We start from the raw sequence: 57671 nt of genomic DNA, 5'->3' as shown, positions 1-57671 counted from the left end.
CTCCAGCGAGTGAAAAGGCGGCCGCGACGGCGCGCCGCGGGTCGAGAGACGCTCACTTCTCTCGTCCGCGGTGGTGCGTCCGGGTTATGGGTGTTGCATGTCAGGTTGCGGCCACCGTGGGACAGTCTCGTCCTCGGTGTCGGCTTACTCCTCGTCGAAGAGCGTCTCCCCTTCGACCATGTGTTCTCCGACGGCGTCGAGGTCGAGCGTCAGCCCGAGACCGGGCTTCTCGGGAATCTCCATCCGACCGTTCTGAATCAGGTCGTCCTCCTCGACGAGGTCCTCCCACCAGCCGAGCTGGTAGGAGTGGTATTCGAGGGCAAGCGAGTTCGGGATGGCCGCAGCGACTTGTGCAGACGCCATCGTCCCGATGGGCGACGAGACGTTGTGCATCGCCACGGGGATGTAGTACATGTCCGCGAGGTCGGCGATCTTCCGCGTCTCGCGCATGCCGCCGACGCGGGGCAGGTCGGGCGCGACGATGTCCACCGCCTGCGGTTCGAGCAGCGTCCGCTGGCCGAACTTCCGGTAGACGTTCTCGCCGACCGCGATGGGCGTCGTCGTGGACTGCGTCACGAGCTTCTGCACGTCGTGGTTCTCCGGCGGGACGGGGTCTTCGAGCCACCACACGTCGTAGTCTTCCAGCTCGGCGGCGAGACGCTTGGCACTCCCGCCGGTAAAGGACCAGTGGCAGTCGAACGCCACGTCCGCGCGGTCGCCGACGGCTTCGGTGACGGCTTCGACGATTTCGACCTTGTGGTCGATTTCGGGGTTGCGGAGGTGGCGGTTCGCGCGGTCCTTCTCGTGGCCCGAGGGCACGTCGAGGTCGAACTTGATGGCGTCGTAGCCGAGCTCCTCGACCACGCGGACGCCCTCCTCGGCGCAGGCCTGCGGATTGGCCTCGTCTTCCGTGTGGAGGTCGCAGTAGACGCGCACTTCGTCGCGGTACTTCCCGCCGACGAGTTGGTAGGCGGGCACGTCGAGGAGCTTCCCGGCGACGTCGTGGAGCGCGATTTCGATGCCCGAGATGGCGGAGATTACCTTGCCCGAGACCGAGCCCTCGCCGGACATCTTCTGGACGAGGTGCTCGTACAGTCGGTCGATGTCGAGGGGGTTCTCGCCGACGAGGAAGGGTTTCATCCGCTCGATGATGGCGGTGTCGCCGCCGCCCCAGTAGGCCTCGCCGGTGCCGACGACGCCCGCGTCGGTGTAGACGCGGACGAGAATCCACGGGTAGTTGCCGTCGACCATCGTCGTCTGTACGTCAGTGATTTCGGCGTCGCGGACGCCGCCTCGCGGATTCGTGATGTCCATCGTCTCCGCGGACAGATCGCGCATCGTGTACTCCGCGTTCGGGTCGCTAAGCTTCGCTTGCTCAACCATTACGCACGTATATCTGGAAAGGTGGTACAAAAGTGTGTGGGTTGGTACTCCGTCGCTCACGCAGACGCGTTCCCCCCAAATTCGCCCCGTCGGCGACAGCCCACAAATAGTGATAACTTCGCAAGAGTTGTATGTCGGAAGACGAAATACGTACCCGATGACGGACTCCAGTAAAAACTACGTCAACGGCGAGTGGGTGGCCTCGGAGACCGGCGAGACCGCCGAGGTGACGGACCCCGCGAACCCGAGCGAAGTGGTCGCGACGTATCAGCACTCGAACGAAGCCGACGCCGCCGCGGCCGTCGACGCCGCCGCCGCGGCCGAAGACGAGTGGCGAAACACGCCCGGCCCGGAGCGCGGGCGCATCCTCCGCGAGGCGGGCACGCTCCTCGCCCAGCGGAAGGACGAACTGACGGAGATTCTCATCGCCGAGGAGGGGAAGGCGCGGCCCGAAGCGGCGGGCGAGGTACAGCGCGCCATCGATATCTTCCACTACTTCTCGACGAAGGCCGCCGACCTCGGCGGTACGAGGAAGGGCGCGAGCGGACCGAACACGAACCTCTACACGCGGCAGGAGCCGGTGGGCGTCGCGGCGCTCATCACGCCGTGGAACTACCCCATCGCCATCCCGGCGTGGAAGCTCGCTCCGGCGCTCGCCGCCGGCAACACCGTCGTCCTGAAGCCCGCCTCCATCGCGCCCGGCGTCGTCGTCGAAATCGCCCGCGCGCTCGACGAGGCCGGCCTCCCGGACGGCGTCCTCAACGTCGTCACCGGCCCCGGAAGCTCGGTCGGCACCGAGTTCATCACCAACGAGGGAACGGACCTCGTCTCCTTCACCGGGAGCAGTCAGGTCGGCGAGATGGTCTACGAGCAGGCCACCGACGCCGGCAAGCGCGTCCAGACCGAACTCGGCGGGAAGAACCCGACGCTCGTCGCCGACTCGGCGGACCCCGCCGAGGCAGCCGATATCGTCGCCAACGGCGGGTTCGGCACCACCGGCCAGTCGTGTACGGCCTGTTCCCGCGCCATCGTTCACGAGGACGTGTACGACGACTTCGTCGCCGAACTCGTCGACCGCGCGGAATCGCTCGACGTCGGTCCCGGCACCGACCACGAGATGGGCCCGCAGGTCAGCGAGTCCGAACTCTCCTCGACGCTCGAATACATCGACATCGCCGAGGGCGAGGGCGCGACGCTCGCCGCTGGCGGCGGCGTCCCCGAGGGTGAGGAGGTCGAGACGGGCCACTTCGTGGAGCCGACGGTGTTCACCGACGTCGACCCCGACATGCGCATCGCGCAGGAAGAGGTCTTCGGCCCGGTCATCGCCGTCATCGAAGTGAGCGACTTCGACGAAGGGCTGGAAGTCGCAAACGGCGTCGACTACGGCCTCTCGGCGAGCGTCGTCACCGACGACCACACCGAGGCGAACCGCTTCGTCGACGAGGTCGAAGCCGGCGTGGTGAAGGTCAACGACAAGACGACCGGCCTCGAACTCCACGTTCCCTTCGGCGGGTTCAAGCGCTCTTCCTCCGAGACGTGGCGCGAACAGGGCGACGCGGGCCTCGACTTCTACACCATCGAGAAGACCGTCTACGACAACTACTGAGCTTCACCGGTCATCGAACCGGCCCCGCACCCGCCGTTTTCTCGGTTTTTCTTCTCTTCGGTGCTCGTCTCTCAAGACACCTCTTTCTCGCTCGCTTGTTTCGTCCCACCCTGCCAGCACCACCTCAGTACCGGCCTTCTGCCCGCCGCCAGCCAATTCCCTATGGCAGAACGCTCCTTCTCCGAATTCGGGGCTTGAATTACACACATAGCTATGTAATAGAGGGCGCGGTTCACTAGCAAGATCTATGCTAACACGGTTATTCGTTGAAAATTCCGGTTGCTCGCGTCTCGTTCCGAGATAGCGAACGCGGGGTTCAGTAGTTGATGTTGAGTTCGACGACGTTGGCCGCGCTCAGGACGCGTTCGGGGAGCGACCCGTGGAGGTCTTCGTCGCTGACTCGGCTGGCCGGGGCCGAGACGCTGATGGCCCCGAGGACTTCACCGGCCGAGGATTTGATAGGTGCCGCGAGACAGCGCAGCCCTTCGAGGCGCTCGCCGTCGTCGATGGCGTACCCCCGCTCGCGGACCCCTTCGAGCACCTGAAACAGTTCTTCCCGCGTGCCGATGCTCTTCGGCGTCTTCCGTTCGAGGCCGTGGCGCTCGATGATCTCGTCGACCCGCGACTCCGGGAGGTTCGCGAGAATCGCCTTCCCGAGGGCCGTCGTGTGCAGGTGCGTCCGCAGGCCCGCGTAGGTGTCGAGGTCGACGGCGTCGTCGCCTTTCGCCCGCATCAGGTAGACGCCCATCCCCTGCTCTTCGACGAGGAGGTTCGCGAGTTCGCCCGTGTCGGCGGCGAGCGATTTGACCTCGGGTTCGGCGACCTGATACACTTCCATCGACTTCCGACTGTGGCCGCCGACTTCGAGGAACTTCAAGCCGACGCGGTAGTCGTCGCCGTCCTTCAGGACGTAGCCGTGCTTCTGGAGCGTCGTCAGGTGGTTGTGAACCGCGCTCTTTCCCATGTCGAGGTCGCTGGCCAACTCCGTGACCCCGCACGGTCCCTTCTCCATCAACTCCTCGACGAGTGCGAGGGTCTTCTCAGTGGTTCGCACCGGATGCTTGGCGTCCATGATTATTCGTTATCGAGTACCCGATTAAATGTTCTGGTCGCGAGAACGAGATGCCGTGAGCGTAGAATGTCGCTCGATGCGAGGTCGGGTTCGTCACTCGCGGCCGATGTCCGTCTCCCTTTCTTCGACTGCTGTTCTCGTATTACACAATTCACTGTGCCGCGAACTTCGATTCTATTTCTCAACGTGACCGGAACCGCCCTTTCAACCGACATTTTTCACGTCGAATCAAGACTGAATGAATCACATCGTATTCTGGTTATTTTGAAGATTTCTCCGATAATCCCGGTTCTTGGCTACCTATTCTGTACCCATACCAACACTTTTGCACCCTCGGCGCAGTGGCTACTGGGGGACTGCCGATTCCCACTTCTCCGCAATCAGATGTGCATCGTCTAAACATCACCGTCAGAATCGCTCCGTCCACGTGGGGTCAGTTTCACGGGGACGAACCGTCGTCGGCGACGACGCGTCAGAACCCCGCTCACCGGTTCAGTCGTCCACCGTCCCCGCCTGCTTCGCGTCGCTCGCTCGCTCGCCCGCGACTTCGGCGAGGGCGTTCGTCACCGTCCCGTGTTCGGAGGCGTGCGGACGACCGGGGGAGTCGTCGTAGCCGTAGTCGAAGATGCGGTTCCGGTTGAGACTGAGCTTCGTGAACTCCGGTCGGAGCACGTCGAACAGGTCGAACCGCGCTTGGAGTTCGGGGAACTGCGCCTGATAGTCGAGAACCGCGCGTCGCGCGTGCGCCCAGAACTCCCGCTCGGCGTAGTCTTCGTGTTCTTCGAGCACGTCGGCGACGTACCGGAGGACGCAGACGAACAGCCCGGAGAAGATGAACTGACAGAGTCCTTCCGGCGGCTCCTTTCGGAGCACGTCGTGCACCTCGTCGGGAAGCGATTCCAACTCCGGGAGCGACTGGTCGCTCACGTTCACGTCGTCCGCGAAGTCCTTGACCGCGAGTCGGGTGGGAACGCCGTCTTCGACGACGAGGATGGTGTTTTGGCCGTGCGGGGAGAACACCGTTCCGTAGCGGTAGAGGAAGTGCAACAGCGGCGGCAGGACGGTGTCGAAGAACTCGGTCAGCCACTCGTCGAGGCTGAGCCCCGACTGTTCGACCAGCCGCGAGACGAAGGGTTCGCCCGCGCCGTCGACGTGCATCAGCGACGAGAGCGTAATCGCCCGCTCGTCGTCTTCGAGGAACGTGTAGATGGACTCCCGCCAGACCGCGCCCAGCAGTTCGTGGTACTGGTACGGCGAGCCGTCGATGTCGGTGAAGTCCGCGTGGTCGTAGTTGAGACCCGCAATCTCGCCGGGGAGAATCAACCCCTGTTCCTGCAGGAAGTCGTCCCGCTCGTAGATGCCCTTGATGTACTCGGTGACCGTCGGCGCGAGTTCGGTCCGCTCGCCGGGAAGCCCCCGCCAGACCAGCGTGTTGAGAATCCGCATCGGCACCTTCACGTGGTGCTTTTCCGCGTCGTCGACGTTGACGAAGGTCCGAACCGACTGCTGCGGGAGGTACTCGTCCGGTCCCTCGCCGAGCGGGACGATGTCGCCGGCCGCGATGTGGTCGGGAAACAGCGGGACGACGCTGTGTTCCCACTGCCAGTCGTGGACCGGCATGAAGAAGTAGGCGTCCGGGTCGTACCCCTTCGCGTCGAGTCGGTTCCGGAAGCGCCCGTAGTAGTCGCCGAGTTCGCCGCGGACGAGCGAGTCGTGGTCGACCTCTTCGATTCCGACGAACGTCGCGTGCTCCTTGCGGACTGCTGCCCACGAGAGCGTCACCGGTTCTTTGCGTTCGGGCGCGTACTGCTTGTAATCGTCGTACCCCCAGCCGAGTCGCCCCTTGTTGTACGTAATCCACGGGTGGCCCTCCATCTCGCCTTCGAGACGGGCGTAATCGAGTTCCGTCGGGTCGAAGCCCTCTCGGTCCCGCTTCCGCGACTCGATGTGGGCGTCAGCGAGCAGCGTCCGCTTGTACTCGCGGACGAGGTTTCCCTCGGTGAGCCCGTCGAGGTCGGTCGTCTCGCCGAGGTCGCGCAGTAGTCGAAGGGGGTCGCCGAGCGGCTTCCACGCCCCGTCGGTCCGGCGCTCGACCGTGTCTCCGTAGACGTGGAGACTGTCCATCAGGCGGTCGGCGGCCTCGAACCGATAGCTCGTCTCGCCGAGGTCGAACCGGTAGACGCGGCGGTCGTCGCCGGCGTCGACCGTCCGCGGCTCGATTATCTCCTCGTAGGCGAACTCTTCGAGCATCTTCGTCAGGAGGCGGCGTTCGACCGTCTCCCAGACGTCTGCATCCAGTGCGTCCTGTAGCGTCGTATCGTTCGGATTCATCGGTATCGTTAGTCGTCCTGCGTCGGCGTGAGCGGCGTCTCGCTTCCGCCCGCGCGGGTAGCGTTCGGTGCGTGTTCGAGGAACTGCGCCACCGAGAAGTCCTGAAAGACCGTGTCGCCGTCGTCGGGGTAGACCTCGCGGCCGACGAGTCGGTTGACGAACTTCGCGTTCCGGTAGCACCCGAGGCCGAGGTCCGGAACCCCGACGCCGTGGGTGTGGACCTCGGCGTTCTGGAGGAACACGTCTCCCGGCACGTCGACCGCGAGTCGGTGGTCTTCGGTCACTTCGAACCGGTCCTTTTCGTCCCACTCGATGGCGTCTTCCATCGGTTCGAGGAACTCGGGCATCGGCCGTTCGTAGCCCGTGCCGAGAATCACGACCTCGCTTTCGTGGACGAACGACTCCTCGGCCTGCCGCTGGTGACAGTCGAGGGTGTACGCGTCGCCGGCGGCCGCGATGTCTCGGACCTCGGTCATCGCAAAGAGGCCGACGTCGGGGTCGTTGCCACCGATGGAGCGCCGGTAGAGCAGGTCGTATATCTCTGCGCTCGTCTCCGGGTCGATTCCCTTGTACAGCAGGTCCTGATTCGGGATGAGGTCGTCTTTCACCGCCTGCGGGAGGTCGTAGACGTACCGCTCGTACTCGGGCGTGAAGTGCTGGAGGCCGAGCTTCGAGTACTCCATGGGGAAAAAGCCGTCAGAGCGCGTCAGCCAATCCAGTCGGTAGCCGTGGTCGGACTGTCGCTCCAAGAGGTCTTGGAACACCTCGGCGGCGCTCTGTCCGGACCCGACGACGGTGACCGTGTCCGCGTCCACGACGCGCTCGCGGTTGTGCCGATACCGCGCCGTGTGGTGGACGTCTTCGCTCGGGTGTCCGCGGAGGTGTTCGGGGACGTGCGGCCGAGAGCCGATTCCGAGCGCGAGGTTCTCGGCGCGGTACTCGGAGCGCTCGCCGGTTTCCGGATTCCGCGCGATGACTGCGAAGTTCCCCTCGCGGTCGTCCCAGCGCACCTCGGTGACCTCGCGGTTGAACCGGCAGGCGTCGAGCCGGTCGACCACCCATCGGAGGTAGTCGTTGTACTCCCGTCGGGGAATCTGGAACGTCTCGTAGAAGTAGAACTCGTAGATGCGGCCGGTCTCCCGCAGGTAGTTGAGGTAGCTGTGGGGACTCGTCGGGTCGGCGAGCGTCACGAGGTCCGCGAGGAACGGGACCTCAAGCGTCGTCCCCTCGATGAGCATTCCCTCGTGCCACGCGAACTCGGCGTCCCGTTCGAGGAACGCCGCGTCCACGTCCTCGGACGCGCCGTCGAGTAGCGCCGCCAGCCCGAGGTTGAACGGGCCGAGACCGATTCCGACCACGTCGCGGACGCGAGATTCGCTCATCGGCTCACCTCCGCCTCCGGCTCCGCGTTCTCGGCCACCGCGTCGAAGAACCGGTCGCGCTCGCAGTGCATCAGCAGGGCCTCCTTGTCCGGGGGGTCGATGCGTTTCTGTGCCTCGTAGCCGCACCGCTCGAAGACGTGGATGACCCGCTCGTTTCGCACGTCCGGTTCGCTGACGACGCGAGGCGCGTCGGTCGAGCGGAACTGAAACGCCGTCATCGCCCGCAAGAGCGGTATCGAGTAGCCGCGGCCGAGATACTCCGGCGGCCCGATGAGCAGGTGGATGCCGCGGTCCTCGGGGTCGGCGTCGTAGCACGACGCGACGACGTCGTCCGCCGCGCGGTACGCCTCCCAGTAGCTCATCGGCGTGTGGTCGAGCAGGCCGACGTACGGGGTGAGATGGTCGTCGGCCAACTTCTCGTCGAGCCGCTCCCGAAACGCCGGCTCGGGGAGGTCGAGTTGCCAGTACGGCTTCACGTGGTCGGAGCCGAGCCACGCGTGAAGCCGGTCGAAGTCCAGCGCCGGGTCGACTTCCGCGAAGGCGATGGTCCGGTCGATTCGCTCGTCGCGGACGCGGTAGGCGTACTCGCGGCCCGCGTCGTTCGTCCCCGAGTCCGCCGCGGCGCTTGCCGGCGCGTCGGTCATGGAGCCGGCACCTCCAGTTCCGTGACGAGCGGGTTGTCGATGTCCGCGTACACCGACTGGTTCGCCAGCGACCCCTCCAGTTCGTCCATGTCGTGGAATCGCGTGAGCAGGTTCGCCTTGCACGGAATCGTCGCTTGAGTAAGGAGGTCGTCGAGCAGCGACGACGACGGCCGGTCGTACCGGCGGAGCGATTCGAGCTCCTCGCGGAGGACGCCCAGGAGGCGTCGCTCGTCGACCAGTCCGGCCGTGCCGAAGGCGTTGACGAGGCCGAAGGCGTTGTTGATGACGACGTAGTACCGGACGCGCTCGTCGGCGACGGCGTCCGGACAGACCGTGTCGGCGCGCTCGCCGATGCCCGGCAGGAGCGCGTTCACCTCGTCGTACATCGACTCGGGGAGGTAGTAGCCCTGATTGTCGCGGTAGCGGAACGTCTCCGGATAGCCGCCGTCGAGCGTTAGGACGCTGTTTTGCTGGTGGGCCTCGACGCCCAGTCCGCGTTCGAGATACAGCCACAGCACCGGCCGAACCGACAGTTCGAGGTACTGGCGGAACCAGTCTTCCGCCACCTCGTCTGTCGGCCGCCCCTCGTGGTCGGCGATGCCCTCCACGAGCGTCGCCAGCCGCGACGACCCGTCGCCGAGGTGGTCCTGACAGAGGCCGACCACGGGCGTCGCGTTCATCGCCGCGTTGCCGCGGAAGGGATTCTCGCGGAGGACGGTCTCGAAGCCGGACTCGCCGTCGCCGAGGTCGACCGTCAGGTACGCCGGGTCGCGGACGACGTCGAACGCCGGGAACCGGGATTCCATCTCATCGCCGAGTTCGGTGTCCAGCAGTTCGGTGACGGCGACCCCGCGCTCCAGTTCGGGGCGTTTGTTCGTCCGCTCGGAGTTGGTGATTTTGACGTTCAGCGACCCCTTGACCATGAACGGCGCGTCCGGCGAGTACAGGGTCCGAACCGAGGAGGTCGGATAGAACTCCCGGCCGACTTGGCCGACGTATTCGAGGCCGTCGCCGAGGTGCGCCCGTACCTCGGGTTGCGCGCGGAGGTAGTCCGCCTGCCACGGGTGGACGGGAATCAGCACCTCGTCGCTCTCGACGTGTTCAGAAACGAACGACTCGGGGACCGAGCCGTCCGCCCGGAGGGCCGACGCGACCCACTCGGCCGCCGAGCCGTCGCGTGCGGAGTCCTGCGAGACGAGCGCCGGGTCGGCGCTGAAGTACGAAAGCGAAAACGACCCGCGGAGTTCCGGCGCGTAGGTCCGCGACTCGTGGTCGGGGATGCCCTGCCTGCTCTTCGGCGTCGGGTGGAGCGGGTGGCCGAAGACGAGCGACTGCTCGGCGTCGCGGAAGCTGGTGTCGAAGCCGTACAGCCGCTCCTCGTCGCCGCGGCGGGCCTCGACGAATCGCTCGATGTTCCGACAGCTCTTGACGACTCGCAAGAGGAGTTCGTCGGGCGCGCCGGTGTCGTCGCGGTCGAGTCTGAGTTCGGTCGTGACGAGCGTCACGAGCGTCGTGTACTCCAGCGGGAGCGTCTCGCCGTGGGGAAGCCGGTAGACGCCGGGCAGGTCGAACAGGTGGCGGTCCGTCGGCGACCGGTACGAAAGCGGGACGTAGAGGTCCACGCCCTGCCGGGAAAGCGGCGCGCGGACGACGTCGTCGGCGTCCGTCTCGACCGGCGCGTCCCCGGCGGGGACGACGCTGTAATCGCCGGTCTCACGGAAGTAGCAGTTCAGGAAGCTGTGTATCGTCGCTGACTCGGCTGTGTCGTTCGGATTCATGCGTGTCGGTCGTCGGTCGTCGGTTCGAGAGCGGTTCCGCGGGCCGAAACCTCGCGCAGGAGGGCTCGGAGGTCCCCGCGCGTCGTTCGGGGGTTCAGGAGCGTCAGTTTCAGACACGTCTCGCCGTCGATGGTGGTCCGGGCCACCACGGCCTCGCCGTCGTCGAGGAGCGAGTCGCGGATGGCCTCGTTCAGGTCGTCGGCGCTCGGGCCGTCGGCCGGGTCGTCTTCCTGCTCCCGGTCGGAGACGTACCGGAAGATGACGACGTTCAGGTCGGAGTCGTGGACGAGCCGCAGATCGGGGTCGGCCTCGACGAGCCTCGCGGCGTCGTCGGCGAGGTCGACGGTGTACTCGACCATCGACGCCAGCCCCTCGCGGCCGAGCGCCTGCATCGTGACGAAGGGCTTGAGCGCGTCGAACCGCCGGGTCGTCTGGACCGACTTCGAGACGAGGTTCGGCACGCCCGCGTCGTCGTCGCGCTCGGGGTTCAGGTAGGCCGCGTTGCGGTCGATGAGGTCGTACGCCGACGCGTCGCGGACGAGGAGCGCGCCGCAGCTAATCGGCTGGTAGAACAGTTTGTGGAAGTCGACCGCGACGGAGTCGGCGGCCTCGATGCCGGCGAGTTTGTCGGCGTGGTCGTCGCTCAGGGCGAGCGCGCCGCCCCACGCCGCGTCGACGTGGTACCAGCAGTCGAGGTCGGCCGCGCGCTCGGCCAGCGGGCCTAACGGGTCGATGCTGCCGAAATCGGTCGTCCCGGCGGTGGCGACGATTGCGAACGGGCGCTTCCCGCGCTCGCGGAGGTCCGCCACCGCCTCGTCGAACGCCGCCATCGACAACCGGCGGTCGTCGTCGGTCGGGACGGTGACGACGGCGTTCTCGCCGAGGCCGAGGTGCGAGGCCGCCTGCGTGGCGGTGAAGTGGGCGTCGGCCGAACAGAGGATTCGCAGGTCCCGCGCCTCCGGCGGGAGGCCTTCCCGTTGTACATCGACGCCGTACTCCTCCAGGAGGACCCTGTTGCGCGCGAGGAGCAGGCCGACGAAGTTCGACTGCGTGCCGCCGCTCGTGAACACGCCGTCGCCGTCCTCGTAGCCGAACAGATCGCACAGCTCGTCGACGAACCGCCGTTCGAGCTGTGTCGCGGCGGGGCTCTGGTCCCACGAGTCCATCGACTGGTTCGTCGCGGTCAAAAGCACCTCGGCCGCGAGCGCGGGAATCGTCGGCGGACACTGGAGATGGGCGACGCAGGCCGGGTCCGAGACGCCGACCGAGTTCCGCAGAATCGGCTCGGTGCGGTCGAGCGCCGCGGCCACGCCGTCGCCCTCGTGGGGCAACATCTCGAACCGGTCGAGCGCGGCGTCGAGTTCCTCGGGCGTCGCCCCCGAATAGGGCGTCGCCTCCTCGGCGAACTCGTCGAGGACGAGGTCGCACGCCCGGCGAATCGCGTCGCGGTAGCGGGCTCGGTCGTCGTCGTCGCCGCTCAGGAACCACTTCGCGGCGTCCGGTCGCGGGTCGCGCCGCTCGCCTCTGCCGTCGACGCCGCCGACGCCGTTCATGCGGTGACCTCCCGGCGGCCGTCGGCGTCGACGTCCTCGATTGCGGCCTCCACGGCGTCCGCGAAGATGCTCCCGATGGCGTCCACGTCGTTCGGAGTGACGACGAGCGGCGGGAGGAACCGCACGACACTCCCGTGGCGGCCGCCGAGTTCGACGATGAGCCCGCGGTCGAAACACGCCGCGCGGACGGCGTCGGCGAGGTCCGGATGCGCCGGGAAGCGCCCGCAGGCGTCGGGTTCGCCCGCGGGGTCGACGAGTTCGACGCCGAGCATCAGCCCGCGGCCGCGAACGTCGCCGACGGCGTCGTGAGCGCGTTTCGTCGCGTCGAGGTGGCCGCGGAGTCGGTCGCCCATGCGCGCGGCGTGGTCGTCGAGGTCGTGTTCGAGCACGTGTTCGATGGTGGCGATGCCGGCGGCCATCGCGAGTTGGTTCCCCCGGAAGGTGCCGGCGTGCGCCCCCGGCTCCCAGACGTCGAGCGACTCGTCGTAGACGACGACCGAAAGCGGGAGCGACCCGCCGATGGCCTTCGAGAGCGTGACCGCGTCGGGGACGATATCGGCGTGTTCGAAGGCGTACAGCTCGCCGGTCCGGCCGAGACCTGTCTGAATCTCGTCCACGACCAGCGGGACGTCGCGCTCGCGGGTCATCCGTCGAATCTCGCGGGTCCAATCGTCGGGCGCGGGAATCGCGCCCCCCTCGCCCTGCACGAGTTCGACCACCATCCCCGCGGGTTCGGTGATGCCGCTTTCGGGGTCGTCGAGGGTGCGTTCGACGTACCGCGCGGCGAGTTCGTGGCACTCGTCGCCGCCGACGCCGAACGGACACCGGTACTCGTACGGATACGGGAGGTGGTGTACGTCGGGCATCAGGCCGGGGACGCTCTCTTTCGGGTCGGTGTCGCCCATCAGGCTCAGCGCCCCGTTGGTCATCCCGTGGTAGCCGCCCTGAAACCCGAGGACGCTCCGGTTGCCCGTCGCGGTCTTGACGAGTTTGAGCGCGGCCTCGACGGCGTCGGTCCCGGCGGGGCTACAGAACTGCACCCGCGCGTTGTCGGCGAACTCGTCGGGGAGGCTGTCGAACAGCGCGTCGACGAACCGCTCCTTGACGGGCGTCGTGATGTCGAGGGTGTGAAGCGGGCGGTCCTCGGCGAGGACGCGCTCCATCGCCTCGACCACCTTCGGATGGTTGTGGCCGAGTGCGAGCGTGCCGGCCCCCGCGAGGCAGTCGTAGTACTCCTCGCCGTCCATGTCGGTGACGGTGACGCCCGAGGCCTCCCGTATCGCGTGCGGGAGGTGTCGGGGGTAGGTCCGCGCGCTCGACTCGCGGGCGGCCTGCTGTTCGAGCAACGCCTCGTTGCCGGGCGTCGGGCCGGTCATCGAGCATTCCTCCGCCGGTTCGCCGTCGGTCTGTCGCTGTCGAGCATACAATTTTAGGTCGGCCTAAAAACACAAAAGGTTTACTGCAATCTGGATTTTAGTGAAAATATCGGAACAGCGCAGCCGCTCTTCGGTCGCCGCGGACCGTTCGCGGCGGTTGACTCACCGGCCGCCGGCCCGCTCGCCTCACGGACGCGGTCGGATGTTCGGACTCGCGTCGAGTCGTCCCGACGACTTAGCTCGCTTCCGCTCGGTGGACCGCCGTCACGAGTGGAGCGTCACCCCCGGAACGCGGCGCGACGGCCGCGAGGGGCCGTCCGAACATCGGTTGGTTGCCATATTTTTAGGCTAGCCTAAAACACAATAAGGGTTCTGGCGGAACGCGCCGCTCGCCGCCGAACGAACGCGGGGAAAAGCGGGGCCGCGAGGTCGGACCGGGTTACAGGTTCCCGTTGGCGATGTCTGCGACGCGCTGGGCGTCGAACAGGCGCTCGTCGGCGTCGTACAGCGTCCGCGCGAGCCGGTCCGTGACGACGAGGTTCGTGATGGGGCCCTGATAGAGCGCGCCGGCGCGGTAGACGTCGCCGTTCTTGACGGCGGTGAGTTCGCCCGCGACCTCGTGGTTCTCCATGAACGAGACCACGGTGTTCTGGAACTCCTCGCGGGTCTTGGCTTCCTGTCCGCGCAGGAGGAGCACCTCGGGGTCGACCTCCAGAAGCGTCTCGAAGTCGACCGCGCCGCGGTTGCTGTAGAAGTCCTTCACGTCTGTCGCCGCGAGCGCGTCGTCGACCTCCAAGTCGTTGAGGTGCTTGAAGCTCGTCCCCTCGTCGATGATGTAGGGGTAGAACTCCTCGGGTTCGTCGCCGCCGCCCCAGACGACGGCGGCCGAGGGCCGCTCGCCGTCCGCGGGGAGGATCGACGCGAGGTTCGACTGGAACTCCTCGTGGACCCGCTCGAACGCCTCGAAGCGCTCCTCGCGCTGGAACACCCGCGCGAGCTTCTCGAACGCCTCGTAGAGGCTGTAGTAGCGGTAGTCGTCGTGCCACGCGTAGCTGCGCGAGAAGATGCTGTTGCCGAAGAACGGCCCGACCTGCGTACTGATCTCCTCGATGTCGGCCTCGCTCCACTGGCCGCGGTTCAGGAGGAAGTTCGGGTCGGCGATGTGTACGTCGGCGTTCAGCTCGTAGAACTGCTCCTTGCCGACGCCGCTGTCGCCCCACAGCTGGCGGATAGACGACTTGTCGACGCTCACGTCCGGAATCTCGTCGTAGTACTGCGTGTGGTACCGGCCGGGGAGCCAGACGCCCATCGGCGCGTCGAGACCGAGCGCGACGCCCATGTCGGCCCAACCGCCGTTGTTGGCGATCCACGTCTCGGGAACCGAGTCGAAGGTGACCTCGCCGACCGGCTCTATCGACACCGAGTAGGACTCCGACGCCTCGGTCGTGGTCTCGGTTTCGGTTTCGGTCTCCGTCGCCGCCTCGGTCGTCTCGGCCGCGGTCGTCTCGGGCTCGGACGCCGTCGTCGTCTCCGACCCGCCGCCGCCGGTACAGCCGGCGAGCAGGCCGCCCGCGACGACTGCCCCGCCGTACTGCAGGTACTCGCGCCGCGTCGATTCCCGTCCGCTTTGTCCGTCGTTTGCCATGTCTTTTAGGCTTACCTAAACAGTTAAAACGTCTTCGGAATTTAGGCGGGCCTAACTACTCTCGCGCGGCGGGGCGGCTCAGTCCGCCGCGTCGACGGGCGCTCTGACGGCGAGCACCGAGAGGTCCGAGTACGGCGTCGAGTCGGGGCCGCTCCCGCCGGCCGAGTCGCGCAGGTCGCCGAGCGTGGTCCGGGTGATTCGCTCGTCGTCGTGGGTCAACCGTTCGAGCACGAGCGCGTCCAGCGTCGCGTCAGCGCCCGCATCGATGAGGAACTCGGCGATGTCCCCCGGCATCCAGTCGAACGGCCGCGGCAGGACGAGCAGGTGGCGCTCGCCGACCGCCTCGGCCAGTCGGTCGAGGTCGGCGTCGAGCGACCCGCTTTTGTGGAGCGTGACGAACCGCGTGTCCTCCATCGGCGTCCGGGCGCGACTCGCGGCGATCTGGAGCGACGAGATGCCCGGAATCACCCGCACCGGTCGCTCGACGGCCCGCTGGACCTTCCCGAGGAACTGGTAGCCCGAGTGGTTCGGGTCGCCCATGAGGACCGCCGTCCCCCGGTCGCCGGCCGCGACGCGCCGCCCGAACTCGGCCAGCGCGTCGGCCTCGTCGGCGTAGCCGCAGGTGAGCAGGTCGGCGTCGGTCTCGTCGCCGACGAACTCGACGACCGTCTCGAAGCCGACGACCACGTCGGCCTCCCGAATCGCCCGTCGTCCGCGAGGTGTCAGGTACTCGGGGTTCCCGGGGCCGACGCCGACCGCGTAGACAGGTGCATCCGCGGCCTCGGCGTCCTCGCCGATGCTCTGCTCGGGCGCGGCGGCCGCGAACGTCGCCGGGTCAGGCCCCGAACCGAGGTCGTACGGGTCGTCCTCACTCATGGGCTTCGAGGTCGACGTCGCCGTTTCGAACGTCGCTGGCGACGTGAATCAGCTCGTTCGTGAGCGCGGCCGCGAGGCCGCTCCCGCCGCGTTTCCCGACGTTCGTCACCGCGGGGACGCCGTACTCGTCGGCGATTTCGCGGACGCGCTTCCGGCTCTCTTCTGCCTTGACGAACCCGACGGGCGTCGCCACGACGGCCGCCGGTCGGGTCCCGTTCTCGATGCAGTCACAGAGCGCCAGCGCGGCGGTCGGCGCGTTGCCGACGACCGCGATTGCGCCGTCGTAGACGCCCTCCTTGTCGAGTTCGAGCACCGCGGCCGCGGTCCGGGTCATCCCCGTCTCGGCGGCGAGTTCCGCCCCGTTGCCGATTGCCTTCCGCACCGGGCAATCGTGGCCGCGGCCGGTGATACCGGCTTTCGCCATCGTGATGTCGGTCACGATGGGCCGCTCGTCGAGGACGGCCCTCGCGCCCGCGACGACCGGATCGTTCTGACACCGGATGAGGTGCTGGAACTCGATGTCGCCGGTCGAGTGGACCGACTTCTGCCGCAGTCGGTCGGTCAGCGTCTCGTCGGGGACGAACGTCCGGACGATGTCCATGCTCGTCTCCGCGATGTCCATCGCGTCTCGCGTCGTCGCGCCGAGGTCGGCGTAGGCGTCTCGTTCAGTCATCGGATTGGGTCTGCGTCATGGCGTTCGTCGTGTTCGCTTCGAGGTCGCCCTCCACGGAGAGGTTGACGTCCTGCAACCGCTCTCGCACGTCGTCGTCGGCGTCCCACAGGTCGCGGTCGATGGCTTCGAGGAACGTCGCGGTGATGCTTTCGAGCGCCCACGGGTTCACGTCGTGCAGCCACTCCTGTCGGTCCTCGTCGAAGGCGTAGGCGTCGGCGAGACTCTCCCAGAGCGTGTCGCTGACGACGCCCGTGGTCGCGTCCCAGCCGAGCGCGACGTCGACCGTGGTCGAGAGGTCGCCCGCGCCCTTGTAGCCGTGTTCCTCCATGCTATCGAGCCAGTCGGGGTTGAGGACGCGCGCCCGCATCGCCTTGCGGACTTTCTCCTCGTTCGTGTAGACGCTGACGTTGTCGGGGTCGCTGGAGTCGCCGACGTACGAGGCCGGGTCGCTCCCGGAAATCTCGCCGACGGCGGAGACGAACCCGCCGTGGAAGGCGTACCAGTCGGAGGAGTCGAACTCGTCCTGTTCGGCGGTGTCCTCGATTTTCACCGTGGCTTCGACGCCGCTCAGGCGTCGCTCGAAGGCGTCGTGGGCCTCGGTCACGCGGCCGCGACTCCCGAGGGCGTAGCCGCCCCACTGGACGAACACGTCCGCGAGGTCGCTCCGGTCGTCCCACTCGCCCTCGTCGACGGCCTTGTTCGTCCCCGCGCCGTAGCCGCCGGGCGTCGTCGTGAACACGCGGTGTTTGGCCAGTTTCTCGGCATCGTCGGGGTCCACGCCCTCCGATTCGAACTCGGCGGCGTCCTCCTCGACGTGCTTTTTCACGTAGTTCATCTCGTGGGGTTCGTCGAGGTCGACGACCGCGTCGACGGCGTCGTTGACGACGCTCGCGGCCTGCGGGAACGCGTCGCGGAACAGCCCCGAGACGCGGGTCGTCACGTCGATTCGCGGGCGGTCGAGTTCGTCCAGCGGAATCGGCTCCACGTCGTCGACGCGGCCGGCGTCGGTCCACACCGGTTCGACGCCCATGAACGCGAGCACCTGCGCGATGGTCTCGCCGCGGGTCCGGACCGTCGGCGTCCCCCACGCGACGACCCCGAACTCCTCGGGGTACTCGCCGTGGTCGTCGTAGTGGCGGTCCAGAACGCCCTCGGCGACGCGCTCGCCGACGCTCCACGCCGGCTTGGCCGGGACTTTCCGCGGGTCGAGCGTGTAGAAGTTCCGCCCGGTCGGCAGCAGGTCCACCCCGCCGCGGGTCGGCGCGCCGGAGCCGCCGGGCCGGACGTACTCGCCGGCCAGCGCGTCCGCAGTCTGCGGAATCTCGGCTTCCGCGGCCGCGACCCGCGGGGCCGCCTCGTCACAGATGAACGCCAGCACCTCGCGGAGGTCGTCGTGCGCGCCGCGCGTCGCCCGCGAGTCGCCGAGTTGGTCGATGTCGACGACGAGCAGGTTCATGTTCACTTCATCGTCGGGGCCGGCGTCGGCCTCCGACTCGGGCACGTCGAAGTCGCGCTCGGCGAGTGCGGCGACCAGTTCGACGCACTGGTCGTAGACGCGGTCCGCGGCCTCCGAGAGATACATCCCGAGGTCGTCGTCGTACGTCCCCGGTTCGTCCCGCATCCGGTCGTAGTCGACGCCCATGACGCCCGCGACGCTCTCGCGGAGACTCGGCGTGTCCGCGTTCGGGAGCCGAGTGAGCGCGACGAGGTACTCCACGAGCCGGTCGCGCTCGGGCGGTTCGCCCATCGTGTGGAGGCCCATCCGAATCTGCGTCGTCTTCACGTCGGTCAGGTACTCGTGGACGCGCTCGACCAGTTCGTCGAAATCGACCTGTTCGGTATCGACGCCGGAACCGGCATCCGCGTCGCCGAGTGCGTCACCGACCGCGTCGGCGTCGTCGAACCCGAGTTCGACCGCGAGGTCGAGGTCGTCGATTGCGTCGAGGAGGAGGTCGCGGAGTTGGTCGCCGCGCTCGGGGCGGGCCTCGTCCGTGCCCGCCTCGCGGTACTCGCGGGCGAGTTCTTCGAGGTCCGCGAGGTCGTCGTAGGTCCCCGCGGTGCGCATGACCGGGGTGAGGTAGTCCACGATAGCCGCGTACGACCGGCGCTTGGCCTGCGTCCCCTCGCCGGGGTTGTTGACGATGTACGGGTAGACGTTCGGGAGGTCGGAGACCAGTTGGTCCGGGGCGCTCTCGCCGTTCAGGCCGACGGTCTTGCCGGGGAGCCATTCGAGACTCCCGTGGGTGCCGAGGTGGACCACGGCGTCGGCCTCGAACGCCTCGCGGAGCCACGCGTAGAACGCCACGTAGTCGTGCGGCGGCTGGAGGTCAGAATCGTGGTACACCTTCGAGGGGTCCATCCCGAAGCCGCGCGGGGGCTGGACGGTCACGAGGACGTTCCCGAACTCGACGCCCGGAATGGCGAAGGGTCGCTCCGGCGGGTCGCCCCACTCCTCGACGACGTTGTCGCGGAATCGGTCGTCGGCGTCGGCGAACCAGTCGGCGTACTGGTCGGGCGAGACCACGTCGACGCTCAGGTCCCGCACGTCCTCGGGTGCGACCCAGCGGTCGTCCAGCGTCAACTGCGAGGTGAGGTCGTCGATGAGCGCCTGCCCGTCCGCGGGGAGGTCGCCGACGGCGTAGCCCCGGCTCCGCAGTTCCGACAGGAGGTTGACCGTGCTCGCGGGGCTGTCCATCCCGAAGGCCGTCCCGATGCCGTCGTCGCTCGGCGGGTAGTTGTGGAGGACGACCGCGACGTGCTTCTCGTCGTTCGGGAGGTGTCGGAGCCGCGTCCAGTTGACCGCGAGGCGGGCGACGTGGTCCACGCGGTCCTCGATGGGGAAGTGCTGTTTCGGCGCGCTCCCGACGCCCGCCTCGTCTTCCATCCGCTCTTTCCCGCTTATCGGGTGGGTGATGACGTTGCCGTCGAACTCGGGGAGCGCGACCGACAGCGCGAGTTCGAAGCCCATCACGCCCGTGTCGCTCGATTCGTACCGGCTTCGAGAGCGCATGGTCGTGATTGCCTGCAACACGGGAACGCCGAGTTCGCTGAGGAACACGTCCTCGGCGTCCGAACCTTCGTCGTCGGCGTCGCGGCCGCGCTCGCTCATCGACAGCGAGAACATGAAGGAGCTGACGACGGCGTCCACGACGGGGCCGTCGTCGTCGGAGAACCAGTTCCGCGCGACCCACTCGGCGTTCTCTTGGCCCTCCTCGTCGGTCGCGGGGTTGCAGAACGCCGGGAGGACGTTCGCGCCGAGCGATTCGAGTCGCTCCACGAGCGCGTCCACGTACCGGGTGTTCGCGTGCGTCCAGTGGGACTCGTAGAACCAGACGCCGACGGTCGGCTTGTCGGGGTCGTGGGTGTCGAGCAGTTCGTCGTACTCGACGCCGGGGTAGTCCGGGTGGTAGACGCCCTCGGTCGGGAGTTCGACCGGGTCGTCGACCTCGGTCTCGACGCCGGCGTACTCGGCGGCGAGGAACCGGCAGAGGTTCTCGACGTTCACCGCGCCGCCGCGGTCGAGGTAGTCGCAGACGCGCCCGCGGTCCGCGTCGGAAACGGTCGTGTCTCGGCGCGCGAAGGCGTCGCCCGTGGCTTTGACGACGAGCGGCACGCCCGCGGCTTCGAGTCGTTCGACCGCGTGGTCGTAGCCGGGCATGCTGTCTTCGGCCCCGTGGAGCCAGAAGACGGCCGCCGTCGCCGACTCCAACTCGTCGACGAAGGCGTCCGCGTCGGTCACGTCGTCCAAATCGCTCGCGGAGCGGACGACGAGGTCGATTCCGTCGAGTCGGCGCGCGGCCCGCTGGACCGCGCCCAACTCGTTTTCGGTCGCTGTGTACAGTCCGATTGTCGGTGTCATTGATAAACTGTTATTGTCTTACTGCAACTACGGTTTCGTATTCGATGACGACTCAGACGCTTTCGTTCTCGGCTATCGTCGGCCAAGACGAACTGAAACGGGCGCTGTTGGCCGTCGGGGCCAACGACGACCTCGACGGGCTGCTCGTCCGCGGCGAGAAGGGAACCGCGAAGTCGACCGCGGTCCGCGCGCTCGCCGACCTCTTGCCCGAACAGGCGGTCGTCGCGGACTGTCCGTACGGCTGTCCGCCGGACGACCCGGCCCGCCAGTGCGACTCCTGTCGCGCCCGCGACGACCACGAGGTCGAACATCGGCCGGTCCCGCTCGTGACGCTCCCGCTCGGCGCGACCCGCGACCGGGTGGCGGGCACGCTCTCCGTCGCCGACGCGCTCGACGGCGAGGCGTCGTTCGACCCCGGGCTCTTGGCCCGCGCGAACCGCGGCATCCTCTACGTGGACGAGGTGAACCTCCTCGACGACCACCTCGTCGATCTGCTGTTGGACGCGGCCGCGAGCGGCGTCAACCGCGTCGAACGCGACGGGGTGAGCGTCGAACACCCCGCCGAGTTCACCCTCGTCGGGACGATGAACCCCGAGGAGGGCGACCTCCGCCCCCAACTCCGGGACCGCTTCGCCCTTCAGGCGACCGTCGTCGGGAGCCGCGACATCGACGACCGCGTGGCGATTATCGACCGGGCCCTGGCGCGCGGCGACGACGCGGAGACGGCCGCCGACGCCAACCGCGAGGAGACCGCGGCGCTCGAAGCTGACCTCCGCGAGGCGACCGACCGCCTCGACTCGGTCGCCCTCCCGACCGAGTTCAAGCGCGACATCGCCGAACTCTGCGTCGACGCCGGCGTCGAGGGCCACCGCGCCGACATCGCCATCGCCCGCGCGGCCCGCACCCTCGCGGCGCTCGACGGCCGGACGAAGGTGCTCGAAAGCGACGTGCGCGAGGCGGCCGCGCTCGCGCTCCCGCACCGGCTTCAGAGCCGCCCGTTCGACGACGACCCCGACCTCGACGACGTGCTCGACGACCACTTCGACGAGGACGCGGAGCGGGACGACGCGGGCGATGGCGACGGTGACGGTGACGGTGGCGGCGGCGATAGTGACGGTAGCGACGCCGAAGACGGCGACGAACGCGCCGAGGGAGACGGCGATGCCGACGACGCAAACGACTCTGACGACGCGGGAGAGGCTCCCGACTCCGACGCCGGGAACGACGATACCGGCGGCGACGACCGAGACGGTGGAGTCGGCGGAGCCGACGAGACCGGACCCGAGGACGGCGATTCGGAAGACGGAACTTCCGGCGACGGTGACTCCGACGGCTCCGGTGACGACCCCGACGAAGCGACGCCGCTTCTCCCCGGCCAGAGCCGGGCGGCCATCGGCGACTCCGAGCGCCCGCCGGTCGAGGACGCGGGCCTCGACGCGGAGACGCCGGGCGACGGGAGCCGCGCCGCGGTGCGGGAGTCGCGGCAGGGACGCGGCTCGCGGGTGCGGACCGAACCGGCGACGGAGACCGACGACATCGACGTTCCGGCGTCGGTCCGGGCCGCGGCGTCGGTCGGTCGGTCCCGCGTCACCCGGTCGGACCTCAGAACCGCGGTCGCCCGCGGGTCGGCCGCGACGCTCGTCGTGTTCGTCGTGGACGCGAGCGCGTCGATGCGCGCCGCGATGCGGCGGGCGAAGGGCACCGTGCTGTCGCTCCTCGAAGACGCCTACGAACAGCGCGACGAGGTCGCGTTCGTCGCCGTCGCCGGCGACGACGCCGAGGTGTTGCTCCCGCCGACCGACAGCGTCACGCTGGCGGCGCGGCACCTGAAGGAACTCCCGACGGGCGACCGGACGCCGCTTCCCTCGGGACTCGACGCCGCTCGCCGGGTCATCGACCGCTCGGACGCCGACGCCGCGCTCGTCGTCGTCGTCACCGACGGCCGGGCCAACGTCGCGGACGGGAGCCCGACCGGACAGACCCGGGCGGCGGCGCGGAGCCTCGCCGCCGCCGACGCCTCGGTCGTCGTCGTCGACGCCGGCGACGACGGCATCGGCGTGACCGACGTCCTCGTCTCCGAGACGGGCGCGCGGCGCATCCCGCTGTCTGACCTCTCGGCCGAGCGGGTCGCCGAGGCCGCGCGCTCCGGGGACGAGCAGTAGCCGGGATTCGGTCGTCTCTTTCGGCATGGTGTGTCCCTATCGAATCGGTCGCGTGCGGAGCCGGTACGCTCCGCACGTGACGCCCTCGTCGTGGTACTCGACCGGCTCTTCGACCACCGCGAGGACGCCCCCGCCCGCGGCGACGGCGGTCGGGATGCCCGGGAGGCCGTCGGTCCGGACGTGCCCCGCCGTCGCGTCGAACGCGTGGACCCCGTGGCGGTCGGCCTCCCGCTCCCGGAAGTGCTGGGCGGACGGCACGAAGACCAGTGACTCGGTTGCGACGGCGGCTCGCGCGAATCCGCCGGTGTCGCGGGTCCACAGGCGCTCGCCCCCGTCGACCGAGACGCCGACCGCGGTGTGTTCGTCGGGGTGTCGCGCGTCCGGGTCGCGGGTCGACTCGGCGAACGTGTTGCCCGTGACGAAGACGGCGGTTCCGTCGGCGACGCTGACGTGGGTCGGATAGGCGTAGACCGTCTCGTCGCCGACGCGGCGCTCGGTGGCGAGGTCGAGTCGGCACCGCTCGTTCCCCTCGAAATCGACGAGATAGCCGCGCTTGTCGCCGTGGCTGGCGACGGCGAGCGCGTCGCCCGCGAACGCCACGTCGCCGACCCGTCGGTCCCCGTCGGTGCCGGGGTCCCACGACGCGACTCGTCCCCCGGTGTGGGCGTCGAGGAGCACGAGGCCGTCCTGTTCGGGGTTCGGACAGCGGTTGTACGCGACGGCGACGCGGTCCCCGTCGGCGGCGACCGCGATGGGCGAGGCGTGGACGCGTCTGCGCCACGCGAGCCGCCCGTCGCGGTCGAATCCGAGGACGACGCTCCGCCAGACTCGCTCTTCGCCGTCCCGCTCGTAGCGCCGGGCGGCGACGACGACCCTGTCGCCGGTCACCGCGAGGTCGACGACGTAGGGCCGGAAGAAAAGCGAGTCTTTCGTCGCCGTGCCCACGTCGTCGGCCGTCGCGTACGTCCAGCGGGCGTCGCCCGTCTCGGCGTCGAGGACGCGAACCAGCCCGCCGCCGCCGCGCTCGCCGACGACGAGGGAGTCGTCGGTCGCGGCCATCGACACGACGGGGTGCTCGCCGCGCGTCTCCCAGCGTTCGCCGGTGTCGGGCACGGCGTCGTCGGCCGCGTCGGCCGCGTCGGCCGCCAGCGCCACGACGCGTCCGTCCGCGGTTCCGACGAAGACGGCCTCTTCGGTCGCTTCGACCGCGGAGCGCGCCCAGTTGTGGCGACTGCTCGCGGGGTCGACTTCGCCGAGGTCGCGGCGGGCGGTGAGTGGAGACGGAGCCATCGGGACTCAGTCCTCGACGGGGAAGGCGTCGTGGAGCGTGTGGTGGGCCTCTCCGAGGTCGTCGAGGAGTGCATCTGTGCCCTCCCGGAGGCGGCGAAGCGACCGCTCGGCGTCGCGGACGGCGACGAGCCGTCCCCGGAGGTAGCCGGCCCGCGGGTCGTCGTCGTCGACTCGCGTCGCCTCCTCTTCGAGGTCGACGAGCGCGGCGTCGAGGTGTCGTTGGGCCTCATCGAGGGTGGTCGCGTTCGCGAGCGCCTGAATCGGGCCGGGGTCGGCGTCGCCGAGGTAGTCTTCGAGTTCGGCTTCGGCGTGTCGCTTCGCGTGTTCGTCGGTCGTTCCGGTGATGTTCAACAGCGCGAGTCGGAGCGCTTCGAGTTCTGCGCAGGCCATGGTTAGAGTGATTGGTGGACGAGGTTCGAGACGATGCGGTCCCGTTCGAGGTGGGACGAGACGATGCGCTCTGTGTCGTCGGGCGTCACGCCGCCGTACCAGACGCTGTCGGGGTAGACGGCGACGATTGGGCCGTCGCCGCACTGGCCGAGACACGAGCTTCGAGAGACGTGCACGTCGCAGTCGTCGGCGTCGCGCACGCCCTGCCTGAGTCGTTCGAGGACGGTCGCCGCGCCGCTCGCGGCGCAGGTCTGGTTCGTGCAGACCGCGACGTGTTTCTCGGGGGCGTCGTGGACGTGCGGGTCGTCATCCACGTCGCTTCGGTCGGCGTGTTCGGCCTGATGGACGAGCGAGCGAAGCATCGCGCGAGCGCCGCCCTCGTCGTCCTCGTAGCCGGCGAGTTCGACCTTGTACTTGCAGGTGTCGCAGGACATCTCGACGCTCCCCGTGCGGGCCTCTCGGTAGCGGTCCGCGAGCGTCTCGACCACCCGGTCGTCCGTCCCGAGCGGTCCCGACGCGCCGGCGTCGACGTAGGGGTACTCCTCGTCGAACGTCTCGGATTTATCCACGATTCGCCCCGTCAACACGCCGTCGCCGAGCATGTACGGGAGGACGACGACGGCGTCCGGGCGGTCCCTGGCGACGGTGTGAAGCGTCTCCTCAAGTCGGGGCGTCGTGACGCCGATGAACGCCGATTCGACGCGGGTGAACTCCCGACCCTCGTACAGCAGGCGCGCCAGTTTGTGCACGTCGCCGTTCGAGTCGGGGTCGCTCGACCCGCGGGCGCAGAGCACGACCGCCACGTCGTCGTCCTCGCGGTCGACGCCGAGGTCGGACTCGACCGCCCGCGCCCGCTCGTCCAACAGGTCCACGAGCGAGGGGTGGATGCCGAGGTGCGACCCGAACCGGAACTCGGCGTCGTCGTGGGTCGCGCGCGCTCGCTGGACCGCCAGCGGCACGTCGTTTTTCACGTGGCTCGCGGCGAAAAGCGACAGCGGGACGACGGTCATCGTCCGGCAGGTCGGTGCCATCGACTCTATCGCGTCGTCTATCGACGGCTCGGCGAGTTCGATGTACGCCGCGTCCACCGGGACCGACAGCCGCGACTCCAGCTTCGCGGCGAGCGTCCGCACCTGCTCGTTCGACTCCTCGCGGCGCGAGCCGTGGCCGACGAGGAGCACCGCGTCGTCGTCGAGCGCCGGGTCGGGCCGTTCGAGACTCATGCGTTCTCGGCCTCTTCGAGGCTGCGGACGAGCTTTCGACGCCGCGTCGGCGCGAACAGGCTCGTCTCGTCGCTTCCCTCGTAGACCCACTCGCCGAAGTCGGCGGCCGCGTCGTCGTCGATGCCGAACCAGTAGCCGCCCGAGGAGGTCTCCCCAATCTCGCCGGTCGGCGCGTCGACCGGGCAGGCGTCGAGCAGTCGGTCCACGGCGTCGAGGAGCGCCCGGTCGTCGTGGACGAACGAGATGCCGACCGTCCCCGTCGAGGACTTGAAACAGACCGTCCCGCAGGATTCGAGGAGCCCCCGAAGGAGCTGTTTCCGCCGGTCTTCGAACACGTCGAAGCGGTAGCCGCCGTCGTCGTCGCCGACGGGGAGGCCGAACGCGGCGCTCGCGCGTCTGACCACGTCGCCTTCGACCATGACGTGGTACTCGTCTTTGACGCGGGTGACGGCGGTGTTGTGGGCGTACGCTCGCGCCGTCTCTCGGCGGTCGATTTCGCCGCCGCCGGCGATGACCGCGAGGCGGTTCGCGCAGGTCTCGTCGCCCGTCAGCGCCGTGAACTGTCCCGGCTCGACGCGGCCGCCGCCGGCGACGTGGCCCCACAGGTACGCCGTCTCTGGCGCGCTCTTCAGGAGGTCGTCCGCGGGGGCGACGGCGGCGTCCACGCTCGCGTCCGAGTCGGCGTCCGCGGCCGAGTCACCGGCGTTCGCGTCGCTCACGCGTCCACCTCCCGGACCGAAATCGCACCCGGCGGACAGGCCCGGGCCGCGAGCGTCGCGTCGTCGTCGTCCGCCTCGGCGTCGCCTTCGAGGATGGCGACGACCCGGTCGTCGGTGCGCTCGACGCTTACGACGCCGGCCGCGTCGGGGTCGATTGTGGCGAGGCCGTCGTCGTCCTCGACGAACCGGCCGTCGCGGGCGAGACAGGCGAAGATGCCGTCGCAGGCGTCTCGGTCGATTGCGATTTCGAACATCTCAGTACTCGTACTTCTGCTCGTAGCCCCGGGGGGTCACCATTCGGTCGTCCCAGACGTACGTCTCCTCGTTGCCGACCAGCAGCGTCGTCGTCATGTCCACGAGGTCGGTCTCGCCGAGGTCGGGCAGGTCGCGGAGTTCGACGATTTCGACCTCCTCGTCGTCGCGGCCCGCGCCGTGGACGATTCCGACCGGGGTGTCTGGCGCGCGGTGTTCGAGCAGAATCTCGCAACACTTCTCGTAGTTCGACCGGCGCTTGCGGCTCCACGGGTTGTAGATGGCGATGGTGAACCCCTCCTTGGCGGCCGCGTGGAGGCGCGACTCGATGGTCGGCATCGAAGTCAGGTGGTCCGAGAGGCTGATGGTCACGGTGTCGTTGACCAGCGGCGCGCCCAGTCGCGCCGCGCAGGACTGCGCCGCCGGGACGCCCGCGACCACGTCGAAATCGACCGCGCTCGCGGTCGCGCCCTTCGATTCGAGGATTTCGAGCGCGAGGCCGGCCAGCGCGTAGACGTTGGGGTCGCCGCTCCCGACGATTGCCACGTCGTTGCCGGCGAGCGCCCGGTCGACCGCCTCCTCGGTCCGGGAGACCTCGCCGCACATCGGCGTCGAGTAGATGTCCTCTGCGCCCTCGACGACGTCGTCGGGGAGGAGTTCGATGTAGGTCGTGTAGCCGACGATGTGGTCGGCCTCGCGGAGGGTGTCTTTCGCCAGCGTCGTCATCTCGCTCGCGCGACCGGGACCGAGACCGACGGCGACCAACTCCCCGGGTTCGCCGTCGAAATCATCGATAGTCGCTTCGACCTTCTCGGCGGTCTGTTCCTTCTTCGAATCGCCCGAACTGCCGCCGCACTTCGAGGACGACCCGCCGTCGGTCTTCGATGACGACGCGCCGCACTTCGAGGACGTGTCTGTCTCGGCCTTCGTGTCCGCTTCTGTCGTCGCTCTGCTGCACTTCGATTCGGATTCCGTGTCTGAGTTGCTCATGTGTCAGAAGTCGTCGACGTCGCGCCCGCCGCGGGGCGTGACGAGGTACGTTTCGTAGTCGTTGCTCCAGGGTTCGGTCTCGTGAGTGCCGATGAGAATCGAGGTTCCCATCCCGCCCACGTCGTCGTCGTGGGCTTTCGCGTCGCCGAGGGTCGTAATCGAGAACGTCTCGTCGTCCAGATTCCGGCCGGCCTCGCCGCGGCCGGCGTCGTTGAAGATGCCGACCGGCACGTCGTCGGCCCGCTCCTCGCGGACCACGTCGACGGCGCGTTCGTAGTTGCGCCAGCAGTTGTACAGGACGATGACGAAGCCGCTGATGGCGGCCGCGCGCAGTTTCTCCTCGATTTCGTCCCAGCCGCGCCACTTGTCGGACAGCGACACCGTACAGAAGTCGTTCGACAGCGGCGCGCCCATCATGGCCGCGCCGCCGAGCGCCGCGGTGACGCCGGGGACGATTTCGATGGGCACGTCGGTCGCCTCGTCGCCTTTCGCCATCGTGAACACGAGGTCGGACTTCCCGTAGACGTTCGGGTCGCCGCCGGAGACGTGGACCACGTCCTCGCCGTTTCGGACGCGCTCGAACGCCTCGCGGGTCAGTTCGACCTGCTTTCCCATCGAGGAACGGACGACCTCCGGTCCCTCGTCGCTCCCTTCCGGCGGGAGGGTTCCGTCGTCGCGGAGGAACTCCTGATAGAGGTTCGACGCGACGACGCAGTCCGAAGTTGAAATGAGTTCCGTCGCCCGCTTCGTCATGTGGTCCGGGAGACCGGGGCCGATGCCGACGACGTAGAGCGTCCCGTAGTCGTCCGGGACCTCGTCGCGATCGCCGGAGCCGGCCGCCGATTCGTCGCGGCCGCCGGCCGTCGATTCGGGTTCGCCGCCGTCGCTCATCGTCCCACCGCCACGGTCACGGCGTCGTCGTAGCGCCGCTTTTCGACGACGAGTTCGTGGTCGCGGCCGCCGGCGATGGCGCTCGCCTCGGCGATGCCGGGCCAGCCGATGAGTTCCTTCGACCGCGAGGGCGTCGGTCCCTCGAACTCGGAAAGCGTCTCCTTTTCGAAGTAGACGACGCCCGCGCCGATTTCCTCGGCGGCGTCGAGCATGCCGGGCTCGTCCGCCTTCCGCGTGCCGGTGGCGACGAACTCCACGTCGTCCCAGTCGCGGTCGGCGTCGTCGAGCGCCCGTTCCCACGCCGTCAGGAACTGTTCTTTCTTCGCGCCGGAGACGCTTCCGGTCCCGAGGACGACGCCGTCGTCGCCGTTGCGCTTCAGGACGGTCACGTCGTCGCCGACGAGCACCGCCTTGGGGCCGTCGAGTCGGGCGACGGGACCGAGCTCGTCGTTGAGGACGGCGAGGTTCGTCGCCACGGTCGAATCGCCGTTGACGACGTGGGAGTCGAGCGCCTTCGCCTTGCTCTCGACGCCCTGTTTGCCGGCGGCCTCCGAAGCGGTCGTCATCGCCGGGACGGCCCCGAGCTTCGAGAGGTCGTGGGCGACCTGATTCGCGCCGTGGTGGCCGCCGGTGAGCGGAATCGCCCACGTCAGTTCCTCGTCGACGACGACGACCGCCGGGTCCTCCCACTTGTCGTCGAGGAGCCCGGCGGTCTTCCGCATGGCGATGCCGCTGGCCATCAGGCCGACGAAGCAGTCGTACTCGCCCCAGTGGTCGGCGAACACGTCGCCGTGGTAGGTGAGGACGTCTATCCGGTCGTAGTCGTCCGCGAGGTCGCGCTTGATTTCCTCGGCCGTGTCGAGCTTTCGTTCGAAGCTGACGATGGCGATTTCGTCGGCGACCTCGCCGTCGCTGTCGGGAGTGCTACAGTGGCCGCTTCCGGAGTCTGCCGAGTTGTCGCTCATTGTGTCTGTCCCTCCGTTTTAGAATCCGGTTCGTCGTTCGGCGCGTCGCCGCCGCGGGCCCAGTCGCCGTAGAGGAACGACCGCTCGTACTCCGAGCCGTTCACCGCGTCGCCGACGATGACGAGCGCCGAGGCGCGGTAGCCCGCGTCTTCGACCCGCTGGCCGATGGTCTCGATGGTGCCCTCGATGACGTCCTCGTCGGGCCACGAGGCGTGGTAGACGACCGCGACGGGCGTGTCGGGGTCGCGGCCCTCGTCCAGCAGGCGGTCCATCGTCTCGGCGACGGCGTGGGTGCCGAGGTAGATGCAGACCGTGGTGTCGCCGAAGCCGACGAAGTCGCCGATGTGGTCCTCCTCGGCCGAGAGCGTCCGGCCCTGCGGTCGGGTGAAGACGACGTGGTTCGACACCTCGTTCAGCGTCAACTGGGTGCGGAGCGTCGCGCTCGCGGCGAACGCCGAGGTAACGCCGGGGACGAGGTAGCTCGGCACGCCCGCCTCGGCCAGCGCGTCCATCTGCTCCAAGGCGGCCCCGTAAATCGCCGGGTCGCCGCTGTGGAGTCTGACGACGGTTCGGCCCGACTCGTAGGCGTCGGCCATCAGCGGAATCAGCTCTTCGAGGTCCTTGCCGACGCTGTTGACCTGCTCGGCGTCGGCGCAGAACTCCTCTAAGAGCTCGCTGTTGACGAGCGACCCCGCGTGCACCACGAGGTCGGCGTCCTCGACGAGTTTTCTCCCGGCGACGGTGAGCAGGTCCGGGTCCCCCGGTCCCGCGCCGACGAAGGGGATACCCTCGTCGTCGGTGAAGCCGGTGTCCGCGTCGCCGTCGACGCTCACGCCGACCCCCCCGATTCGACGCCGTCGAACGCGGCGGTCGCCGCGTCGCGCTCGACGCCCTCGCGCTCCGCGTAGGCCAGCGTGTAGTAGTCGCGCTCCGCGAGTTCGTCGGGGTCGTCGGTGACGACCGTCTCGCCCTGTTCCATGAACAGCCGGCGGCCGAACCGGACGTCGTAGCCCGCCTCGGTCAGTTTCTCGTGGGTCGCCGGCGCGTCGGTGACCTTGAACAGCACCATTCGGTCGGGGCCGGTCGGCGCGGCGCCGTTGGCGGCCTCGCGGAGCGCGAGCCCGGTTCCGGACTCGATTTCGACGCCGAGCGCGGTCGCGAAGGCCGTCATCGCGCTCACGCCGGGGACGACTTCGAGGTCGACCTCGGGGTGGAACGCGTCGAGGGTGCGGCGGAGGTGGCCGAACGTCGAGTAGACGTTGGGGTCGCCGAGCGTCACGAACGCCACGTCCTCGGACTCGGCGCGGGCGGCCACCTCGGCGGCGGCCTCCTTCCACGCGCGGCGGAGTTCGTCCGGGTCGCGCGTCATCGGGAAGTCGAGGTCGCCGATGCGCCCCTCGGGGACGTGGTTCAGCGCGACCGTCCGGGAGAGGCGGCCGGGCGAGTAGACCACCGCCGCCGATTCGAGCAGGCGTTTCCCCTTGACGGTCACGAGGTCGGCGTCGCCGGGGCCGAGACCGATGCCGTAGACGGTCATAGCCCCTCCGCGCCGCGTCGGCCGACGACGACGTAGACCGGGTTGTTCGACCGGAAGCTCGTCGCGCCGGCGAGTTCGTAGCCGTGGCTCACCTGCATCTGGACGACCTCCGAGAGCAGGCCGCGCTCGCGGAACGCCTCGATGGCGTCGCCGGCGGGTTCGACCCGCGAGACGTTCATGACGATTCGGTCGACGCCGGTGTCGACGGCGTGGTCGAGGACGGCATCGAAGTTCCGACTGCCGCCGACGAACATCGCGTCGGCGTCGGCCGGAAGCCCGCCGGGAGCCTCCGCCTCGCGGAGCGCCACGTCGGCGTCGTACTCGTTCGCCGCGAGGTTCTTCCGCGTCACGTCCAGTCGGCTCGGTTTGCGCTCGACGGCGGTCACGCGCTCGACCCGCCGGGCCGCCTCGATGGTGACCGAGCCGGTACAGGAGCCGACGTCGACGAAGTGGTCCGTCGGCCGCAGGTCGAGTTTGTCGAGCGTGACCGCTCTCACCTCCGGTTTCGTGGGTCCCGCCTTGGCGTCGTGCGGGAGCGTTACCTGTGACATTCGACTCGACAATCCGGGCGCTGTTTGAAAACAATTGTGCTTGGAGTATAGCAAATCAACTTTCATAAAATCGCCCTGCCGAGTTATTAAATCTCAGTTGTCGAAATACAATTTGGATTGCCTTCGAAAGTTTTACAAACAGACTTGGTTTTCATCAATCTGAGTTTACCATGGCTACGGCGAACACCGTCAACGGTCGCATCGAACGCGCTCGAACCGAGCTATCCCCCACGCAGATGGCCGCGGGAGCCCTCTTTATGGCCGCGCTGGGCTTTACGCTCCTGTTCGTGCAGGACCCGCTCGTCCACGACTCGCTCCATAACTTCCGGCACGCGGCCGGCATCGCCTGCCACTGACGATGTTCGCCGAGTACCTGACGCGAGGGGTGAAAGCGGGGGTCGTCGCCGGACTGGTGTTCGGCCTGTTCATGGCCGTCGTCGCCAACCCCCTCGTCGGCTACGCGGACGAACTGAACCACGCCGCCGTCGAGGAGAGCGGTCACGGCCACGAGGCCGAAAGTGCCCACAGCCACGAGGCTGACGGGGCTCACAGCCACGACTCCGAAGGCACCCACGCCAGCGAGAGCGGTGGCCACCACGATACCGCGGTGTCGATGGCGGTCACGAAGGCCGTGAGCGTCGCGGCCGGCGGGCTGTGGGGCGTCGCGCTCGGCGGCGCGTTCTTCGGGGTCGCCTTCTTCTTCCTCGAACCCGCGATTCCCGGCCCCGACGCCGCAAAGAGCTACCTGCTTGGCCTCGCGGGGTTCGTCACCGTCTCGGGCGCGCCGTGGCTGGTCCTCCCGCCGGTCGCGCCGGGGGCGGAACAGTCGCTTTCGGTGGCGACGCGGCTCCCGCTCTACGCCGGGCTGATGCTCGCCGGCGCACTCGCTTGCCTCTCGGCCGGCTACGTCTACACCCGCCTGCGAGAGTCGAGCGGCCTCGTTTCGGCCGTCGTCGGCGCGGCCATCCCGTTCGGCCTGCTCGCGGCTGTCGCCGTGTTCGCCCCCGAAAACGCGGTTCACGGAGCGCTGTCGCCGACGCTCGAAACCGGGCTCACCGGCCTGTTCGCGTTCGGACAGGTCCTCCTGTGGCTGGTCCTCGCGGCGGCGCACTCGCGGCTTCGGCCGTCGAGCGAGTCCGAGCCCGAACCGGCGATTCCGACCGCGGGCCGGGACTCGGCTCCCGCGGCCGACTGATGCGCGACCGAACCGACGAGGTCCGCGAGCACGGCTTTACGGACCACGTGTTGGTCTGTACGAACGGTCGGGACTCCGAGTACGCCGACTGCGCCGAGGCCGACGGCCCGGCGGTGTACGACGCGGTGACCTCGTGGTTGCGCGACCGCGGCGTCTTCTGGTCGCGGGTCCACGTCGCGGAAACGAGCTGTCTCGGCCTCTGTAGTGCGGACGGGGCCGCGGTCGCCATCCATCCGCGGAACCGGTGGTACTCGGACGTTCGCCCCGGTGACGTGCCGGCGCTGTTGGCCGACGAGTTCGGCCCCGAGGCGTCGAACCTCGGCGTTCGACCCCGCGGCTGACCCCCGACTCGCCGCGGCAACTGTCCGCGCCGACGTCGTTTTCTATCGACACGGCGGAATTGGACGCAGAACAATAATATCGGTGCACTTCTGATTACGGTTCATGGACGAGAAGGACCTTCGAATCCTCAAAGCCATCGGGACGCTCGAATCGGGGAGCCCCGACCGGATAACCGAGGAGACGGGCATCCCGAAGTCGACGGTTCACTACCGCCTCGAACGACTCCAAGAGCAGGGCATCATCAAGAACGACATCTTCGACATCGACTTCGAGAAGGCCGGGCTGAACCTCACGCTCATCACCGAGGTCTGGGCCGAGTACGGCTCGGAGTACCACAAGGAGGTCGGCGACAAACTCGGCGAGGTACCCGGCGTCAATCAGGTGTACTTCACGCTCGGCGACACCGACTTCGTCCTGATTTCGCACCTCGCCTCGCGCGGGATGGTCGAGGACCTCATCTCGGAGTTCGAGGAGATAGACGAGATTTCGCGGACGAGTTCGACGTTCGTCATCACGACCATCAAGGACGAGCCGAACCCGCTGAACGACTACGAACTCGAAGAACTGAAAGACGCGCTGCTTCCCGACGTGTCGTAACGCGGTTCTCGTCGGGTCCGCGAGTGAACGGATTACTCTTCGAGTCGCTGGGCGCTCAGGTGCGCCTTGGCCTCCGTCCGGGTCGGGAGCCCGCCGGCGACGGCCAGCAGGACGACGCCGAGCAGGCACCAGCCGCCGACCATCGCCCACTCGTAGGGCCACGCCAGCGCCGAGGGCGAGCCGGGGAGGTAGAGGCCGACGAAGAACACGGTCAAGAGCAAGCCGAGCGCGCCGACCGCGTAGCCCGCCGGGAGCTTGAACGGTCGGTCGAAGTCGGGGTCGCGGTAGCGGAGCACGAGGAACGAGACGACGACGAGGAGCCACGCCGTCACCATGCCGAGGCCGCCGGCGTTGACGACCCACACGAGCATCTGCTCGCCGAACAGGGGGGCGAGCGCCGCCAGCCCGCCGACGAGCACGATTGCGGTCGACGGCGTGTCGTGGTCGTCGTGAATCGTCGCGAGCCGCTCGGGGAGCATGTTCGAGTCGGCCATCGCGTAGATGGCGCGGCTGGCCCCGAGGACGAAGCCGTTCCAACTCGTGAGGATGCCCGCGAGGCCGGCCAGCGCCATGATGCGACCGATGGTGGCGCTGTCGAACGCGATCTCCATCGCCGTCGCGGCGGGGAGCGAGCTCTCGACGAGCGTCGCGCCCGTGGCGACCTGCCCGGCCGCCCAGATGACGGCGATGTAGAACGCGGCGGCGCAGGCCACCGAGAGCCCGATGAGCCCGCCGAGGAGCTTCGGCGACACGTCGGCCTCGCCCGCGGCCTGCGGAATCACGTCGAAGCCGACGAACATGAACGGCGTCATGATGGCGACCGTGAACACGCCGCCGATGCCGGCTCCCGCGAGCGGCGGCGAGGACGGCGAGGTGCCGTTGAACAGCGCGCCGAGGAGGAGCGTCAGGCCGGACAGCGTGATGACGAGCGCGAGAATCGCCTGGAACTGCGCGGCCGGGCGGACGCCCCGGTAGTTGAGGTACGTGATGACCACGGAGCCGATGACCCCCGTCGCCACCCACGTGCCGTAGACCGGCTGGCCGGCGACCGTCCAGAGTTCGAACACGTTGAAGCCGGGGACGATGTACGCGAGGGCGCTCGGCAGTGCGACCGCCTCGAACGCGACGACGCTGATGTAGCCGAAGATTATCGCCCACGTGCAGGCGAACGAGCCGGCCGGCCCCAACGCCCGCATGCTGTAGACGTGCTCGCCGCCGACGAAGGGCATCGCCGAGGCGAGTTCGCCGTAGATGAGCGAGACGACGGACACCATGAACCCGCCGAGAACGAACGCCGAGATAGCGCCGGTGACGCCGCTCTGGTCGATGAAGTACCCAGTCTGCACGATCCAACCCCATCCGATCATCGCCCCGAGCGCGAGCACGAACACGTCGCGCTTCGAGAGGACGCGTGAGAGTTCTCCTGTCATGGTTATGATTGACATCACCACATTCTAACTTACCCACTATATATCTTACTGTGTTCAATTTTTAGAGGAAATTAGGGACACAGTTCAATAGATAATCATGGTCTGGAACGACAAACTGGCCGACGATTCACCGGAAAATCGCCAAACGGCCGGCGGTTCGAATGGTAGTCAACTCGCAGAATCGAAAAAAAGCGTCCGCGCTCGATTCGCCTTCCGGGCGTCGTCGCGGGTCTCGACGCGGGCGTTGCGCCGGGCGTCGGAGCGCTTACTCGTCGCCCGGCCCGTCCTCGACCCAGACCGTCTTCGTGTTGACGAACTCCTGAATTCCGTGCCGGGAGAGTTCGGTCCCGTAGCCCGAGTCCTTCGTCCCGCTAAAGGGGACCCGCGGGTCCGACGCGACCACGTGGTTGACGGCGACGTTGCCCGCGGTGAGTTCCGTCGTGAGCGCCTCGCCGCGCTCGGCGTCGGCCGTCCAGACGCTCGCGCCGAGGCCGTAGGGCGTGTCGTTCGCCACGCGGACCGCCGCAGATTCGTCTTCGACTTCGATGACCGTGGCGACGGGACCGAACAGTTCTTCGGTCCTCGCGGGCGCGTCGTCGGGCACGTCGGTCAGCACCGTCGGCGGGTAGTAGTGGCCCGGTCGGTCCAGCGGTTGGCCGCCGAGGCGGAGCGTCGCGCCGGCCTCGACGGACGCCGCGACCTGCTCGTGGAGCGTCTCCATGAGGTCCGCCCGCGCCTGCGGCCCCACGTCGGTCTCGGGGTCCGTGGGGTCGCCGACGGTCAGCGCGCGCATCTCCTCGGTGAAGCGCTCGACGAACTCGTCGTAGACGGCCTCGTGGACGAGAAAGCGCTTCGCGGCGATACACGACTGGCCGTTGTTCTGGGTTCGCGCCCGCGCGGCCCGCTTCGCGGTCGCGTCGAGCGGCGCGTCGTCGAGGACGACGAAGGGGTCGCTCCCGCCGAGTTCGAGCACCGTCGGCTTGAGTTCGCGGCCGCTCGTCTCCGCGACGGCCCGCCCGGCGCGGGTGCTTCCGGTCAGGCTGACGCCCCGAACCCGGTCGTCTTCGATGACGCCGGCGACGCGCTCGGCGGGTATCTGTAGCGATGTGAACACGTCGTCCGGATAGCCCGCCCGCTCGAAAACGGAGGCGATGGCGTCGGCACAGCCGAAGACGTTCGGCGCGTGCTTGAGCACCGCGACGTTGCCGGCGGTGATGTGCGGGGCCGCGAACCGGAACACCTGCCAGAACGGGAAGTTCCACGGCATCACCGCGAGCACCGGGCCGATGGGTTCGTAGGAGACGTACGTTTTCGACCCCGGCACGGTGCCGATGTGCTCGTCCTGCAGGAACTCCGCGGCGTGTTCGGCGTAGTAGTCGCAGACCCACGCGCACTTTTCGACCTCCGAGGCCGCCTGCTCTATGGGCTTTCCCATCTCCTCTGTCATCAGTTCCGCGTACTCCTCGCTGTGCTCGCGCAGCACGTCGGCGGCGGACGCGAGCAGTTTCTCTCGCCGCGACATCGGCGTCTCGCGCCACGATTCGAACCGGTCCCACGCGGCGTCCAAGCGCGCGTCGACCGTCGCCTCGTCGTGTTCCTCGTGCGTCTCGATGACCTCCTCGGTTGCGGGGTTGATGGATTTCATGGTCGGCTCTCGGGAGCGCGGCGGTCGCTCGCGACTCCCGCTTGCCCCGACTGTCGTCCCAGATATTGATAAATGTTCCAGCAAAATCGGATTGTTCGAACTGTGTTCAAAAACTGTCGGTGACGAACGCAGTCGAGTACGGGGCCATCAGCTACATCCGGGTCTGGACCGACCGCTTCCGTCCCGACACACCTACAGTAGTCTGGACTTTGTCCTACACAGAACAATTTATTAGGACTCAATTTAGAACTTGTGACCATGAGAGAACGGAAGACGAATTCGTCGGTCGAGGCGGCGTACGACGACTACCTCATGCCGATCTGGAAATCGCTGAACGTCCCGGTCGAGCGGGCGTCGGGGTGCACGCTCGAAGACTTCGACGGCAACGAGTACCTCGACGTGTTCTCCGGCATCTCGGTGACCAACGTCGGCCACAACAACGAGGCCGTCGTCGAGGCCGCGACCGAGCAGTTAGAGGAGTTCGTCCACGGCTGTTCGTACGTCCATCCGAACCGGCCGGTGGCCGACCTCGCCGAGACCATCGCCGAGGTGACGCCCGGCGACCTCCAGAAGACCTTCTTCTGTAACTCCGGCACCGAGGCGGTCGAGGGGGCTATCAAGCTCGCTCGAAAGCACACCGGCTCGAAGGAGGTCATCTCGCTGGAGATGGGCTTCCACGGCCGCACCCTCGGGAGCCTCGCGCTCACCGGCAACAGGGCCTACAAGCAGGACATGGCCCCGACCATCAACGACGTGGCGCACACCGCGCCGCCGTACGCCTACCGGTGTCCCCGCTGTGACGGCGACACCTGCGGCGCGGACTGCGCCGACGCGCTCGAACGAGTCATCGGCTCGCACACCAGCGGCGACCTCGCGGCGGTCGTCGTCGAACCCGTCATGGGCGAGGCCGGCATCGTCGTCCCCTCGGAAGCGTGGCTCAAGCGCGTCCGGGACATCGCCCACGACCACGGTGCGCTCCTCATCGCCGACGAGGTCCAGACCGGCTACGGCCGCACCGGCGAACTGTTCGCCAGCGAGCACTTCGGCGTCGAACCCGATATCCTGACGCAGGCGAAGGGCATCGCCAACGGCCTCCCGCTCGGCGCGTTCACGGCCCCCGCGGACATCGCGGACGCGTTCGGCTCCGGCGACCACCTCTCGACGTTCGGCGGCAACCCCGTCGCCTGCGCGGCCGCGCTGGCGACCATCGAGGAACTCCAGAATGGCATCGTCGACAACGCCCGCGAGAACGGCGAGTGGCTCTCGGCCGAACTCGCCACGCTCGAATCCGACTACGACGTGGTCGGCGAGGCGCGCGGCCTCGGACTGATGCAGGGCATCGAACTCGTCGACCCGGAAAAGTCGGGCCCGCAGCACGTCGCGCCCGCCCCGGACAAGGAACTCGCGGCCGCGGTCGGCGAGCACCTCCGCGAGGAGTCCAACGTCGTCATGGGCGTCGGCGGCTACTACAAGAACGTCATGCGCTTCCAGCCCCCGCTGACGATTTCGCGGGCGCAACTCGGCGAGGCCGTCGACGCGCTCCGCGTCGCGCTTGACGACCTGGCCTGAGTCGGCGGCGACGCTCGCTCACGACCCGCGACCGAACGCGGGTCGTCGGGGGCTTCGAGGGACGGGTTCCGACTAGTTCGAGAGCGAATTCACGTACTCGCGCGAGTCGAGCGTGGCCGTCAGCAGTTGGCGTTCCCCCCGTCGAAGGAGGTCCGACATCGAGGGTTGTGAGATGTCCAACTCGTCGGCGAGTTCGGCCGCGGTGACCTGTCTCGGCCGCTCGTAGTAGCCGCGCGAGAGCGCGAGCGTCAACGCCTCGTGCTGTCGTTCGGTCAGCCCGTACGGGGAGTCGTCTTCGAAGGACGTCCTGTCGTGGGTGAGCGAGATAATCTCGACCTCGATGTCGCCTCCCTGGCACGCCGTCTGGAACTCGCTGAGCGCGGCGTAGTCCGTGAACAGTTTCTCTTCGTACCACCCCTCGGGCGTGACGAGTATCGAGTCCATCAACGCCGCGTCCGTGCTCCCGTCGAAGACGTCGGACACCGCCTCGTCGAGTTCGACGGTGAGCTTGAAAATCGTCTTCCCGCTCGACCGCCCGAGCGCCGTCGCCTCCACCACTTCGTCGAGCGCCGCGAGGCGCGCTTCGGACGCGTCCTCGTCGGCGTCGATGCCGACGATGAACAGTTGGCGCCCCGGCTGTAGACTGAGCCCGTGGATGCACTCTATCTCGCCCGCCCGGGTCGATTCGGCGATGCTAACGAGGGGGAGAAACGGGGAGCTGAGGTGCAGGTTCGTGATGATGGCCATGTGAGTGGTGTGTCTCTCGACGGTCGCGGTGGGTTCGGTAGCGGTTGTTTGTCTGATGCACCGTCGTTCGCTTTCGGCCGGTGGCTGTCCGCGGCGCGGCTTCGAGAAGTGGAGCGGAACTCAGTCGGGAGGTCCGACAGCGTGGTGGTGGGTGGTGAGGAGGCTGAGTCTCGCTGGCACGGCCGTCTCCGCTGGGGGCGCGTCCCGACCGTCGGTCTGGGTGCGTCTTACTCGTCGATTTTCACCATGACCTTGATGGCCTCGCGGTCGTCCATCGCCTGATAGCCCTCCGGGACGCCGTCGAGGTCGACGGTCTTCGTCAGGATGGGCGACGGGTCGAGGGTCCCCTGCAGCACGTCGTCCATGAGTTCCTCGATGTAGTTCCGGACGGGCGCGCCGCCGGCGGAGAACGAGAGGTTCTTGTAGAATATCGGCTGGAGGAAGTCGGCGGACTCGACGTGCGGGACGCCGACGGCGCCGATGGAGCCGCCGGGGCGGGCGACCTGCGCGGCGGTTTCGAGCGCCGACGCCGCGCCGACGCATTCGAGGACGTGGTTCGCGCCGCCGTGGGTGAGTTCGAGGACTTCCTCGACCGCCTCCTGCCCGCGGGACGAGACGGTGTCGGTCGCGCCGAGTTCCCGAGCGACCGCTAAGCGGTCCTCGTGGTGGCCGACCGCGATGATGCGCTCCGCGCCGATGCGCTTGGCCGCGAGGACGCCGCACAGCCCGACCGCGCCGTCGCCGATGACGACCGCGGTGTCTCCGGCTTCGAGGTCCGCCAGGACGGCGGCGTGGTGGCCGGTCGACATCACGTCCGTCAGCGGGAGGAGCGATTTGAGCGTTTCTTCGTCGTCGGCGTATCGCTCGGGGACTCGAACGACCGTGCCGTCGGCGTGCGGGACGCGGACCTGCTCGGCCTGCGCGCCGCCGGTCTCGTCGCCGTGCGGGCCGAAGAACCCGCCGTCTACACACGCGGTGTGGATGCCTTTGCGACAGAACTCGCACTCCCCGCAACTGTACGCGAACGGGACGAGCACGCGGTCGCCCGGCCGGACGCTCGTGACGTCATCGCCGACTTCCTCGACGATTCCCATCGGCTCGTGTCCGACTCCGGAGCCCGCCTCGTGTTCCTCGTGACCGCGGTAGAACCAGAGGTCGGACCCGCAGATGGCGGTGTGAGTGACGCGGATGACCGCGTCGGTCGATTCCTGAAGCTCCGGTTCCGGCTTCTCCTCGATGCGAACGTCGCCCGGACCTCGATAGACTGCTGATTTCATGTACGCTGTGAGGTACGGACCTAGTGGGGATAGATGCGATGCTATATGAAAAGTCCATTTAACTGCAGCCGGGTGGCCGTCCCGCTCGGCCACGGGAAATCGAGGCGACCGCCTCGGGGCGTGATCCCGTGGCGGTTCACTGCGTGGGCGATTGCATCCGCGCCTGCGAGCCGAGCGAGGACGTGATCAGTTGCCGCTCGCCGCGACGGAGGAGACTCGACAGCGACGGTTGCGAGATGCCGAGTTCGGCCGCCAGTTCCTCGGCCGTGACCTGCCGCGGACTCTCGTAGTAGCCGCGAGAGACGGCGAGCGTCAGCGCCTCCCGCTGGCGGTCGGTGAGGCTGTCCGCCGACTCGTCGGGCGCGGACCCCTCCGACGTGATGGACACGAGGTCGAGCGAGATACCGTGGTTCTCACAGCTCTCGCGGAACTCGTTGAACCCCTCGTACTCCTTGAACACCTTCGTCTCGTACCAGCCGTCGGCGGTGACGACCGTCGGTTCGAGCTGTGCGCCCTCGAAATCGGGCTCGAACGCCTTCGAGACGGACTCCGCCAGTTCGACGGTGAGTTTGTAGACCGACTTGTCGCCCGTCTCTCCGAGCGCGTCGATTTCGACGACCTCGTCGAACGCCAGGAGGTCGCTTTCGGTGATGCCGTCGTCGCTGTCGAATCGCACGGTGAACACCTGGACGTCCGGCCGGAGGCAGAGGGCGTGGGCGCACTCGATTCCGTCGGGCTGGAGGCCGTCCGCGACGCTGACGAGCGGGAGCGAAGGAGACCGAAGGGCGAACTCGGTGGTGATTGCCATCGGATACCTCCACGCCGTCCGGAGAGTTAACGTTCCGGGTCCCTTCGAAGTCAGCCGGTTCGACCGGGCGCTTCGCCCTCCTCCGATGTCGGGCTCGATACCGACCGATTCAGGGTCGGTCAAGCTCTTTGTCCCACGCCTTCCACGTCTTCAGAAGCGGGATGATGGTGTAGTCGTCGACGATGTCCTCGCCGTCGAAGAGGTCCCAGACGTACTCTTTCAGCGCGTTCAGGTCGGTGTGCCACGCGCTGAAGACGAGGTCGTACTCGCCGAGACAGGAACTCGCGTTGTAGACGAGTCCCTCGTCGATGAGCATCGCGATGAACTCGGTTCGCACCTCGGACGAGACGTGCTGGTCGAACGAGACGAGTATCTGCGCGTCGGCGAGGTCGGCCTCTTGGAGGACGATGACCGCGAGGATTTCGAGCACGTCGCTCTCTTGAAGTTTCTCGCGGCGGCGACGGACCGCGGTCCGGGAGAGGCCGACGCGCTCGGCGAGTTCGGTGTCGGAGATGCGGCCGTTCTCGTTGAGCGCGCGGAATATCTCGTAGTCGTGCTCGTCGAGGTAGTTTTCGAGGACGGCCTCCGGCGTGTTCGGGTCGGGCGGCGCGTCGGCGGACGTGAGGTCGGGGTTTTCCATGGTCGGATATGTTTTCGGGGTTCGATTTGAAACTGCTGGTGGCGTAACCGTATCAAAACGACACAACTATTGTGCCGAATCGGCTAGTATTCGGGTCGCATCGCCGGCAAGGCTCCGGCGCGTCCGCGCGTCCGGTGGGCTACCACCCCGTCTCGTCCCGCGGAAGCGGGTCGTAGGGAACGTCGTAGCCGAACGCTCCGGGACCGATGACGTCGAGCGCCTCGGGCGTCGTGAGCAGTTCGGGCGCGGGCACGCCGAGGACGCGGACGCGCTGGCCGTACCGCAGGGCGTCGGTCGTGACCGGCGCGCCGGTGTCGGTGTCGACGAGACAGATGAGGTCCGGGACCGTCGTGCGCAGGTCGCCGTCGTCGTCCCGCGCGACGAGGAACTCGTTTTGGAACTCGATTTCGAGGGTCGCGTCCTCGTCTATCCCGTCGAGCGTGACGCTCCCGAGGGCGAAGCCGTCGCGGTTGCGGCGGTGGACGTCCACGATTTTCCCGGCGAACAGCTCCTCGCCGCCGAGGAGTTCGCGGCCGGCGTCGACGGGGTCGGTGCCGGCGTCGCGGGCGCGTTCGACCGCCCGCCCGAGTTCGGTCGCCAGCGAGACGGTGTTCGGAACCGCGTACTCCGAGACGAACGCGCCGGTCATGAGCGGGAAGGCGTAGCCCGAGCGGCCGCCCATCTGGACGGTGATGGCCCGCGCGAGGTCTTCGAGGCGCTTGGCCGAGTCGATGTCCCGGTAGACGACCTGATTGCCGCGCTCGTCGGTCGTCGCCGCGTAGTTCACGGGCGTCCCGTAGATGAAGAACGTGTCCATCTGCAGTTCGGGGAACGCCCGGCCCATGCCGTCGGCGTCGACCACGGGGAGGTCGGTCATCGCCCCCACGCACAGCGGGGCCATGCTGTTCGCGCCGCCGATTTCGCCGGGGATGAGCGCGTCGACCGTCTCGCCGGAGAGGTCCTCGATGGCGCGAAGCGACTGTATCTCCTCGTCGCCGCCGGCGAACTTCTCGACGCTGATGGTGGGCGCGCCCATCCCGCCGACGCTCGCCACGGTGGCGTCGGCCGGCAGGTCCCGCGGGTCGACCAGTTCGACCGCGTCGGGGTAGGCGTCGTCTTCGAGGAGCGTCTGGAGTCGCAGTCGGCCGAGGCGGGGGTTGCCGCCGCCGCCGGTGCCGAGGATGCCCGCGCCGATGCCGAGCGCTTCGAGGTCGTCGAGCGTTACCTCCGTCAGGTGTGGGATGTCGAAACTCATGGGTGGTCCGCGAGTGGTTCGTAGGTCGCGTCGAGGCCGAACGACCCCGGCCCCCACACGTCGAGCGCGGCGGGCGTCCGCATTATCTCGGGCGTCCGGATGCCGAGCACGCGGACTCGCGCCCCGTATCGGAGGCTCTCTGTCGGAATCGGCCCGCCCGTCTCGCGGTCGAGGACGGTGATGAGGTCGGGGACGGTCGCCACGTAGCTCCCGTCGACTTCCGCGCCGAGGTTCTCGTTTTGGAACTCGATTCGCATCGCCGACCCCTCGTCGGAGTCGAGGCCGTCGATATCGACGTGGCCGAAGACGAAGCCGCGTTCGGTGCGGCGCTGGACGTCCACGATTTTCCCCTCGAACAGCGACCGCGCCTCGCCGTATATCGACTCGCGGGTCACCTCGCGGACGGCGCTCATCGCGTCGTCCTCGGCGAGCCGGAGCGCGCGGCCGAGGTCGCGGGCGAGCGACATCGTGCCCGGGATGGCCGTCTCTTTGACCTGTGCCCCGGTCATCGGGTAGTCGGAGACGTAGCCGACGCCGCCCATCCTGACGGTGACGCCGCGGGCCAGCCACTCCAACTGGTCGTTGTCTTCCGTCTCGATGAGGCAGGTGTTTCCCCGCTCGTCGCTGACGGCGGCGGGCGTCCCGCTGACGCCGTAGATGTTGAACGTCTCGTGTTGGAGTTCGGGGAACGCCCGGCCCATGCCGTCGGCGTCGACCACGGGAAGCCCTCGGCGGGCCGCGACGGCGAAGGGGAACGTCGAGTTGATGCCGCCGCACTCTATCGGCATCGTCGCGTCGGCGGTCTTCCCGAGTTCGCGCTCGACGCGCTCCAGCGAGGTGACGGCCTCCCGCCCGCTCGGGAGCTTCTCGACCGAGACGGTCGGCGCGCCCATCTGGGCGGTCGGGACGACGAAGTCCTCGGCGTCCAGTTCGTCCGGGGAGACGAGTTCGACGGGGCCGAACTCCTCGATTGCCTGCTTCGCGACGAGCTTGCCGACGTGGGGGTCGCCCCCGCCGCCGGTCCCGAGGACGGTCGCGCCGAGCGCGATGTCCTCGATTTCCTCGACGCCGATTTCGACCGTCATCAGTGGTCGAGCGCCCCGGCGGCTTTCACCTTGATTCGCACCGCGTTGCCGGGCAGATACGAAAGCGGGACCTCCTCGACGTCCACGATGTCCACGCTGTCGGCGTCGGCACCGGCCGCGAGCGCGTTGTCTGTCGCCTCGTCTTTCGCGTGTTGGATGGCCTCCTCGCGGTCCATCTCGTCGAGGCTGTAGATGCGGTCGACCTCGCCGGAGACCTGCGCGATGGCGACGCCGACGGCGTTCGCGACCTCGTAGTGGTCGGGCTTGTGGACCTCGCTCGCGCCCGCGATGTCGTCGGGGACGAGGATGCTCCCGCCGCCGACGATGACCACGGGGACCGGCTCGGCGCTCGTCTTCATGCGGTCGACCTCGCGCTCGACGCGCTCTCTGACGTACTCGCGGGCGGCCGCGACGATTTCCGCGTCCACGGCCGGCGTCTCGGAGCCGATGTCGATGGTTCCCGCGGCGACTTCGAGGTCGGTCGCGGTCAGCGTCTCGCCGCCGAAACACCTCGCCTCCTCGGTCAGCTTGTAGCCGACGCTCTGGGGGCCGACGGTGACGCCGTCGTCGGTCGAGACGATGGAGCCGCCGCCGATGCCGATGGCGATGATGTCGGGCATGCGGAAGTTGGTCTTCACCTCGCCGATCTCGACGGCGACGCTGCTCTCGCGGGGGAAGCCCTCGGTGACCGCGCCCACGTCGGTGGTCGTGCCGCCGACGTCGACGATGATGCCGTTTTCGACCGCCGAGAGGTACGCCGCGCCTCGGACCGAGTTCGAGGGGCCGCTGGCGACCGTGAAGATGGGGTAGCGGATGGCGTAGTCGACGCTCATCAGCGTCCCGTCGTTCTGGCCGAAGTAGAGGTTCGCGTCGATGCCGCGTTCGTCCATCGCGTCGACGAAGGCGTTCGCGGCCTCCGAGGCGACGCCGGTGAGCGCGGCGTTGAGCGCCGTCGCGTTCTCGCGTTCGAGCAGGCCGACGCTCCCGATTTCGTTCGAGACGGAGATGGGCACGTCGTCGCCGACCTCCTCGCGGATGAGTTCCGCGACCCGCGCCTCGTGGTCGTCGCGGACGGGCGAGAAGACGCTCGTCACGGCGAAGGCGTCCACGTCGGCGAACTCCTGAATCTGGGCTCTGACCTGCTCCTCGTCGAGGTCGTTGAGGAGTCGGCCGTCGAACTCGTGGCCGCCGTCGAGGATGGCGACGTTGTCGCCGATGGCCTCGGCGAGATCGTCGGGCCATTCGAGGAGCGGGCGGATGCTCTGGGTCGCGGGCGCGCCGATGCGGATGACGCCGACCTCGTTGAGGCCGCGGCGCTCCGTGATGGCGTTCGTCGCGTGGGTCGTGCCGAGCATCACGTAGTCGAGTTCGTCCTCGGAGACGCCGCTGTCGTCGAGGACCACGTCGAGGGCGCTGAGGATGCCCGAGGTGATGTCTTCGGTCGTGGGGGTCTTCGTCTTCGCGAGGAGGTTGTCGTTTCCGTCCATGACGACGGCGTCCGTGTTGGTGCCGCCGACGTCGATTCCGATTCGGTAGTCAGTCATGTCTGGGGTGCTGGAGAGTTTCGATTGGTTCGTAGTCGATGCTGTAGTCGAAGTACCTCGGCCCGACGAGGTCGAGTCCCTCCTCGGTCCGCCACTTCGGCGAACACGGCATGCCGATGACCCGCACCCGGTGGCCGTAGGCGAGTCGCTCGGTGGTGACGGGGTCGCCCGTCTCGGCGTCCAAGACGGTAATCAGGTCGGGGGTGCTCGCCACGACGCCGCGCTCGGAGTCGCGGGCGACGAGGTTCTCGTTCTGGAAGTCGAGGGTGAACTGCCGGCCCTCGCAGTCGTCGATGCCGTCGAGGGTCGCCTCGCCGACCGCGAAGCCGCCTTCGGTCCGCCGCTCCACGTCGGTTATCTTCCCCGCGAACAGCTCGTAGCCGTCGGTGAGGTCGAGGACCGACTCGACGGGGTCACGCGAGCGGTGCTTGGCGGTGCGAATCGCCTCGCCGATGTCGTGGGCGAGGGACATCGAGTCGAGAATCGCGTGCTCGCGGACCTCTGATCCGGACAGCGCGTAGGTGCCAATCATGCACGCGCCGCCCATCTCGATGCTCGTCACGCGGGCGAACGCCTCGGCGTACTCGTTGCTGACGGTGTTCACGAGAAGCGAGTTGCCCTTCTCGTCGGCGATGCTCATCGGGGTGGCGCTGACGCCGCCCATCGTGAGCGTCACCATCTGCACCTCGGGGAACGCCCGGCCCATGCCGTCGGCGTCCACGAGTGGAAGCCCGAGCGCGGCGGCGACGGCGATGGGGACGGTGCTGTTCAGCCCGCCCGCCTCGATGCTCATCGTCGCGTAGGCCTCCTGTCCGAGGTGCGTTTCGAGCGCCTCGAAGGCCGAAAGCGCCTCGGTCCCCTTCGGCATCTTCTCGACCATCACGGTCGGCGCGCCGAGCATCGCGCTCGGGATGACGAGCGCGTCGTCGGGCACGTCTCGGGGGTCGATGAGCTCGACGGGGCCGTGCTCTTCGATAGCCTGCTGTGCCATCAGCTTCCCGATGTAGGGGTCGCCCCCGCCGCCCGTCCCGAGGACGGTCGCGCCGGTGGCGAAGTCGTCGATGTTGTCTGTGGTTATCTTCATGATTCGTGTGTGTTCGACGCCGACGCCTCGCCGGCGACCGCCGCGACGGCCACGTCGGGCACGTCGTCGAACGCGTCGGCGTACGCCTCGTCGTAGATGTGACACCGGACGCTGGGGCCGGCGTCGACCGCGACGAACTCCGGTTCGTCGGTCGAACACGCGTCGGTCGCGTAGGGACACCGCGTGTGGAACCGACAGCCCGCGGGCACGTCCCGCGGACTCGGAATCTCGCCGCGGAGCGGTTCGTGCCGCGGCTTGTACGCCTCTTCCTCGTCGGTCGTGACCGGAATCGCGGAGAGGAGCGCCCGGGAGTAGGGGTGTCGCGGTCGCTGGAAGACCTCCTGCGTGGGGCCGCGTTCCTGAATCTCGCCGAGGTACATCACGGCCGTCTCGTCGGCGAAGTTGCGGACCAGAGAGAGGTCGTGGGTGATAAAGAGGTAGGTGAGGCCGAACTCCGCCTGTAAGTCTTCGAGGAGCGCGATAATCTTCGCCTGCACGCTCACGTCGAGGGCGCTCGTCGGCTCGTCGAGCAAGAGCAGTTCCGGCTCGACCGCGAGCGCGCGGGCGATGTTCACCCGCTGTTTCTGCCCGCCGGAGAGTTCGTGGGGGTACTTGTTCCAGTACTCGTCGTTCAACTCGACGCGTTCGAGCAGGTCGACCACGCGCTCTCTGAGGTCGGATTTCGGCACGCCGCGCGCTTTTAGCGGGACCGCGAGCGACTTGCCGATGGTCCGCCGGGGGTTCAGACTCGACGTGGGGTCCTGAAACACCATCTGGACGCGCGACCGGAGGCGAGCCAGTTGCTCGTCGGTCGCGTTCGTGATGTCCTCGCCGTCGAATCTAACCGTCCCGCCGGTCGCGCCGGTCAGGCCGATAATCGTCCGCGCGACGGTGCTTTTGCCGCTGCCGGACTCGCCGATGAGCGCGAGGGTCTCGCCGCGGTCGATGTCGAACGAGACGCCGTCGACCGCTTTCACGTGGTCGGACGTGCGCTTGATGATGCCGCTTTTGACGGGGAAGTACTTCTCCAGGTCGTCGACTTCGAGCAGGGGTTCGGACATCTCAGTCGCCCCCCGCTTGTTTGCCCGGTCGCCGGGTCATGTGGCTCCGGGTCTCCTCGACGGTCGGCCGCTCGGACGCCGGCACGGCCTCGTCGTAGAGGACGCACTCGACGCCGGTCTGCGGGCCGCGCTCGTACATCTCCGGGCGGGCCTCCTCGCACTCGGCGGTGGCGTAGGGACACCGCGGTGCGAACCGACAGCCCGGCGGCGGGTCGAGGTACTCGGGAATCGAGCCGTCGATGCCGGTCGCCATCTCGTCGCCCGTCAGGCGCGGAATCGACGCGATGAGCCCCTGCGTGTAGGGGTGTTTCGGGTTCTCGAACAGCTCTTCTGTCGGTGCGGTCTCGACGATGCGGCCGCCGTACATGACGTACACGCGGTCGCTCACCTGTCGGGCGACGCCGAGGTTGTGGGTGATCATCAGGACGCTCAGGTCGTGGTTCTCGATGAGGTCCTTCAGCAGGTCGAGAATCTGGTCGTGAATCGTCACGTCCAGCGCGGTGCCGATCTCGTCGGCGATGAGCAGGTCCGGCTCGTTCAGCAGGGCCTGCGCGATGAGCGCGCGCTGGCGCATCCCGCCGGACAGCTGTGACGGGTACGAGTCCATGATGTTCTCGGGGTCCGGCATCTGGACCTCGCGGAGCATCTCCAAGACGCGGTCGCGCGCCTCGTCGCGTTCGCCGCTGAAGCGGCGGCGGAAGAACTCCACGACGCCCGTGTCGCTGTCGCCGCCGAACTGCGCGGTGTCGGTGAGCTGTTCCCCGATGGTGAACGTCGGGTTCAGACTCGACATCGGGTCCTGGAACACGAGGCTCATCCGCTGGCCCTTGACGCGCTCGAACTCGCGGTCCGAAAGCGACAGCAGTTCCGTCCCGTCGAACGTGATGTCGCCGCTGACGCGGGCCGGCGGCTGATTGAGCAAGCGGAGGATGGACTTCATCGTCACCGACTTGCCGCAGCCGGTCTCGCCGGCGATGGTGACGACCTCGCCTTTGCCGATAGAGAGGTTGACGCCGTCGATGACCTCCGCGAGGCCGTCGAACGACTCGAAGCCGACTTCGAGGTCTTCGACGGTCAAAAGCGGGTTCTCGGCGACCGGTTCGTCGAGTCTCATCGGTTCACCTCCACGTCGAAGAGGTCACGCAGGCCGTCGCCGAGCATGTTGAATCCCATCACGAGGACGAAGATGGCGAGCCCGGAGAAGACGCTCACCCACCACGAGTCGGGCAGGTAGGAGGTCCCTTGGCTGACCATCGTCCCGAGGCCGGGCTGGGGCGGCTGGACGCCGACGCCGATGAACGACAGGCCCGCGCCGATGAGGATGACGAAGCCCGCGTCGAGGGTCACCTTGACCAGAATCGGCGACAGCGTGTTCGGGAGAATCTCCCGAAAGAGGATGTGCGGCGTGCTCGCGCCGGCGAGCTTCGCGGCCTGCACGTACTCCTCGCTGCGCTCGCTGGCGACGATGCTCTGGACGAGGCGGGCGTGCCACGTCCACCACAGCGCCGCGATGGCTATCATCGCGTTCGTCAGCGTCGGCTCCAGGGCCGAGGTGATGGCCAACGCCATCACGAGCGGCGGTAAGGCGAGCGCCGTGTCGGTCGCCCGCATGATTATCGTCTCGGTCCAGCCGCCGTAGTAGCCGGCGACGAGGCCGAGCAGCACGCCCACGGGGACGCCGAAGCCGAGGACGACGGCCACGAGCATGAGCGACAGCCGGTAGCCGAAGAGGATGCGCGAGAGCACGTCGCGGCCGACGTGGTCGGTCCCCAGCGGGTGGTCGAGACTCGGCGGCTGGAGCGTGTTCGAGAAGTCGGTGAACTTCCCGGCGTGTTCGGGGTACGGCGCGACGACGGGCGCGAAGACGGCGAGCAGGACGATGGCGACGATGATGCCGAGACCGACGACGCTCATCGGCCTGCTGGTAAAGCGCTTCCACGACCGTTGCCAGAGTTCGCGGCGCTCGGCCGAGACGACCCGGTCGAGGACGCCCGCGGACTCGGCGCTCATGTCGCCTCCTCCATTGCGAGGCGAATGCGCGGGTCAACGCGACCCAAGAGCACGTCGACGAGGAAGTTGATGCTCACGAACGCGACGCCGATAGTCATCGTGACGCCGACGACGGCGTTGAAGTCGTTGTTCAGCACCGCGGTGACGCCGTAGGACGCGAGGCCGGGCCACGAGTAGACGAGTTCGATGAGGAACGCGTTGCCCAGAAGCGAGGCGTACAGCAGCCCCAGAATCGTGAGCGTCGGGATGAACGCGTTCTTGAGGGTGTACTTGTACGTGACGAGCCACGACGGAAGCCCGAAGCCGCGCTCGGCCTCGACGTAGTCCTGGTCTTTCACGTCGATCATGCTCGACCGGGTGATGCGCATCACCTGTCCGATGCCGGCGAGCGAGAGCGCGAGCGCCGGGAGGATGATGTGCGCCCACGCGTCGACGTGGGCCGCGAGGTTCCCCGACAGCAGGGTGTCCACGAGCAGGAAGCCCGTGAACCGCGAGACGCCCGAGCCGAACTCCGAGCCGAGTCGGCCCGTGATGGGGAGCCATTCGAGCAGGTAGCCGAATATCAGCTGGAACATGATGGCGATGAAGAAGCCGGGCACGCTCACGCTGAAGAACGCGACGAGCCGGGTCGCGTTGTCGGCGAGGCCGTCTTTGTTCTGCGCGGCGATGACGCCGAGCGGAATCCCGATGACGACGGTGAGGAACATCGACACGGTGATGAGTTCGAGCGTCGCCGGCAGGTAGTAGACGATGTCGGTGCTGACCGCGCGCTTCGTTTCGAGGCTCGTGCCGAGGTCGCCGACGAGCAACCCCCGCATGTAGTCGAGGTACTGGATGGGAATCGGGTCGTTCAGCCCCATCTCGGCGGCGAGCGCCTGCACCTGTTCTTCCGACGCGAGCGCGCCGAGGGCCATTCGCGCGGGGTTCCCGGGGAGCACTCGTGACGTGGTGAAGATGATTATCGACAGGCCGATGAGACTCACGAGGATGCCCGCGAGCCGGCGCACGAGATACTGCCAGTACTTCATTCTTGGTGGAAGTCGGGGAACCAGTAGTCGAAGCTCATCGACGGGCGGAAGGTGTAGCCCGCCACGTCGTCGGCGAAGGCGTGTTTCTTCGACTGGACGAAGATGAACAGGTCGGGGTACTGGTTCGCGATGCGCGCTTGGACCTCCGCGTACAGCTCCGCTCGCGCGTCGGCGTCGACCGTCGAGCGAGCCTCGTCGATGAGGGAGTCGACGTTCTCGTCTTCGAGGTGTTCCATGCTCATCCACGTCGAGGCGGCCTCGGAGTGGTACTGGTTGTAGAACACCGTGTCGGGCGAGGGGTACACCGGCCCGTAGAACACCTGATTGATGTGCGGCGTGTCCTCGACGCTCGTGGCGAGTTCGGTCATCGTCCCCCACGTCTGGGGGTTCAACTCGACGTCGATGCCGATTTCGTCCATGTTCTGCTGGAACAGAAGCCCCATCTTCTCTTCGAGGCCGTAGTCCTTCACGTAGGTGTTCTGGACGGTGATGTCACCCTCCTCGTAGCCGGCGTCGGCGAGAATCTGCCGGGCCCGCTCGGGGTCGTAGGTCGGCTGGACGATGTCGTCGTTGTGGACGCCGAACGACGACGGGAGCGGGCCCTGCGCGGGGAGCGACCCGGGCGCGATCTCGTTGCGCGCCGTCTCGTAGTCGAAGCCGTAGGCCATCGCCTCGCGGACGGCGGGGTCGTCGGTCGGGGCCTTCTGGGTGTTGATTTTGAAGTAGAACGTCGTCACCGTCGGGACCGACTCGACGCGGATGTCGTCCTCGGCCGCGAGCGCCTCGTAGGTCTCCTCGCTTTGGTACTGGCTCGACATGTCGAGTTCGCCCGTCTTCATGAGCGACCGAACCGTCGGGTCGTTGGTGATTATCTGGACGGTGACGTTGTCGTACGCGCCGTCTTTGAACGACCCCCAGTAATCTGCGTAGCGGCTGAACGAAATCTGCGCCTGCCGCTCGAAGCCCGCGAGTTCGTACGGGCCGGAGCCGGCGTCGTTGTCGTTGAGGAACGACTGGCCGTAGTCGCCGCGGTCGCCGAAGTCGCCGTCTCCGGCGTTGTCGAGGACCAACTGCTTGTCGACGACGAACAGCAACACGAGCGTCGCGAGGAACGGCGAGTGGACGCGGTCGAGCGTGAACGACACCGTCCGCTCGTCCTCGACGGTCACGTTCTCCTTCGAGAGCACGTTCCCGAGGAGCGACGAGTAGCCCTGATTGATATCGAGGAAGCGCTCGGCCGAGAACTGCACGTCCTCCGCCGTGACGGGGTTGCCGCTGTGGAACGTCGCGCCCTCGCGGAGCGTGAACGTGTAGGTCCGGTTGTCGTCCGAGACGGTCCAGTCCTCGGCGAGGTGTCCCTGCAGGTTCCCCTCCGTGTCGGGGAACACGAGCGGGTCGTAGAGGTTGACCAACGCGAGCACCTGCGTGTAGTCCGTCCCCTTCGCGGGGTCGACGGTCCCGAAGCGCTGGGTCGCGCTCATGCGGAGCGTCGAACTGCCGCCCGAGCCGCCGGACGATGACTCCGTTTCCGTGCCCTCGTCGTCGCCGCCGGAGGCTGTGGTCTGTTCTTGACCGTCGTAGCTCTCGCCGCCGCCGGAACAGCCGGCGAGACCGGCGAGACCGGCCGTTCCGAGGACCTTGAGGAAGTTCCGCCGACTCGCCGCGTCTCCGAACCGAGCGCGGACCGACTCCGACGATGACCCCGCCTGCGACCGCATCTGTGTGATGTCTTTTCTCGACATACGTTACTCATTCTCACAGAGATGCAATGGAACATAAAGATACCGTATAGTAACCTAAAACAATATTCTCGGGTCAAAACGGAATACGATGTGAACAATATGGAACAATCGGGCGATGTGTCGTCTGCCACCCGGCTGATTGGTGGTCCGTGATCGACCGACTGCACCTGCCTTCGCGGGTTTTCGTGGTTATCGTGGACGACCGAACGGTTCGGCTCCCCGCCGCTGGGGGGTCTGTTCACCCCGCCCGCCCGCGCTTCTCGTCGTTGCTGTGACGAGTGCCCGTCCCCGGCTATACCGTTGTCGGTCGGACTGCAGCGATAATTAACAAATCACAATTATATATGAATATTTGTCAGTTTGAAACTCGCCTTTTCTATCTGAGTCTAGTACGTTTCAAATTATGATAAAATCCTCGAACTTTCCCTCCACTTAGATTAATCGCTACGGTAATCCACTACTATATTTGAGTTATTTAGATAATTCTAATAACTCAGATGTTGCCAAACTATCTTTTGTAGAGATAGTAGTTCATATAGTAATTATATTGTTCTATTTTATGCCGCCCCGCTGACTCTGTAACACGCCGCGTCGTTTCCGGCCACGATCGACCCGACCTAATCGCGCGGTCCCACGTCCGAAACTAATTCTCAAATCGGAAATTGAATTGACAAATCGGGACGTGACGGAAGTCGGGCGACGTTTAAGGTCTCGTGGTCAAAACGACCATTCGATGGCATGGGAGTTCGAGCGAGTCGCGGGTCCGTTTCGGGCCACCGAGGGTCCGATTTGGACCGGCGACTCGGTTCGATTCACGGAAATAAAGGAGCATCAGGTCCTCGAATACGACCCGGAGACGGGGGAAACGAGCGTCTACATCGACTCGACCGCCGGCGCGGTCGGCCTCCACGAGGGACGCGACGGCGAGTTGTACGCCTGCGAGGCCGAGGGCCACCGAATCGCCGCGCTGACCCCGGACGAACCCGCGTCGGTCGTCGTCGACGAGTTCGATGGGACGCCGCTCAACGGGCCGAACGACCTCGAAATCGACCGCGACGGGGATATCTGGTTCACCGACCCCGACGACAAGGACCGGGGACTGCTCGGCCACACCTCCGTTTTCCGCGCCGAGCGGCCGGATGTGGGCGCGGACGCGACCGGCGACTGGCAACTCGTCCACCTCACAGACGAGATGGACCGACCGAACGGCATCCTCCTCTCGCCGGACGAGACGCGCCTCTACGTTGCCGAATGCACTTACGGCCCTGACCAGGCGACCGATTTGCGGGCCTACCCGATTCGCGGTGACGGGTCGCTCGGCCCCCGCGAGATACTGCACGACTTCGGCGACCACCGCGGTATCGACGGCATGACGCTCACCGAGTCGGGCGATATCGTCGCCTGCGCCGGCTGGGAACAGGGCGGTCCGGGACCGTCGGTTTACGTGTTCTCACCGTCGGGCGAGGTGCTCGAACGTCACCCGTTCCCCGAGAACCGCCCGACGAACTGCACCCTCGGCGGACCGGACGGCTCGACGCTCTACGTCGCGGACATGACCGGGAGCCTCTACGCGGCGGAGACCGACCGCTCCGCATTCGTGCGGTTCTGACGAAAAAGGGACCGTGAGGACAGATACGCTGGGGTGGGTATCGTCGGAACCGAACCCGAACCGAACGCGGCGACTCCGACGCGGGCGTCTCAGCGGAGCGGTTCGAACGCTTCGACCCCCGCCTGTGACGCTTCCATGTCCTCGGACACCGCGCCGCCGCTCGCGCCGACCGCGCCGACGACGACGCCGTCGTGTTCGACCGGGAACCCGCCGCCGAAGACGACGACGCGGCCGTTGTCGGTGGTGTGGAGGCCGTACACGTCGCCGCCGGGTTCGGCTCCTTCCTTCAGTTCGTGAGTCGGCTTCTTGACCGCGGCCGCGGTGTACGCCTTGTTCTGTGCGATGTTGCTCGCGACGAGCTTCGCGCCGTCCATCCGGCGGAAGCCGAGGAGGTTGCCCTCGCTGTTCGTCACCGCGAGGTTCAGCGGCACGCCGAGGTCTTCGGCTTTCTCCTCCGCCGCGTCGAGCATCGTCTTGGCTTCGGCTAGCGTCAGCTCTTGTACCATCAACTCGACCGTCGGCGGCTCGGAGCAAAAATCCACCGCTCACCCGAATAACGGCCGCATTAGGCGCCACAGCCGGCGATACGGCTATCCGAACCGGGTCGAATCGGACCGAATCGAACGCCGCGGGCTCGACTGCGCGGTTTCGCGTTCGACCTTCGTCGTCGCGTCGGCTTGAACGTACGGGTTATCTCGGGAGGGCGTTCCCCGACCGCTCGAACGACTCCACGTCGCCGGCGTCGGCGGCGTCGATGAGGTCGTTGTTGACGAACAGACGCTCGCCCTCAGTGTCCGACAGCGAGAGGAACGTTCCCGTCCCCTCGGTCGCCCGCGAGTTCCGAACCGTGACGTCCGCGGTGTCGACGAGCGAAATCGCCGCCGCGTCGTCCGCGTCGTCGTCGCGGTGGGCCTGTCGACCGACGAAGCCGTCGACGAGTAGCCCCTCGACGTCCTCGCAGGCCAGCCCGCTCCGGTAGTAGTCGGGCAGGTCGCCGTCGTCGTCCCACTCGACGGTCACGTCGCGCATCGTCACGTCGCGGGCGTTCTCGACGTGGACGCCGGCGATGTCGTTGGCGAAGATGGGCGTGACGACCGAACTCGGCTGGAGGTCGAAGTTGCCCCCTACCTCGTCGGCGTGCTCGCTCCCGGTGAGTTCGATGCGGACGTTGTCGAACTCGATAGTCTCGATATCGGAATCCTCGGAGCCGTAGACGAGCGCCCCGTTCTCGCTGCGCGCGACGATGTTCGAGAAGCGCACGTTCCGAATGCCGCCGAGGTCGGTGTCGTCGTCCCGCGGGACCGACGTGACGTAGATGGGCTCGCCCTTGCCCCACCACGGGCCGGGGAGCATGTTGGAGTTGACGACGATATCGGTGAAAAGCACGTTCTCGACGACGCCCGAATCGCGGTGCTGGATGCCGAGGCCGCGGTTCGACTCCTGCACGACGATGTTCTGGAACAGGCAGTCGCGAATCGTGTCGTCGGTGCCCGAGCCGAACTTGATTGCGCAGGCGCTCGACCGGAGCGTGCAGTTCGTCACGACGACGCCCTCACAGGTCGTCGGCTCGTCGGGCCGCGCGCCGAAGGTGATGCTGTCGTCGCACGACTGGATGGTGCAGTCGGAGATGTGGACGTTCTTCGTGTCGCCGAGCGCGATGCCGTCGCAGTTCGGGATGAGCAGGTGGTTGAGGATGTCGACGCCGCGGATGTCGACCTCCTCGGTCCCGTGGAACGACAGCGTCCACGCGGGCATGTCACGGATGGTCACGTCCCGGATGCGGACGTTCGTGCAGTTGTTGAACCGGAACATCGGGCCGGGCCGGAAGTCGGGTTTTGCGACCGGCCAGCCCTCGGTCCCCCTCGTCCGCGAGAGGTAGGCGTCGCCCTGCCGCGCCTCGTGGGGGCCGTTCGAGATGAGCGGGTGCGACGCGCTCTCGTTGGAGTGCCCCTGAATCGGCGTGTCCATCCGCATGAACTCGGTCCCGAGGCCGTCGAACTCGCCTTCGCCCGCGATGGTGACGTTCTCCACGTCCTCGGCGAGGAAGAAGATGCGCTCGTTGTCGGGGCCGACGAACTTGTCCGTGTACTCGGCTTCGTCCTTCGCGGGGCTGACGACCGCCCCGGCCTCCAGATAGAGCGTCACGTTGCTTCGGAGATGGACGGTTCCGACGGTGTACGTCCCGCTGGGGACGGAAACGGTTCCGCCGCCGGACGCAGAGCAGTCGTCGATGGCCGTCTGGAACGCCTCGGTCTGGAGGTCGTCGGTCTCGTCGGCGTAGGCTGTCACGTCGAAGGCACTCGCTGCGGGTGGCATGTACCCGTACCGTCGCGGTGGCCTATCTTTATACTACTGGTGGTCGGAGTTCGGCCGTGAGTGATGCTCGCCCAAACGTCCTGTTCGTGATGACTGACCAGCAACAGTCGGACACGATTCGGGCGCTCGGAAACAGTCGAATCCACACCCCGAACATCGACCGACTGGTCGACCGCGGCGTCTCCTTTACCAACGCCTACTCGCCCGACCCCATCTGTATCCCGGCGCGGCACACGATTCGAACCGGCTGTGAGGCCGTCTCGACGGGCTACCTCGGCAACGAAAAGCGCGACGCGCGACACCTCGAACAGCGGTGCGGCCCCTTCCTCGCCCGAAGCATGCGCGAGCGGGGCTACCGGACGTTCCTCGTCGGGAAGTACCACGCCCACCCGCGCGACATCGACCTCGGCTACGACCACCACCTGAGCTTCGAGGCGTTCCGCGAGGAGACCGGCCACGAGGTCAAGACGACCGCCCGGCAGGGCGCGATGGTCCACCTCCCCCAACAGAACCGGCTCCCGCCGGACGACAACTACGAGGCGTGGATGACCGACCGCGCGGTGGACCTCATCGGCCGCGATACCGACGAGCCGTTTTTCGGCCTCGTCTCGTACGAACCGCCGCACCCGCCGTTCGCGCCGTCGCCGCCCTTCGACCGGATGTACGACCCAGAGCGGCTCGAAAACCCGGTGAACGGCGACCGCGAAACCGACCACATGGACGAGAAGATTCCCGCGCAGAACCACCACTTCTGGACGACCCGCGAGGGCGGCATCGACGACACCACCGTCCGGGTCATCAAGGCGTACTACTACGGGATGATTTCGGAGGTCGACCGCCGCATCGGTCGCCTGCTCGACGCGGTCGAAGCCCGCGACGACGCGGACAACACGCTCATCTGCTTCTTCTCGGACCACGGCGAACTCCTCGGCGACCACCGCGGCTGGGAGAAGTCGTCGTTCTTCGAGTCGTCGTGTCGCGTCCCGTTCCTCCTGAGCTGGCCCGCGGAACTGCCGGCCGGTGAGCGCCGCGACGACCTCGTGTCGCTCACCGACCTGTTCGGCATCGCGACGACTGCCGCTGGCGACCGAGAACTCCGCGACGGCGTGGACGTGCTCGGGACGATTCGGGGCGACGCGGAGCCCCGAGAGCGGCTGTTCGGCTACCACCGGACGCCGCGGCTCCCGCCGAATTTCACCGGGATGGTCCGCGAGGGCCGCTGGAAATACGTGTTCATGCGCAACGGCGGCCGCGAACAGCTGTTCGACCTCGCGGCCGACCCCAACGAACTCGACGAGTGCGCCGCCGACCATCCCGAGGTCGTCGCCGACCTCCGCGACGCGCTGGCGGCGAAACTGACCGACGCGGGAGCGGACGAGTTCGTCGAGAACGGGACGCTCCGGCGCGCGCCGTACCAGGAAATCGACATGGGTCGGCTCGTCCGCGAGCCGTACCCCGAGGAGCCGGCCGACGTGCTGGACTGACGGGGCCGGTGTGCCGGCTTCTCCTCCGCTTTCTCCCCGCCGCCCACCCCACCGT

At 67.6% G+C, this 57671-nt stretch carries 49 protein-coding genes; 9 read left to right on the top strand and 40 right to left on the bottom strand.

Going from position 1 to position 57671, the window contains the following annotated elements; genetic code table 11:
* Positions 1-144: 144 nt before the first annotated feature.
* Complete coding sequence (locus FY251_RS13340; protein WP_148415358.1) at positions 145-1383, bottom strand: xylonate dehydratase; 1239 nt, start codon at positions 1381-1383, stop codon at positions 145-147.
* 157 nt (positions 1384-1540) lie between these two features.
* Here FY251_RS13340 and FY251_RS13335 point away from each other — a divergent pair, with 157 nt between their 5' ends.
* Positions 1541-2989 (top strand): 2,5-dioxovalerate dehydrogenase, encoded by a 1449-nt coding sequence (locus FY251_RS13335; protein WP_148415356.1) that lies wholly within the window; start codon positions 1541-1543, stop codon positions 2987-2989.
* 316 nt (positions 2990-3305) lie between these two features.
* Here the strand turns inward: FY251_RS13335 and xacR are convergent, their stop codons facing one another.
* The 11 genes from xacR to cobN form a co-directional block, all read right to left on the bottom strand.
* Positions 3306-4061 carry an HTH-type transcriptional regulator XacR gene (gene xacR, locus FY251_RS13330; RefSeq protein WP_089780056.1) on the bottom strand — a complete coding sequence of 252 codons (756 nt, stop codon included), beginning with the start codon at positions 4059-4061 and terminating at the stop codon, positions 3306-3308.
* A gap of 492 nt (positions 4062-4553) precedes the next feature.
* Complete coding sequence (locus tag FY251_RS13325) at positions 4554-6392, bottom strand: IucA/IucC family siderophore biosynthesis protein (protein WP_148415354.1); 1839 nt, start codon at positions 6390-6392, stop codon at positions 4554-4556.
* Positions 6393-6400: 8 nt separating this feature from the next.
* Complete coding sequence (locus tag FY251_RS13320) at positions 6401-7774, bottom strand: lysine N(6)-hydroxylase/L-ornithine N(5)-oxygenase family protein (protein WP_148415352.1); 1374 nt, start codon at positions 7772-7774, stop codon at positions 6401-6403.
* The gene (locus FY251_RS13315) at positions 7771-8418 is read right to left on the bottom strand and encodes a GNAT family N-acetyltransferase (RefSeq protein WP_148415350.1); all 648 of its coding nucleotides are present in this window, start codon (positions 8416-8418) and stop codon (positions 7771-7773) included. Before FY251_RS13315 ends, FY251_RS13320 begins: the two co-directional genes overlap by 4 nt.
* Positions 8415-10196, bottom strand: a complete 1782-nt coding sequence (locus FY251_RS13310) for an IucA/IucC family siderophore biosynthesis protein (RefSeq protein WP_148415348.1) — start codon at positions 10194-10196, stop codon at positions 8415-8417. Before FY251_RS13310 ends, FY251_RS13315 begins: the two co-directional genes overlap by 4 nt.
* Entirely contained in the window at positions 10193-11749 is a 1557-nt protein-coding gene (locus FY251_RS13305) for an aspartate aminotransferase family protein (RefSeq protein WP_148415346.1), read from the bottom strand. Before FY251_RS13305 ends, FY251_RS13310 begins: the two co-directional genes overlap by 4 nt.
* On the bottom strand, positions 11746-13125 hold the full coding sequence (locus FY251_RS13300; protein ID WP_148415344.1) for a diaminobutyrate--2-oxoglutarate transaminase: 1380 nt from the start codon (positions 13123-13125) through the stop codon (positions 11746-11748). Before FY251_RS13300 ends, FY251_RS13305 begins: the two co-directional genes overlap by 4 nt.
* A 439-nt stretch (positions 13126-13564) precedes the next feature.
* Entirely contained in the window at positions 13565-14770 is a 1206-nt protein-coding gene (locus tag FY251_RS13295) for an ABC transporter substrate-binding protein (RefSeq protein ID WP_148415342.1), read from the bottom strand.
* A 78-nt stretch (positions 14771-14848) separates the two neighbouring features.
* Positions 14849-15646 carry a cobalt-precorrin-7 (C(5))-methyltransferase gene (locus FY251_RS13290; RefSeq protein ID WP_148415340.1) on the bottom strand — a complete coding sequence of 266 codons (798 nt, stop codon included), beginning with the start codon at positions 15644-15646 and terminating at the stop codon, positions 14849-14851.
* Positions 15639-16319 carry a precorrin-8X methylmutase gene (locus FY251_RS13285; RefSeq protein ID WP_148415338.1) on the bottom strand — a complete coding sequence of 227 codons (681 nt, stop codon included), beginning with the start codon at positions 16317-16319 and terminating at the stop codon, positions 15639-15641. Before FY251_RS13285 ends, FY251_RS13290 begins: the two co-directional genes overlap by 8 nt.
* Positions 16312-20178: a cobaltochelatase subunit CobN gene (gene cobN, locus FY251_RS13280; RefSeq protein ID WP_148415336.1), complete on the bottom strand. Its 3867-nt coding sequence runs from the start codon at positions 20176-20178 to the stop codon at positions 16312-16314. Before cobN ends, FY251_RS13285 begins: the two co-directional genes overlap by 8 nt.
* A 44-nt stretch (positions 20179-20222) precedes the next feature.
* Between cobN and FY251_RS13275 the strand changes: the two genes are divergently transcribed.
* Positions 20223-22340, top strand: a complete 2118-nt coding sequence (locus tag FY251_RS13275) for a VWA domain-containing protein (RefSeq protein ID WP_148415334.1) — start codon at positions 20223-20225, stop codon at positions 22338-22340.
* 36 nt (positions 22341-22376) lie between these two features.
* Here FY251_RS13275 and FY251_RS13270 read toward each other — a convergent pair whose 3' ends face one another.
* The 11 genes from FY251_RS13270 to cbiT are packed head-to-tail and all read right to left on the bottom strand — an operon-like array spanning position 22377 to position 31148.
* A complete protein-coding gene (locus FY251_RS13270; RefSeq protein WP_148415332.1) occupies positions 22377-23630 on the bottom strand; it encodes a PQQ-binding-like beta-propeller repeat protein in 1254 nt (417 codons plus the stop codon).
* A gap of 6 nt (positions 23631-23636) precedes the next feature.
* Complete coding sequence (locus FY251_RS13265) at positions 23637-24020, bottom strand: DUF3209 family protein (RefSeq protein WP_148415330.1); 384 nt, start codon at positions 24018-24020, stop codon at positions 23637-23639.
* Between the two features lie 2 nt (positions 24021-24022).
* Entirely contained in the window at positions 24023-25243 is a 1221-nt protein-coding gene (locus FY251_RS13260) for a CbiX/SirB N-terminal domain-containing protein (RefSeq protein ID WP_148415328.1), read from the bottom strand.
* Positions 25240-25962: a cobalamin biosynthesis protein gene (locus FY251_RS13255; protein WP_394349429.1), complete on the bottom strand. Its 723-nt coding sequence runs from the start codon at positions 25960-25962 to the stop codon at positions 25240-25242. Before FY251_RS13255 ends, FY251_RS13260 begins: the two co-directional genes overlap by 4 nt.
* On the bottom strand, positions 25959-26216 hold the full coding sequence (locus FY251_RS13250) for a ferredoxin (RefSeq protein ID WP_148415326.1): 258 nt from the start codon (positions 26214-26216) through the stop codon (positions 25959-25961). The genes FY251_RS13255 and FY251_RS13250 overlap by 4 nt, the downstream gene beginning before the upstream one ends.
* A 1-nt stretch (position 26217) precedes the next feature.
* Positions 26218-27204 (bottom strand): precorrin-3B C(17)-methyltransferase, encoded by a 987-nt coding sequence (cobJ, locus tag FY251_RS13245; RefSeq protein ID WP_148415323.1) that lies wholly within the window; start codon positions 27202-27204, stop codon positions 26218-26220.
* Between the two features lie 3 nt (positions 27205-27207).
* On the bottom strand, positions 27208-28095 hold the full coding sequence (locus tag FY251_RS13240) for a precorrin-3B C(17)-methyltransferase (RefSeq protein WP_148415321.1): 888 nt from the start codon (positions 28093-28095) through the stop codon (positions 27208-27210).
* On the bottom strand, positions 28092-29060 hold the full coding sequence (cbiG, locus tag FY251_RS13235) for a cobalt-precorrin 5A hydrolase (RefSeq protein WP_148415319.1): 969 nt from the start codon (positions 29058-29060) through the stop codon (positions 28092-28094). The genes FY251_RS13240 and cbiG overlap by 4 nt, the downstream gene beginning before the upstream one ends.
* Positions 29057-29893 (bottom strand): precorrin-4 C(11)-methyltransferase, encoded by an 837-nt coding sequence (gene cobM, locus FY251_RS13230; RefSeq protein ID WP_148415317.1) that lies wholly within the window; start codon positions 29891-29893, stop codon positions 29057-29059. The genes cbiG and cobM overlap by 4 nt, the downstream gene beginning before the upstream one ends.
* Entirely contained in the window at positions 29890-30597 is a 708-nt protein-coding gene (locus FY251_RS13225; protein ID WP_148415315.1) for a cobalt-factor II C(20)-methyltransferase, read from the bottom strand. Before FY251_RS13225 ends, cobM begins: the two co-directional genes overlap by 4 nt.
* Positions 30594-31148, bottom strand: a complete 555-nt coding sequence (gene cbiT, locus FY251_RS13220) for a precorrin-6Y C5,15-methyltransferase (decarboxylating) subunit CbiT (RefSeq protein ID WP_148415313.1) — start codon at positions 31146-31148, stop codon at positions 30594-30596. Before cbiT ends, FY251_RS13225 begins: the two co-directional genes overlap by 4 nt.
* Positions 31149-31318: 170 nt before the next feature.
* Between cbiT and FY251_RS13215 the strand changes: the two genes are divergently transcribed.
* From FY251_RS13215 to FY251_RS13200, 4 genes are all read left to right on the top strand, one after another.
* Positions 31319-31504, top strand: coding sequence for a CbtB domain-containing protein (locus FY251_RS13215; protein ID WP_089780113.1), 186 nt, complete (start codon positions 31319-31321; stop codon positions 31502-31504).
* A gap of 2 nt (positions 31505-31506) precedes the next feature.
* A complete protein-coding gene (locus tag FY251_RS13210) occupies positions 31507-32343 on the top strand; it encodes a CbtA family protein (protein ID WP_148415311.1) in 837 nt (278 codons plus the stop codon).
* Positions 32343-32684, top strand: coding sequence for a ferredoxin (locus tag FY251_RS13205; protein ID WP_148415309.1), 342 nt, complete (start codon positions 32343-32345; stop codon positions 32682-32684). Before FY251_RS13210 ends, FY251_RS13205 begins: the two co-directional genes overlap by 1 nt.
* Positions 32685-32787: 103 nt before the next feature.
* Positions 32788-33282, top strand: a complete 495-nt coding sequence (locus FY251_RS13200) for an Lrp/AsnC family transcriptional regulator (protein ID WP_004972114.1) — start codon at positions 32788-32790, stop codon at positions 33280-33282.
* Positions 33283-33314: 32 nt separating this feature from the next.
* Here the strand turns inward: FY251_RS13200 and FY251_RS13195 are convergent, their stop codons facing one another.
* Both FY251_RS13195 and FY251_RS13190 read right to left on the bottom strand, forming a co-directional pair.
* Positions 33315-34727 carry an APC family permease gene (locus FY251_RS13195; protein WP_148415307.1) on the bottom strand — a complete coding sequence of 471 codons (1413 nt, stop codon included), beginning with the start codon at positions 34725-34727 and terminating at the stop codon, positions 33315-33317.
* Positions 34728-34977: 250 nt separating this feature from the next.
* Positions 34978-36357 (bottom strand): NAD-dependent succinate-semialdehyde dehydrogenase, encoded by a 1380-nt coding sequence (locus FY251_RS13190; RefSeq protein ID WP_148415305.1) that lies wholly within the window; start codon positions 36355-36357, stop codon positions 34978-34980.
* Positions 36358-36615: 258 nt separating this feature from the next.
* Here FY251_RS13190 and FY251_RS13185 point away from each other — a divergent pair, with 258 nt between their 5' ends.
* Positions 36616-37926 (top strand): aspartate aminotransferase family protein, encoded by a 1311-nt coding sequence (locus FY251_RS13185; protein WP_148415303.1) that lies wholly within the window; start codon positions 36616-36618, stop codon positions 37924-37926.
* Positions 37927-37998: 72 nt separating this feature from the next.
* Here FY251_RS13185 and FY251_RS13180 read toward each other — a convergent pair whose 3' ends face one another.
* From FY251_RS13180 to FY251_RS13120, 13 genes are all read right to left on the bottom strand, one after another.
* Complete coding sequence (locus FY251_RS13180) at positions 37999-38673, bottom strand: helix-turn-helix domain-containing protein (RefSeq protein ID WP_187367413.1); 675 nt, start codon at positions 38671-38673, stop codon at positions 37999-38001.
* A 227-nt stretch (positions 38674-38900) separates the two neighbouring features.
* Positions 38901-39950: a zinc-dependent alcohol dehydrogenase family protein gene (locus tag FY251_RS13175; RefSeq protein WP_148415301.1), complete on the bottom strand. Its 1050-nt coding sequence runs from the start codon at positions 39948-39950 to the stop codon at positions 38901-38903.
* A 136-nt stretch (positions 39951-40086) separates the two neighbouring features.
* Positions 40087-40758, bottom strand: coding sequence for a helix-turn-helix domain-containing protein (locus FY251_RS13170; RefSeq protein ID WP_148415299.1), 672 nt, complete (start codon positions 40756-40758; stop codon positions 40087-40089).
* Positions 40759-40867: 109 nt separating this feature from the next.
* A complete protein-coding gene (locus FY251_RS13165; protein ID WP_148415297.1) occupies positions 40868-41398 on the bottom strand; it encodes an Lrp/AsnC family transcriptional regulator in 531 nt (176 codons plus the stop codon).
* Between the two features lie 139 nt (positions 41399-41537).
* The gene (locus FY251_RS13160) at positions 41538-42653 is read right to left on the bottom strand and encodes a DUF917 domain-containing protein (RefSeq protein ID WP_148415295.1); all 1116 of its coding nucleotides are present in this window, start codon (positions 42651-42653) and stop codon (positions 41538-41540) included.
* Positions 42650-43738 (bottom strand): DUF917 domain-containing protein, encoded by a 1089-nt coding sequence (locus FY251_RS13155; protein WP_148415293.1) that lies wholly within the window; start codon positions 43736-43738, stop codon positions 42650-42652. Before FY251_RS13155 ends, FY251_RS13160 begins: the two co-directional genes overlap by 4 nt.
* Positions 43738-45282 carry a hydantoinase/oxoprolinase N-terminal domain-containing protein gene (locus FY251_RS13150; RefSeq protein WP_148415291.1) on the bottom strand — a complete coding sequence of 515 codons (1545 nt, stop codon included), beginning with the start codon at positions 45280-45282 and terminating at the stop codon, positions 43738-43740. The genes FY251_RS13155 and FY251_RS13150 overlap by 1 nt, the downstream gene beginning before the upstream one ends.
* Positions 45275-46366 carry a DUF917 domain-containing protein gene (locus FY251_RS13145; RefSeq protein WP_148415289.1) on the bottom strand — a complete coding sequence of 364 codons (1092 nt, stop codon included), beginning with the start codon at positions 46364-46366 and terminating at the stop codon, positions 45275-45277. Before FY251_RS13145 ends, FY251_RS13150 begins: the two co-directional genes overlap by 8 nt.
* Positions 46363-47427, bottom strand: a complete 1065-nt coding sequence (locus tag FY251_RS13140) for an ABC transporter ATP-binding protein (protein ID WP_148415287.1) — start codon at positions 47425-47427, stop codon at positions 46363-46365. Before FY251_RS13140 ends, FY251_RS13145 begins: the two co-directional genes overlap by 4 nt.
* 1 nt (position 47428) lies before the next feature.
* Positions 47429-48541, bottom strand: a complete 1113-nt coding sequence (locus FY251_RS13135) for an ABC transporter ATP-binding protein (RefSeq protein ID WP_148415285.1) — start codon at positions 48539-48541, stop codon at positions 47429-47431.
* Positions 48538-49437 (bottom strand): ABC transporter permease, encoded by a 900-nt coding sequence (locus FY251_RS13130; RefSeq protein WP_148415283.1) that lies wholly within the window; start codon positions 49435-49437, stop codon positions 48538-48540. The genes FY251_RS13135 and FY251_RS13130 overlap by 4 nt, the downstream gene beginning before the upstream one ends.
* On the bottom strand, positions 49434-50465 hold the full coding sequence (locus tag FY251_RS13125; protein WP_148415281.1) for an ABC transporter permease: 1032 nt from the start codon (positions 50463-50465) through the stop codon (positions 49434-49436). Before FY251_RS13125 ends, FY251_RS13130 begins: the two co-directional genes overlap by 4 nt.
* Positions 50462-52183 (bottom strand): ABC transporter substrate-binding protein, encoded by a 1722-nt coding sequence (locus FY251_RS13120; protein ID WP_148415581.1) that lies wholly within the window; start codon positions 52181-52183, stop codon positions 50462-50464. Before FY251_RS13120 ends, FY251_RS13125 begins: the two co-directional genes overlap by 4 nt.
* Positions 52184-52940: 757 nt before the next feature.
* Between FY251_RS13120 and FY251_RS13115 the strand changes: the two genes are divergently transcribed.
* Positions 52941-53816, top strand: a complete 876-nt coding sequence (locus FY251_RS13115; protein WP_148415279.1) for an SMP-30/gluconolactonase/LRE family protein — start codon at positions 52941-52943, stop codon at positions 53814-53816.
* 89 nt (positions 53817-53905) lie between these two features.
* On the opposite strand, the gene FY251_RS13110 is transcribed toward FY251_RS13115, so the two are convergent.
* Positions 53906-54322, bottom strand: a complete 417-nt coding sequence (locus FY251_RS13110; protein ID WP_148415277.1) for a heme-binding protein — start codon at positions 54320-54322, stop codon at positions 53906-53908.
* A 184-nt stretch (positions 54323-54506) separates the two neighbouring features.
* Entirely contained in the window at positions 54507-56132 is a 1626-nt protein-coding gene (locus FY251_RS13105) for a glycoside hydrolase family 28 protein (RefSeq protein ID WP_305037586.1), read from the bottom strand.
* A gap of 56 nt (positions 56133-56188) precedes the next feature.
* Here FY251_RS13105 and FY251_RS13100 point away from each other — a divergent pair, with 56 nt between their 5' ends.
* Positions 56189-57616: a sulfatase gene (locus FY251_RS13100; protein ID WP_148415276.1), complete on the top strand. Its 1428-nt coding sequence runs from the start codon at positions 56189-56191 to the stop codon at positions 57614-57616.
* Positions 57617-57671 lie beyond the last annotated feature (55 nt).

The sequence above is a fragment of the Haloferax sp. KTX1 genome, from assembly GCF_902410085.1.
In the GTDB taxonomy this organism is placed as follows: domain Archaea; phylum Halobacteriota; class Halobacteria; order Halobacteriales; family Haloferacaceae; genus Haloferax; species Haloferax massiliensis.
Note: the sequence above shows the minus strand (reverse complement) of the source record. Positions and strands in the feature narration are given on the sequence as shown.

Coding starts and splice junctions, on each gene's coding strand:
- FY251_RS13340 (WP_148415358.1), bottom strand. CDS start 1,383: ATGGTTGAGCAAGCGAAGCTTAGCGACCCGAACGCGGAGTACACGATG.
- FY251_RS13335 (WP_148415356.1), top strand. CDS start 1,541: ATGACGGACTCCAGTAAAAACTACGTCAACGGCGAGTGGGTGGCCTCG.
- xacR (WP_089780056.1), bottom strand. CDS start 4,061: ATGGACGCCAAGCATCCGGTGCGAACCACTGAGAAGACCCTCGCACTC.
- FY251_RS13325 (WP_148415354.1), bottom strand. CDS start 6,392: ATGAATCCGAACGATACGACGCTACAGGACGCACTGGATGCAGACGTC.
- FY251_RS13320 (WP_148415352.1), bottom strand. CDS start 7,774: ATGAGCGAATCTCGCGTCCGCGACGTGGTCGGAATCGGTCTCGGCCCG.
- FY251_RS13315 (WP_148415350.1), bottom strand. CDS start 8,418: ATGACCGACGCGCCGGCAAGCGCCGCGGCGGACTCGGGGACGAACGAC.
- FY251_RS13310 (WP_148415348.1), bottom strand. CDS start 10,196: ATGAATCCGAACGACACAGCCGAGTCAGCGACGATACACAGCTTCCTG.
- FY251_RS13305 (WP_148415346.1), bottom strand. CDS start 11,749: ATGAACGGCGTCGGCGGCGTCGACGGCAGAGGCGAGCGGCGCGACCCG.
- FY251_RS13300 (WP_148415344.1), bottom strand. CDS start 13,125: ATGACCGGCCCGACGCCCGGCAACGAGGCGTTGCTCGAACAGCAGGCC.
- FY251_RS13295 (WP_148415342.1), bottom strand. CDS start 14,770: ATGGCAAACGACGGACAAAGCGGACGGGAATCGACGCGGCGCGAGTAC.
- FY251_RS13290 (WP_148415340.1), bottom strand. CDS start 15,646: ATGAGTGAGGACGACCCGTACGACCTCGGTTCGGGGCCTGACCCGGCG.
- FY251_RS13285 (WP_148415338.1), bottom strand. CDS start 16,319: ATGACTGAACGAGACGCCTACGCCGACCTCGGCGCGACGACGCGAGAC.
- cobN (WP_148415336.1), bottom strand. CDS start 20,178: ATGACACCGACAATCGGACTGTACACAGCGACCGAAAACGAGTTGGGC.
- FY251_RS13275 (WP_148415334.1), top strand. CDS start 20,223: ATGACGACTCAGACGCTTTCGTTCTCGGCTATCGTCGGCCAAGACGAA.
- FY251_RS13270 (WP_148415332.1), bottom strand. CDS start 23,630: ATGGCTCCGTCTCCACTCACCGCCCGCCGCGACCTCGGCGAAGTCGAC.
- FY251_RS13265 (WP_148415330.1), bottom strand. CDS start 24,020: ATGGCCTGCGCAGAACTCGAAGCGCTCCGACTCGCGCTGTTGAACATC.
- FY251_RS13260 (WP_148415328.1), bottom strand. CDS start 25,243: ATGAGTCTCGAACGGCCCGACCCGGCGCTCGACGACGACGCGGTGCTC.
- FY251_RS13250 (WP_148415326.1), bottom strand. CDS start 26,216: ATGTTCGAAATCGCAATCGACCGAGACGCCTGCGACGGCATCTTCGCC.
- cobJ (WP_148415323.1), bottom strand. CDS start 27,204: ATGAGCAACTCAGACACGGAATCCGAATCGAAGTGCAGCAGAGCGACG.
- FY251_RS13240 (WP_148415321.1), bottom strand. CDS start 28,095: ATGAGCGACGGCGGCGAACCCGAATCGACGGCCGGCGGCCGCGACGAA.
- cbiG (WP_148415319.1), bottom strand. CDS start 29,060: ATGAGCGACAACTCGGCAGACTCCGGAAGCGGCCACTGTAGCACTCCC.
- FY251_RS13225 (WP_148415315.1), bottom strand. CDS start 30,597: ATGACCGTCTACGGCATCGGTCTCGGCCCCGGCGACGCCGACCTCGTG.
- cbiT (WP_148415313.1), bottom strand. CDS start 31,148: ATGTCACAGGTAACGCTCCCGCACGACGCCAAGGCGGGACCCACGAAA.
- FY251_RS13215 (WP_089780113.1), top strand. CDS start 31,319: ATGGCTACGGCGAACACCGTCAACGGTCGCATCGAACGCGCTCGAACC.
- FY251_RS13210 (WP_148415311.1), top strand. CDS start 31,507: ATGTTCGCCGAGTACCTGACGCGAGGGGTGAAAGCGGGGGTCGTCGCC.
- FY251_RS13205 (WP_148415309.1), top strand. CDS start 32,343: ATGCGCGACCGAACCGACGAGGTCCGCGAGCACGGCTTTACGGACCAC.
- FY251_RS13200 (WP_004972114.1), top strand. CDS start 32,788: ATGGACGAGAAGGACCTTCGAATCCTCAAAGCCATCGGGACGCTCGAA.
- FY251_RS13195 (WP_148415307.1), bottom strand. CDS start 34,727: ATGTCAATCATAACCATGACAGGAGAACTCTCACGCGTCCTCTCGAAG.
- FY251_RS13190 (WP_148415305.1), bottom strand. CDS start 36,357: ATGAAATCCATCAACCCCGCAACCGAGGAGGTCATCGAGACGCACGAG.
- FY251_RS13185 (WP_148415303.1), top strand. CDS start 36,616: ATGAGAGAACGGAAGACGAATTCGTCGGTCGAGGCGGCGTACGACGAC.
- FY251_RS13180 (WP_187367413.1), bottom strand. CDS start 38,673: ATGGCCATCATCACGAACCTGCACCTCAGCTCCCCGTTTCTCCCCCTC.
- FY251_RS13175 (WP_148415301.1), bottom strand. CDS start 39,950: ATGAAATCAGCAGTCTATCGAGGTCCGGGCGACGTTCGCATCGAGGAG.
- FY251_RS13170 (WP_148415299.1), bottom strand. CDS start 40,758: ATGGCAATCACCACCGAGTTCGCCCTTCGGTCTCCTTCGCTCCCGCTC.
- FY251_RS13165 (WP_148415297.1), bottom strand. CDS start 41,398: ATGGAAAACCCCGACCTCACGTCCGCCGACGCGCCGCCCGACCCGAAC.
- FY251_RS13160 (WP_148415295.1), bottom strand. CDS start 42,653: ATGAGTTTCGACATCCCACACCTGACGGAGGTAACGCTCGACGACCTC.
- FY251_RS13155 (WP_148415293.1), bottom strand. CDS start 43,738: ATGACGGTCGAAATCGGCGTCGAGGAAATCGAGGACATCGCGCTCGGC.
- FY251_RS13150 (WP_148415291.1), bottom strand. CDS start 45,282: ATGACTGACTACCGAATCGGAATCGACGTCGGCGGCACCAACACGGAC.
- FY251_RS13145 (WP_148415289.1), bottom strand. CDS start 46,366: ATGAAGATAACCACAGACAACATCGACGACTTCGCCACCGGCGCGACC.
- FY251_RS13140 (WP_148415287.1), bottom strand. CDS start 47,427: ATGTCCGAACCCCTGCTCGAAGTCGACGACCTGGAGAAGTACTTCCCC.
- FY251_RS13135 (WP_148415285.1), bottom strand. CDS start 48,541: ATGAGACTCGACGAACCGGTCGCCGAGAACCCGCTTTTGACCGTCGAA.
- FY251_RS13130 (WP_148415283.1), bottom strand. CDS start 49,437: ATGAGCGCCGAGTCCGCGGGCGTCCTCGACCGGGTCGTCTCGGCCGAG.
- FY251_RS13125 (WP_148415281.1), bottom strand. CDS start 50,465: ATGAAGTACTGGCAGTATCTCGTGCGCCGGCTCGCGGGCATCCTCGTG.
- FY251_RS13120 (WP_148415581.1), bottom strand. CDS start 52,183: ATGCGGTCGCAGGCGGGGTCATCGTCGGAGTCGGTCCGCGCTCGGTTC.
- FY251_RS13115 (WP_148415279.1), top strand. CDS start 52,941: ATGGCATGGGAGTTCGAGCGAGTCGCGGGTCCGTTTCGGGCCACCGAG.
- FY251_RS13110 (WP_148415277.1), bottom strand. CDS start 54,322: ATGGTACAAGAGCTGACGCTAGCCGAAGCCAAGACGATGCTCGACGCG.
- FY251_RS13105 (WP_305037586.1), bottom strand. CDS start 56,132: ATGCCACCCGCAGCGAGTGCCTTCGACGTGACAGCCTACGCCGACGAG.